Origin of the sequence: Croceicoccus ponticola (assembly GCF_004004515.1) — a bacterium.
Classification (GTDB): Bacteria; Pseudomonadota; Alphaproteobacteria; order Sphingomonadales; family Sphingomonadaceae; genus Croceicoccus; species Croceicoccus ponticola.
Map to the genome: position 1 here is coordinate 1 of NZ_RXOL01000006.1, position 54676 is coordinate 54676.

At 61.5% G+C, this 54676-nt stretch carries 65 protein-coding genes and 2 tRNA genes (1 of these 67 cut by a window edge); 16 read left to right on the top strand and 51 right to left on the bottom strand.

Annotated elements, in window-relative coordinates:
- The coding region (locus EKN06_RS12170) for an acyl-CoA dehydrogenase family protein (RefSeq protein WP_276317287.1) at nt 1-440 on the top strand (440 nt) is incomplete at its 5' end.
- A gap of 45 nt (nt 441-485) precedes the next feature.
- Here the strand turns inward: EKN06_RS12170 and EKN06_RS12175 are convergent.
- The 5 genes from EKN06_RS12175 to EKN06_RS12195 form a co-directional block, all read right to left on the bottom strand.
- On the bottom strand, nt 486-986 hold the full coding sequence (locus tag EKN06_RS12175) for a MaoC/PaaZ C-terminal domain-containing protein (protein WP_127613194.1): 501 nt from the start codon (nt 984-986) through the stop codon (nt 486-488).
- Nucleotides 983-1885 (bottom strand): acyl-CoA thioesterase, encoded by a 903-nt coding sequence (locus EKN06_RS12180; protein WP_240654912.1) that lies wholly within the window; start codon nt 1883-1885, stop codon nt 983-985. Before EKN06_RS12180 ends, EKN06_RS12175 begins: the two co-directional genes overlap by 4 nt.
- Nucleotides 1886-1961: 76 nt before the next feature.
- Nucleotides 1962-2426, bottom strand: a complete 465-nt coding sequence (locus EKN06_RS12185; RefSeq protein ID WP_127613196.1) for a VOC family protein — start codon at nt 2424-2426, stop codon at nt 1962-1964.
- Nucleotides 2423-3226 carry an SDR family oxidoreductase gene (locus EKN06_RS12190; RefSeq protein ID WP_127613197.1) on the bottom strand — a complete coding sequence of 268 codons (804 nt, stop codon included), beginning with the start codon at nt 3224-3226 and terminating at the stop codon, nt 2423-2425. The genes EKN06_RS12185 and EKN06_RS12190 overlap by 4 nt, the downstream gene beginning before the upstream one ends.
- 55 nt (nt 3227-3281) lie before the next feature.
- Complete coding sequence (locus EKN06_RS12195; protein ID WP_127613198.1) at nt 3282-4508, bottom strand: aromatic ring-hydroxylating oxygenase subunit alpha; 1227 nt, start codon at nt 4506-4508, stop codon at nt 3282-3284.
- Between the two features lie 213 nt (nt 4509-4721).
- Between EKN06_RS12195 and EKN06_RS12200 the strand changes: the two genes are divergently transcribed.
- Entirely contained in the window at nt 4722-5351 is a 630-nt protein-coding gene (locus tag EKN06_RS12200; protein WP_127613199.1) for a TetR/AcrR family transcriptional regulator, read from the top strand.
- An 11-nt stretch (nt 5352-5362) separates the two neighbouring features.
- Here the strand turns inward: EKN06_RS12200 and EKN06_RS12205 are convergent, their stop codons facing one another.
- Nucleotides 5363-6133 (bottom strand): enoyl-CoA hydratase/isomerase family protein, encoded by a 771-nt coding sequence (locus EKN06_RS12205; RefSeq protein WP_127613200.1) that lies wholly within the window; start codon nt 6131-6133, stop codon nt 5363-5365.
- Nucleotides 6134-6207: 74 nt separating this feature from the next.
- On the opposite strand from EKN06_RS12205, the gene EKN06_RS12210 reads away from it, so the two are divergent.
- Entirely contained in the window at nt 6208-6687 is a 480-nt protein-coding gene (locus EKN06_RS12210; protein WP_240654916.1) for a VOC family protein, read from the top strand.
- A 14-nt stretch (nt 6688-6701) separates the two neighbouring features.
- Here EKN06_RS12210 and EKN06_RS12215 read toward each other — a convergent pair whose 3' ends face one another.
- The 19 genes from EKN06_RS12215 to rpsB form a co-directional block, all read right to left on the bottom strand.
- On the bottom strand, nt 6702-7853 hold the full coding sequence (locus EKN06_RS12215) for a thiolase (protein WP_127613202.1): 1152 nt from the start codon (nt 7851-7853) through the stop codon (nt 6702-6704).
- Nucleotides 7850-8218 (bottom strand): Zn-ribbon domain-containing OB-fold protein, encoded by a 369-nt coding sequence (locus EKN06_RS12220; protein WP_127613203.1) that lies wholly within the window; start codon nt 8216-8218, stop codon nt 7850-7852. Before EKN06_RS12220 ends, EKN06_RS12215 begins: the two co-directional genes overlap by 4 nt.
- Entirely contained in the window at nt 8215-9432 is a 1218-nt protein-coding gene (locus tag EKN06_RS12225; protein WP_127613204.1) for a CaiB/BaiF CoA transferase family protein, read from the bottom strand. The genes EKN06_RS12220 and EKN06_RS12225 overlap by 4 nt, the downstream gene beginning before the upstream one ends.
- Before the next feature lie 73 nt (nt 9433-9505).
- A complete protein-coding gene (locus EKN06_RS12230; RefSeq protein WP_127613205.1) occupies nt 9506-10195 on the bottom strand; it encodes a TetR/AcrR family transcriptional regulator in 690 nt (229 codons plus the stop codon).
- A gap of 128 nt (nt 10196-10323) precedes the next feature.
- On the bottom strand, nt 10324-11271 hold the full coding sequence (locus tag EKN06_RS12235) for a DUF808 domain-containing protein (RefSeq protein ID WP_127613206.1): 948 nt from the start codon (nt 11269-11271) through the stop codon (nt 10324-10326).
- 135 nt (nt 11272-11406) lie between these two features.
- Nucleotides 11407-11631, bottom strand: a complete 225-nt coding sequence (rpmE, locus tag EKN06_RS12240) for a 50S ribosomal protein L31 (RefSeq protein ID WP_127613207.1) — start codon at nt 11629-11631, stop codon at nt 11407-11409.
- 145 nt (nt 11632-11776) lie between these two features.
- Nucleotides 11777-12220, bottom strand: a complete 444-nt coding sequence (fabZ, locus tag EKN06_RS12245) for a 3-hydroxyacyl-ACP dehydratase FabZ (protein WP_127613208.1) — start codon at nt 12218-12220, stop codon at nt 11777-11779.
- Nucleotides 12221-12242: 22 nt separating this feature from the next.
- Complete coding sequence (locus EKN06_RS12250; RefSeq protein ID WP_127613209.1) at nt 12243-12890, bottom strand: OmpH family outer membrane protein; 648 nt, start codon at nt 12888-12890, stop codon at nt 12243-12245.
- Nucleotides 12890-15532 (bottom strand): outer membrane protein assembly factor BamA, encoded by a 2643-nt coding sequence (bamA, locus tag EKN06_RS12255; protein ID WP_127613210.1) that lies wholly within the window; start codon nt 15530-15532, stop codon nt 12890-12892. The genes EKN06_RS12250 and bamA overlap by 1 nt, the downstream gene beginning before the upstream one ends.
- 199 nt (nt 15533-15731) lie before the next feature.
- The gene (gene rseP / locus EKN06_RS12260; RefSeq protein ID WP_127613211.1) at nt 15732-16847 is read right to left on the bottom strand and encodes an RIP metalloprotease RseP; all 1116 of its coding nucleotides are present in this window, start codon (nt 16845-16847) and stop codon (nt 15732-15734) included.
- 28 nt (nt 16848-16875) lie between these two features.
- Complete coding sequence (gene dxr / locus EKN06_RS12265) at nt 16876-18027, bottom strand: 1-deoxy-D-xylulose-5-phosphate reductoisomerase (protein ID WP_127613212.1); 1152 nt, start codon at nt 18025-18027, stop codon at nt 16876-16878.
- Nucleotides 18027-18788 carry a phosphatidate cytidylyltransferase gene (locus EKN06_RS12270; protein ID WP_127613213.1) on the bottom strand — a complete coding sequence of 254 codons (762 nt, stop codon included), beginning with the start codon at nt 18786-18788 and terminating at the stop codon, nt 18027-18029. The genes dxr and EKN06_RS12270 overlap by 1 nt, the downstream gene beginning before the upstream one ends.
- A complete protein-coding gene (gene uppS, locus EKN06_RS12275) occupies nt 18775-19419 on the bottom strand; it encodes a polyprenyl diphosphate synthase (RefSeq protein ID WP_127613335.1) in 645 nt (214 codons plus the stop codon). The genes EKN06_RS12270 and uppS overlap by 14 nt, the downstream gene beginning before the upstream one ends.
- 74 nt (nt 19420-19493) lie before the next feature.
- On the bottom strand, nt 19494-20051 hold the full coding sequence (gene frr / locus EKN06_RS12280; protein WP_127613214.1) for a ribosome recycling factor: 558 nt from the start codon (nt 20049-20051) through the stop codon (nt 19494-19496).
- A gap of 20 nt (nt 20052-20071) precedes the next feature.
- Nucleotides 20072-20809, bottom strand: a complete 738-nt coding sequence (pyrH, locus tag EKN06_RS12285) for a UMP kinase (protein WP_127613215.1) — start codon at nt 20807-20809, stop codon at nt 20072-20074.
- A 229-nt stretch (nt 20810-21038) separates the two neighbouring features.
- Nucleotides 21039-21293, bottom strand: coding sequence for a hypothetical protein (locus EKN06_RS12290; RefSeq protein ID WP_127613216.1), 255 nt, complete (start codon nt 21291-21293; stop codon nt 21039-21041).
- 189 nt (nt 21294-21482) lie between these two features.
- Nucleotides 21483-22025, bottom strand: coding sequence for a carboxymuconolactone decarboxylase family protein (locus EKN06_RS12295; protein ID WP_127613217.1), 543 nt, complete (start codon nt 22023-22025; stop codon nt 21483-21485).
- Nucleotides 22026-22343: 318 nt separating this feature from the next.
- Nucleotides 22344-23267: a translation elongation factor Ts gene (gene tsf / locus EKN06_RS12300; RefSeq protein WP_127613218.1), complete on the bottom strand. Its 924-nt coding sequence runs from the start codon at nt 23265-23267 to the stop codon at nt 22344-22346.
- A gap of 115 nt (nt 23268-23382) precedes the next feature.
- On the bottom strand, nt 23383-24141 hold the full coding sequence (gene rpsB, locus EKN06_RS12305) for a 30S ribosomal protein S2 (RefSeq protein ID WP_127613219.1): 759 nt from the start codon (nt 24139-24141) through the stop codon (nt 23383-23385).
- Nucleotides 24142-24516: 375 nt separating this feature from the next.
- Between rpsB and EKN06_RS12310 the strand changes: the two genes are divergently transcribed.
- Nucleotides 24517-24786, top strand: coding sequence for a hypothetical protein (locus tag EKN06_RS12310; RefSeq protein WP_127613220.1), 270 nt, complete (start codon nt 24517-24519; stop codon nt 24784-24786).
- On the opposite strand, the gene EKN06_RS12315 is transcribed toward EKN06_RS12310, so the two are convergent.
- The 7 genes from EKN06_RS12315 to EKN06_RS15705 all read right to left on the bottom strand — a co-directional run bounded on the left by EKN06_RS12315 (nt 24731) and on the right by EKN06_RS15705 (nt 31307).
- A complete protein-coding gene (locus tag EKN06_RS12315; protein WP_127613336.1) occupies nt 24731-25483 on the bottom strand; it encodes a CDP-alcohol phosphatidyltransferase family protein in 753 nt (250 codons plus the stop codon). The genes EKN06_RS12310 and EKN06_RS12315 overlap by 56 nt on opposite strands.
- A gap of 101 nt (nt 25484-25584) precedes the next feature.
- Entirely contained in the window at nt 25585-26334 is a 750-nt protein-coding gene (locus EKN06_RS12320) for a phosphatidylserine decarboxylase (RefSeq protein WP_127613221.1), read from the bottom strand.
- 179 nt (nt 26335-26513) lie between these two features.
- Nucleotides 26514-27053: a nuclear transport factor 2 family protein gene (locus EKN06_RS12325; RefSeq protein WP_127613222.1), complete on the bottom strand. Its 540-nt coding sequence runs from the start codon at nt 27051-27053 to the stop codon at nt 26514-26516.
- A gap of 101 nt (nt 27054-27154) precedes the next feature.
- Complete coding sequence (locus EKN06_RS12330; protein WP_127613223.1) at nt 27155-29311, bottom strand: TonB-dependent receptor; 2157 nt, start codon at nt 29309-29311, stop codon at nt 27155-27157.
- Nucleotides 29312-29541: 230 nt separating this feature from the next.
- Complete coding sequence (locus EKN06_RS12335) at nt 29542-30300, bottom strand: SDR family oxidoreductase (RefSeq protein WP_127613224.1); 759 nt, start codon at nt 30298-30300, stop codon at nt 29542-29544.
- Between the two features lie 46 nt (nt 30301-30346).
- Nucleotides 30347-31120 (bottom strand): SDR family NAD(P)-dependent oxidoreductase, encoded by a 774-nt coding sequence (locus EKN06_RS12340; RefSeq protein WP_127613225.1) that lies wholly within the window; start codon nt 31118-31120, stop codon nt 30347-30349.
- A 94-nt stretch (nt 31121-31214) separates the two neighbouring features.
- Nucleotides 31215-31307, bottom strand: a tRNA-Tyr gene (locus EKN06_RS15705).
- A 202-nt stretch (nt 31308-31509) separates the two neighbouring features.
- On the opposite strand from EKN06_RS15705, the gene EKN06_RS12345 reads away from it, so the two are divergent.
- From EKN06_RS12345 to EKN06_RS12350, 3 genes are all read left to right on the top strand, one after another.
- Nucleotides 31510-33081: a hypothetical protein gene (locus EKN06_RS12345; protein ID WP_127613226.1), complete on the top strand. Its 1572-nt coding sequence runs from the start codon at nt 31510-31512 to the stop codon at nt 33079-33081.
- Between the two features lie 6 nt (nt 33082-33087).
- The gene (locus EKN06_RS15710) at nt 33088-33246 is read left to right on the top strand and encodes a hypothetical protein (protein WP_164844060.1); all 159 of its coding nucleotides are present in this window, start codon (nt 33088-33090) and stop codon (nt 33244-33246) included.
- Nucleotides 33247-33341: 95 nt separating this feature from the next.
- Nucleotides 33342-33953 (top strand): hypothetical protein, encoded by a 612-nt coding sequence (locus EKN06_RS12350; RefSeq protein WP_127613227.1) that lies wholly within the window; start codon nt 33342-33344, stop codon nt 33951-33953.
- A 20-nt stretch (nt 33954-33973) separates the two neighbouring features.
- Here EKN06_RS12350 and EKN06_RS12355 read toward each other — a convergent pair whose 3' ends face one another.
- The 4 genes from EKN06_RS12355 to EKN06_RS16100 are packed head-to-tail and all read right to left on the bottom strand — an operon-like array spanning nt 33974 to nt 40278.
- The gene (locus tag EKN06_RS12355; RefSeq protein ID WP_127613228.1) at nt 33974-38707 is read right to left on the bottom strand and encodes a thermonuclease family protein; all 4734 of its coding nucleotides are present in this window, start codon (nt 38705-38707) and stop codon (nt 33974-33976) included.
- Nucleotides 38674-39846, bottom strand: coding sequence for a hypothetical protein (locus EKN06_RS12360; RefSeq protein WP_127613229.1), 1173 nt, complete (start codon nt 39844-39846; stop codon nt 38674-38676). Before EKN06_RS12360 ends, EKN06_RS12355 begins: the two co-directional genes overlap by 34 nt.
- A 13-nt stretch (nt 39847-39859) precedes the next feature.
- Complete coding sequence (locus EKN06_RS12365) at nt 39860-40147, bottom strand: hypothetical protein (RefSeq protein ID WP_127613230.1); 288 nt, start codon at nt 40145-40147, stop codon at nt 39860-39862.
- Entirely contained in the window at nt 40144-40278 is a 135-nt protein-coding gene (locus EKN06_RS16100) for a hypothetical protein (RefSeq protein WP_276317288.1), read from the bottom strand. Before EKN06_RS16100 ends, EKN06_RS12365 begins: the two co-directional genes overlap by 4 nt.
- 260 nt (nt 40279-40538) lie before the next feature.
- Here EKN06_RS16100 and EKN06_RS12370 point away from each other — a divergent pair, with 260 nt between their 5' ends.
- Nucleotides 40539-41021 carry a PilZ domain-containing protein gene (locus tag EKN06_RS12370; protein ID WP_127613231.1) on the top strand — a complete coding sequence of 161 codons (483 nt, stop codon included), beginning with the start codon at nt 40539-40541 and terminating at the stop codon, nt 41019-41021.
- A gap of 414 nt (nt 41022-41435) precedes the next feature.
- Here EKN06_RS12370 and EKN06_RS12375 read toward each other — a convergent pair whose 3' ends face one another.
- Nucleotides 41436-41696 (bottom strand): hypothetical protein, encoded by a 261-nt coding sequence (locus EKN06_RS12375; protein ID WP_127613232.1) that lies wholly within the window; start codon nt 41694-41696, stop codon nt 41436-41438.
- Between the two features lie 114 nt (nt 41697-41810).
- On the bottom strand, nt 41811-42407 hold the full coding sequence (locus EKN06_RS12380; protein WP_164844061.1) for a hypothetical protein: 597 nt from the start codon (nt 42405-42407) through the stop codon (nt 41811-41813).
- A gap of 402 nt (nt 42408-42809) precedes the next feature.
- Between EKN06_RS12380 and EKN06_RS12385 the strand changes: the two genes are divergently transcribed.
- Entirely contained in the window at nt 42810-43295 is a 486-nt protein-coding gene (locus EKN06_RS12385; RefSeq protein WP_127613234.1) for a hypothetical protein, read from the top strand.
- 318 nt (nt 43296-43613) lie between these two features.
- On the opposite strand, the gene EKN06_RS12390 is transcribed toward EKN06_RS12385, so the two are convergent.
- Nucleotides 43614-43799 (bottom strand): hypothetical protein, encoded by a 186-nt coding sequence (locus EKN06_RS12390; protein WP_127613235.1) that lies wholly within the window; start codon nt 43797-43799, stop codon nt 43614-43616.
- 91 nt (nt 43800-43890) lie between these two features.
- Between EKN06_RS12390 and EKN06_RS12395 the strand changes: the two genes are divergently transcribed.
- Genes EKN06_RS12395 through EKN06_RS12405 form a run of 3 tightly spaced genes read left to right on the top strand, consistent with a single transcriptional unit; the run spans nt 43891 to nt 45082 of the window.
- Nucleotides 43891-44337, top strand: coding sequence for a hypothetical protein (locus EKN06_RS12395; protein WP_127613236.1), 447 nt, complete (start codon nt 43891-43893; stop codon nt 44335-44337).
- A gap of 2 nt (nt 44338-44339) precedes the next feature.
- Nucleotides 44340-44819 carry a hypothetical protein gene (locus EKN06_RS12400; RefSeq protein ID WP_127613237.1) on the top strand — a complete coding sequence of 160 codons (480 nt, stop codon included), beginning with the start codon at nt 44340-44342 and terminating at the stop codon, nt 44817-44819.
- Between the two features lie 2 nt (nt 44820-44821).
- The gene (locus tag EKN06_RS12405) at nt 44822-45082 is read left to right on the top strand and encodes a hypothetical protein (RefSeq protein WP_127613238.1); all 261 of its coding nucleotides are present in this window, start codon (nt 44822-44824) and stop codon (nt 45080-45082) included.
- Nucleotides 45083-45136: 54 nt separating this feature from the next.
- On the opposite strand, the gene EKN06_RS12410 is transcribed toward EKN06_RS12405, so the two are convergent.
- The 9 genes from EKN06_RS12410 to EKN06_RS12450 all read right to left on the bottom strand — a co-directional run bounded on the left by EKN06_RS12410 (nt 45137) and on the right by EKN06_RS12450 (nt 48635).
- Nucleotides 45137-45463, bottom strand: coding sequence for a hypothetical protein (locus tag EKN06_RS12410; protein WP_127613239.1), 327 nt, complete (start codon nt 45461-45463; stop codon nt 45137-45139).
- Nucleotides 45464-45482: 19 nt separating this feature from the next.
- The gene (locus EKN06_RS12415) at nt 45483-45677 is read right to left on the bottom strand and encodes a hypothetical protein (RefSeq protein WP_127613240.1); all 195 of its coding nucleotides are present in this window, start codon (nt 45675-45677) and stop codon (nt 45483-45485) included.
- The gene (locus tag EKN06_RS16190) at nt 45670-45909 is read right to left on the bottom strand and encodes an HGGxSTG domain-containing protein (protein WP_127613241.1); all 240 of its coding nucleotides are present in this window, start codon (nt 45907-45909) and stop codon (nt 45670-45672) included. The genes EKN06_RS12415 and EKN06_RS16190 overlap by 8 nt, the downstream gene beginning before the upstream one ends.
- Entirely contained in the window at nt 45812-46567 is a 756-nt protein-coding gene (locus tag EKN06_RS12425) for a hypothetical protein (protein WP_127613242.1), read from the bottom strand. The genes EKN06_RS16190 and EKN06_RS12425 overlap by 98 nt, the downstream gene beginning before the upstream one ends.
- 172 nt (nt 46568-46739) lie before the next feature.
- The gene (locus tag EKN06_RS12430; protein ID WP_127613243.1) at nt 46740-47477 is read right to left on the bottom strand and encodes a hypothetical protein; all 738 of its coding nucleotides are present in this window, start codon (nt 47475-47477) and stop codon (nt 46740-46742) included.
- Between the two features lies 1 nt (nt 47478).
- Entirely contained in the window at nt 47479-47664 is a 186-nt protein-coding gene (locus EKN06_RS12435; RefSeq protein WP_127613244.1) for a hypothetical protein, read from the bottom strand.
- Nucleotides 47661-47987 (bottom strand): hypothetical protein, encoded by a 327-nt coding sequence (locus EKN06_RS12440; protein WP_127613245.1) that lies wholly within the window; start codon nt 47985-47987, stop codon nt 47661-47663. The genes EKN06_RS12435 and EKN06_RS12440 overlap by 4 nt, the downstream gene beginning before the upstream one ends.
- 1 nt (nt 47988) lies before the next feature.
- Nucleotides 47989-48171, bottom strand: a complete 183-nt coding sequence (locus EKN06_RS12445) for a hypothetical protein (RefSeq protein WP_127613246.1) — start codon at nt 48169-48171, stop codon at nt 47989-47991.
- A gap of 260 nt (nt 48172-48431) precedes the next feature.
- Nucleotides 48432-48635 carry a DNA-binding protein gene (locus EKN06_RS12450; protein ID WP_127613247.1) on the bottom strand — a complete coding sequence of 68 codons (204 nt, stop codon included), beginning with the start codon at nt 48633-48635 and terminating at the stop codon, nt 48432-48434.
- 140 nt (nt 48636-48775) lie between these two features.
- On the opposite strand from EKN06_RS12450, the gene EKN06_RS12455 reads away from it, so the two are divergent.
- Entirely contained in the window at nt 48776-49510 is a 735-nt protein-coding gene (locus EKN06_RS12455) for an Arc family DNA-binding protein (protein WP_205693889.1), read from the top strand.
- A gap of 5 nt (nt 49511-49515) precedes the next feature.
- Nucleotides 49516-50748: a tyrosine-type recombinase/integrase gene (locus tag EKN06_RS12460; protein ID WP_127613249.1), complete on the top strand. Its 1233-nt coding sequence runs from the start codon at nt 49516-49518 to the stop codon at nt 50746-50748.
- Between the two features lie 20 nt (nt 50749-50768).
- On the opposite strand, the gene EKN06_RS12465 is transcribed toward EKN06_RS12460, so the two are convergent.
- A tRNA-Tyr gene (locus EKN06_RS12465) sits at nt 50769-50854 on the bottom strand.
- 155 nt (nt 50855-51009) lie between these two features.
- On the opposite strand from EKN06_RS12465, the gene rlmB reads away from it, so the two are divergent.
- Both rlmB and EKN06_RS12475 read left to right on the top strand, forming a co-directional pair.
- Nucleotides 51010-51816 carry a 23S rRNA (guanosine(2251)-2'-O)-methyltransferase RlmB gene (gene rlmB / locus EKN06_RS12470; RefSeq protein ID WP_127613250.1) on the top strand — a complete coding sequence of 269 codons (807 nt, stop codon included), beginning with the start codon at nt 51010-51012 and terminating at the stop codon, nt 51814-51816.
- A gap of 29 nt (nt 51817-51845) precedes the next feature.
- Nucleotides 51846-52676, top strand: a complete 831-nt coding sequence (locus EKN06_RS12475; RefSeq protein ID WP_127613251.1) for a hypothetical protein — start codon at nt 51846-51848, stop codon at nt 52674-52676.
- A gap of 99 nt (nt 52677-52775) precedes the next feature.
- Here the strand turns inward: EKN06_RS12475 and EKN06_RS12480 are convergent, their stop codons facing one another.
- The gene (locus EKN06_RS12480; RefSeq protein WP_127613252.1) at nt 52776-53048 is read right to left on the bottom strand and encodes an HU family DNA-binding protein; all 273 of its coding nucleotides are present in this window, start codon (nt 53046-53048) and stop codon (nt 52776-52778) included.
- A 292-nt stretch (nt 53049-53340) separates the two neighbouring features.
- Nucleotides 53341-54676 carry the 3' portion of an endopeptidase La gene (gene lon, locus EKN06_RS12485; protein WP_420810794.1) on the bottom strand. 1061 nt of this gene lie beyond the right edge of the window, so only the last 1336 of its 2397 coding nucleotides appear in the window; its start codon lies beyond the right edge, outside the window; it ends in the stop codon at nt 53341-53343.

Below are 54676 nucleotides of genomic sequence, written 5' to 3' on the forward strand. Positions count from 1 at the left end.
TCGAACGCTGCGGCAATGCGACGATGTCGCTGGCGCAGGCGTCGGGCGCGCTGGCGGATGTTTGCGAATATGTGCTTGAACGCAAACAGTTCGGCAAGCCGATCGCCGAATTCCAGGCCGTGCAGCTGAAGCTTGCCGAAATGCAGATGAAAGTCGAAGCCGCGCGTCTGCTGATCTGGCGCGCTGCATCACAGGCCGAAGAGGGGCTGCCGTCGGTGCTCCACAGTTCGACCGGCAAGTGCTTTGCCAACACCATCTCGCGCGAAGTCACGGGCGATGCGATGCAGCTGATGGGCGCCTACGGCTATTCCAAGGAATTCCCGATGGAACGCCGCCTGCGCGACGCATGGGGCTGGGGCATCGCAGGCGGCGCGATCGACATCCAGAAGGTCAATATCGCCGGTGCCATGCTCGGCCGCAGGTTCGACCAGCGCAGGTAATCCCCCGGAAGCGCGTCCGCCCCTGGGCGGGCGCGCTTCATCCTTTCAGCGGGCGGTACCTTGCGCGCGCTGGCGGCCTTCTTTCGTGTAGACGAGATTGATGCTGGTGAAGGTGACGCACTCCGTCCCGTCGTCCAGCAGGACCTTGTATTCGGTGACCGCCGTGCCGCGATCGGATCGCGTCTTCGACGGTTCGAGCCTGACGATCTCGCTCGTCACATGGATCTTGTCGCCCGCCCGCACCGCGCGTTTCAGGCGAAGGTCGTCCCAGCCCACGCCACAAACCCAATCGATGTCCCAATTGATCTCGTGGTCCATCTGCCGCCACATGGCGAGCACGTGGATGCCGCTGGCAACGACCTGACCGAACACAGACTGTTTCGCCGCGTCGGGATCGGTGTGGAACCACTGCGGATCATACTTGCGCGCGAATTCCAGAATTTCGTCCTGCGTCACGGTGCGCGGGCTCGACACGCGGGTTTCGCCAACGGTCAGATCCTCGAACGTGCGATATGGTTCGCGCGCCTTGAACGGCTCCTCGCTCACAGCTTCCCTTCCCTTTTTTCCGTCAGCACTCGCGACAGCCCTTGTTGGCTGACGGTGGCGACCAGCGCCCCGTCGCGCCGGAATACGTGGCCCCGACCCAGCGCTAGCGCATTGCCGGCAGCCGGGCTGTCCAGCGCATAAAGCAGCCATTCGTCCACTTGGAATTCGTCATGAAACCAGACCGCGTGATCGAGACTGGACGTCTGCATGTAATCGTCGGCCCACCCTTGCCCCAGCGGACCGATCCCGGTGTGGAATATGTGGAGATCGGAGGCGTAGACCAGCAACCGCTGCTGCACGCGAAGGCCCGGTTCGACCGGTCCCTCGAAGCGGAACCAGAAATGGCGGTGCGGCGCCATCGGCTCGCCGCCAAAAAAGCGAAACGGTTCGACCGGGCGCCAGTCGATCTGTTGCCGCCGCGTCCAGAAGGGATGATGCCGCACAGGCAGATCGGGCTTCATCTCTTCCACGATCCGGGCCAGCGGCTTGAGCGTTTCAGGCGCAGGTACATCGGGCATGGGCAGCGCGTGGCTGGCGCTATCCTCCGGCGTCTTGAACGACACCATGCAGTTCATCAGCGGTGCGCCATCCTGCGTCAGCCGCACCGAACGGGTGGCAAAACTGCGGCCATCGGTTTCCCGCGAAACGGCGAATTCATTGGGCCTATCGATCAGGCCGGGCTTGGCGAAATAGGCGTGAAGACTGTGCGCCTGTTTTTCCGGCCCAACGGTTTCGCATGCGGCGGCAAAGCATTGCGCGGTGATTGCGCCACCATATTGACGCAGCAGACCGCTCGGCACTGGGGCGACGCGGAACCTGTCCGAACCGGTTTCTTCGAACGCAAACAGGCCCTGTCGTTCGACCAGCGGGTCGTCGGGAAAGGGGTTGCTATCGGTCAAGCGCAAGTACTCATCGCCGAACGCCATAGGTATCATCCGGCGCATTCACCAAGCCTGATTTCACGCGCAAGCCAGGTCAGACGACAGCCAGATCTTCGAACTGGAACGTGCATTCCGGCCCGGCGATCTGCAGCAGTTCCACGACATTGCCGTCGCAATCCCGCCCATAGGTCGCGCGCAGCGTTCCATCACCCGGCGGGCAGTGGAAATGCATGCCGAGCGCCTGAAGTCGTTCGTATTCCGCGATCACGTCATCGCAATAAAGGCACAAGTGCGTAATGCCCCGGTCGCACATGCGCGGGCGCACGTCCTGCGGTTCGTTGCTGGCATATTGGAACACCTCGATATGGAGGTTGCCAAGGCGGATCATCGCATACTTCGCGGTGCTGTCCGAAAGGCCGACCATACGGTCGATCCGTTCGTTGCCGACTTCCCATGCGCCGTCGCCGACCCGAACGAACCCGAACCAGCGGTGATAATAGTCGATGAACCGTTCAAGGTCGGGCGTCGATATCGCAAGGTGGTGGACGCCGCGGATCATTGTGCCGCTCCTTGCGCGCGGGCGGCCTTTACCGCAGTGACGATCTCGCGGTTGGTGGGATTGCGGCGCAGGGTCAGGCCGCCGTTTACCTGAAGCACCTGCCCGCTCATGAAACAGGCGTCACTGGCCAACCACGAAACCGCCTCGGCAATGTCCTCGCTCGTGCCGACGCGGCCCAGCGGATATTCCTTGGTGAATGTGTCGACGATGGCCGGATTCTCAGCCGCACCAGCCGTCATCGGGGTGACGGTAAAGCCCGGGGCGACCGAATTGGCGCGAATGCCGCGATGGCCAAATTCGTTTGCGACGCAGCGAATGACATGGTCGGCCCCGGCCTTGGTGCCCATGTAGGCGGCGTGATCTTCCAGCATGATCGACGCGGTCGCCGACGAAATCTGGATCAGCGAACCGTTGTCGCGCATCACGCGCAGCATCGCCTGGTAGAACAGGAACGCGCCGGTGAACTGCAGCGCGGTGATGCGCTCGATATCTTCCTTGGTCGTCTTGAGGAAAGGCTTCAACAGGCCCCAACCGGTCGCGTTCACGGCGATGTCGACACCGCCAAAGGAATCGACCGCAGCCTGCCCCAGCCGGGCAAGGTCTTCTTCGCTCGTCAGGTCACAATTCGCCACGGCCAGCCCGCCGATCTCGTCGGCCAGCCGTTGCAACTCTTCGCCCTTGCGCCCGGCGACGACAACCTTTGCACCATCTGCCGCCAGGCGCCGCGCGATGACTTGCGCCATGTTGTCGCGGTTTGCCGCGCCGATGACGACGGCGACCTTTCCGTTCAGATCGGACATGGTTTCTTCTCCCGAATATGTCTTTGTCGTTGGGACTGGATCAGCCTTGCGCAGGTCAGTCCGTCTGGACCCAGTCCTTCAGCACTTGTTCGACCCGGGCATGTTCCGGCACGCGGTTCAGGCCGATGCGACGGTCCAGCTCTTCGTGCCAGTGGTACAGTCGGCGTTCCTGGTAATTGAGCGGCATGCCCTTGAAGCCGGGACTTTCCAGCGATTCCTGGATCTGCGGGGCGTACTGCAGATCTTCGTACAGGATGCGCTCCCAGTTGCTGAGCCGCGTCGGCCACAACGGGTGCGGGTTTTCGGGATCGTGGTGGGGCGCAAGCCAGCTCGATACGACACGCGTCCGCTTGTGCCCCAGTGGCCAGAACTGCAGGATCGGAATTCCCGTCGGCGCGGGCGGCATGACGAAGTTGGGATAGATCTGATAGCTGACGTTGTTCTTGGCCGGGAATTCGGTGATCGTTTCGATTTCGGGCATCCCCACCGTGCCGGGATCGACCCAGTCCGGACGCCGATTCGGGGTCGCCATACGGCTGTGACCCTGCGGCCAGAGCGTGACGATCATCGCCCGGTGATCGAGGAACCGGTCCACCGTGCTGACGTGAATCGACTTGAGGTGATAGACTTCAAGAAACGCATCAAGCAGGATCTTGACGTTGCAGTCCACCTCGTACTCGCGACTGTCGACGAGGCGCAAGTTTTCCAGATCGAACTGTTCCAGCTGCGCCGCCATCGGCCCGATGTGCTCGATCAGCGGTTGCGCGTCGATGTCCTTATTCACGAAGATCAGCGAGCCGAGCAGTTCGCAGCGCACCTGCACGAGGCTGCGGCACGAGAAGTCGAGATCGACGAAATCGCGCTTGTCGCGCACGGCGGTCAGCTTGCCGTCAAGCGTATAGCTCCACCCGTGATAGCCGCAGACGAACCCGCGATCGGTGCCCTTGTCTTCGGTGACAAGCGGCGCGCCGCGATGCTGGCAGGTGTTGTAATAGGCCTTGATCTCTCCCTGAAGCGTACGGACGACGATGATCGGCACGCCCGAATTGCGCCACAGAAACCAAGAGCCTTTTTCGGGCAGCTGATCGACGTGCCCGGCATAAAGCCACGCCTTGTCCCACATCATCTCTTTTTCGAGCGCGAGGAACTCTTCGTCGGTGTAACGGCTGCCGGGGATGTCGGGCAGCCTGGGAAAGCCTTCGGGCGGACCCTTGCGCTCGCGCTCGTACTCCATCCGGACGAAATCGTTTTCGGGGCGTTGGTCGGTAACCTGATCGAGCATCGACCGATCTCTCCTTCTCATGCGTCCCACTGTTCGCGGGCGCTGCATCGCGTCTTCTCAAACAGACAGGATTGTTTTTTGATTCGGCCTGTCTTTCGCTTGCGATGCTACGCGCTTAATGTCTAAACAGTCAACCATGATTGTTTTTTACTACGCGTTCGAGCTATGGTTTCCGCCAAACGCGCGTTTGGGTGAAACAGCCGGAGACGATAGATGACCGCCGTCGTGGTTCAGTTGAAGACCGCACCGCCTGCGACCCGCCGCCGATCGGGCCCGGATCGCTGGCCCGAAATCGTGACCGTGGCCGCCGAACTGTTCGCGGAAAAAGGGTATGAGGGCACGTCCCTGCGCGATGTGGCGGAACGGCTCGGCATGCTGAAGGGTAGCCTGTACCACTACATCAGCGGCAAGAGCGACCTGCTGGTCCACGTCCTGCGCGAGGCGCACGAACGCGGGGTCAATGCCCTGGCGGCGCTGGCGCAGGAGGACGGGCCCGCACTGCTCCGGCTCGAGGCGATCGTCGCCGCGCATGCCCGCTATGTCTGTACCGAAAGCGTGTTCACCGCGAGCTTTATAGAGGCGCACCGCCACCTTGCCCCCGACCGCGCGCAGGAATTTGTCACTGCCGAACGGTCCTATCGCCTCTTGATCGAAGGGCTGATCGCACGCGGACAGGCCGAAGGCGATTTGCGACCCGATCTCGACCCCAAGGTCGCGGCGCTTTGCCTGTTGGGCTTTCTCAATTCACTCCATGGCTGGGTCCGCCCCGCGCGGCGGCTCTCGATCCGCCGCATCTGCGACCATGCCATCGCGATGGGGATCGGTGGAATGCGCGCGCAATGACCCGCCGCTGTTCAGTCCTTGGCGAAGTCCGCATTGCGCTTTTCGGCATAAGCGGTGACGCCTTCGCGACTGTCGGCGCTGTCCAGCGTCGCCTTGCCCCATGCGTTGCCGACGGCCAGAGCCTGATCGATGGTCATGCCCGTGGACATCTCGTACAGTTCGCGCCCGTTGCGGATCGCCTGCCAGCTGTTTTGCAACATCCGTTCGGTCACTGCCAGCGTGCGATCCATCAGTTCGGCGGCGGGCACGACCTCTGTCACGACGCCCAGTTCGTAAAGGCGGCGCGCGGGCAAGAGGTCGCCGGTCATGATCATCGCCAACGCGGTGGCGCGAGGGACTTGCAGTGCCAGCCGCTGAATCCCGCCGGCAAAAGCGAACAGCCCGCGCTTCACCTCGCTTACCCCCATCAGCGCATGATCGGCGGCGAACACCATGTCGCAGGCCATCATCATTTCGAAACCGCCCGCGACCGCCGTGCCGTTGATGGCGGCGATCAGCGGCTTGGTCCGCTTGCGCTCGGTGATGCCGCCGAAACCGCGACCGGGGATCAAGCCGTGACCCGCACCGTGCAGCGCAGCTTCCTTCAGGTCCATGCCCGCACAGAACGCCCGGTCGCCCGACGCGGTCAGCACCATCGCGCCGATGGCGGCGTCGGACTCTGCTGCCGTCACCTCCTCGTCCAGCGCGCGCGAGGTTGCGGCATCAAGCGAATTGCTCGCCTGTGGCCGATTGATCCTCAGCACACGGATGGGGCCATGATCTTCGACTATCAGTCCCGTCATCACATTCCCTTTCCGATTATCGGCCCCACGGCGCCGCCATCGGATCGCATGACCGACCCATGGGAGAACCAGCCTTGAAATCGTTTCGCAAACTCTATCACCACGGCCGCATCGTCGACGACCTCGCCGCCGCGATGGCCGCGATGGAGCGTGATCTTGGCGTGACTTGGGCACCGGTGCGCACCTTCGACCCGATCCGCGTCTGGCTGCCCGCAACGGAAGGCGATGCCGGCGGGTGGAGCGAGGCGCGCATCGCGGTGACCTATTCGCGGCAGGGGCCGATCCATTTCGAACTGATCGAGATTCTCGCACCCGGGGCCTACGATGCCTTGCGCGCCGTATCCTCCGATCATGTCGGCGCATGGGTCGACAATGTTGGTGACGAGGTCGAGACGCTCGTCGCCGACGGCTGGACGCTGATCGCCGCCGGTGCCTCGCCCAAGCATCGCTATGGCCAGATGGCCTACCTGTCGAAGGACGGCGGGCCGGTGCTCGAACTGGTCGGCGAAGCGATCCGCCCGATGATCGAGGAATGGATCGCCGCGTCGCAATAGGCGCGCGCTGGCGGTCACAGCGTCGCCGTGCTGCCCAGGATCACGGTCGCCTGGCTTGACAGGGTGCCGCCGTTGCCGTGCGCCAGCGCGACGTCGATGCCGCTCAACTGGTTGGCCGCCTCTCCCCTGATCTGCCGCGCGCCTTCGATCATGGTGAACAGGCCGTACATGCCGGGGTGGCAGTACGACAGGCCGCCGCCATTGGTGTTGACCGGCAGGCTGCCGCCCGGCGCGATGGCGCCCGATGCGACGAATGGCCCGCCCTCGCCCTTGCCGCAGAAGCCGAGGTCTTCGAGGAACAGGATCGTGTTGATCGTGAACGCGTCGTAAAGCTGCGCCGTGCCGATGTCGGCATGGGTGACACCAGCCATGGCCATCGCCCGCGCACCCGATTCCTTCGCGCCGGTGACCGTCATGTCCTCGGCCTGCACGATCGAATTCCACCACGCCGCCGCCGCCGCGCCCAGCACCGGAACCGGCGGCTTGGCCAGATCGCGGGCGCGGTCCGTTCGGGTAATGACGATCGCAGCCGCGCCGTCGGTGACAAGGCAACAGTCCGCCCGGCTGATCGGCGTGCTGATCATGCGGGCGGACAGGCAATCATCCATCGTCAGCGGATCGCGGGCGAAAGCCTCCGGGTTCGTCGTGGCCCATGCCCGCGCCGACAACGCGACAGAAGCCAGATGCTCCCGCGTCGTGCCGTATTCGTGCATGTGCCGCTGCGTCGCCAACGCATAGGAGGTGAGCGGGAACAGCGGCTTGTACGGCGCGTCCCATCGGTTGCTGGTCATCGGCGTCGAAAGCTTGCCGCCCGCGGTCCGCTGGTTCGAACCATAAGCGATCAACGCGCAGTCGATGTACCCGGCATCCAGCGCCAGTGCCGCGCTCGCCACATGGCTCATAAATGCGGAGCCGCCGGTGCGGTTGTTGTCGGTATAACGCGGGTGGATGCCGAGATATTCGGCGAACGTAAGCCCGGCAAAGAAATCGTCGGGCTGGCAGATATATAGCGCGTCGACGTCCGCCAGCATTAGCCCGGCATCGTCCAGCGCCATCAGCCCGGCCTTGGCGGTCAGCTCCATCGCGGTGTAGCCCGGCGCTTCGCCGATGCCATAAGTGGCAAGGCCGGCGATGGACGTGCGGCCGCGTGGGAAGGCATCGCTCATGCCGTTTCCTCCATCAACCGGAACAGAATGATCGGCTGCTCGGCAGAGCGGTCGACATAGGCGGCAACGCGTTGGCCGATGGCCAGTTCGCCCTCGATCACGCCCTCGACCCGGCTCATCAGCCGTGCCCCTTCGTCCAGATCGATGACCGCGACGTTATAGGATTGCTCCGGCGGGCGACGCTGGATCCACGAATAGGAGTAGACCGTGCCCTGACCCGAAGCCTCGAACCAATCGAGCGGGCCTTCGCCCGTGCCCGGAGCCATCACCCGCGGCGGAAATACCGCTTCGCCCGACGCGTTCCGCTGAAGCAGGAAGCGGCCCTGCGCCAGCGCCTCGCGCCAGTGCGATTCGGGTCCGCTCATGCGGCGGACTCATCTTGCTGCACCGCCCCGCTCGCTATCAGGTCGCGGATTTCCTCATCAGTGAAACCACAGTCGTGCAGGACCGCCGCGCTATCACCGGCCAGCGCCGGGCCGGGATCGCCGATCGCGCCGGGCGTGTCGCTAAATGAAGTCGGAATGCCGGGAAAACGGATCGTGCCCATCGGCGTGTCTCGCTCGTCCCAGAAACCGGTCTGGTCCAGATGCGGATCGTGCAGCAGGTCGGTCAGGCTGGCGATCGCCGTTGCCGGGATCTGCGCCTTGCGGAACAATTCGACCCAGTCTTCGGTCGAGCGTGTTTCCAGCACTTCAGCCACCTTGGCCAGCACCTGCCCGATGTTCTGCGACCGCGTGCGCATCGAAACGTACATCGGGTCCTTCGACCATTCCGGATTGCCGAGCGCGTCGAAGAAGTTCTGCCAATGCCGGTCGTTGTAGATCATCACGCCAATATGCCCGTCCAGCGTCTTGTACGGGCGCCGCGCCTCTGACGTGGCACGCGGATATTCGGGCGGCCCCTGCGGCGGCACGAACAGCGATCCGCACAGATGCTCGACCATCGTGAACGACACCAACGTTTCGAACATCGGAACTTCGATCTCTTGTCCACGCCCGGTCTTTTCACGGGCGTAAAGCGCCGCGATCACCGAATATGCGCCGGTCAGGCCGGCAACCTTGTCCGCAATGACGGTGGCGGTATAGGTCGGCTGGCCGTTCGAAAGCTTCGCCTGAAGATCGACGATGCCCGACGCGGCCTGAACGATATCGTCATAAGCGGGATAGTCGCGATAGGGGCCGTTGCGCGAAAATCCGTAAAGGTTGGCATAGATGATGCGCGGGTTCGCCTCCGCCAGTGCGGCATAGTCCAGCCCCAGCCGCCCCATCGCGCTCGACCGCATGGAATGGATGAACACGTCGGCATCGGCAGCCATGCGCAACAGCGTGTCTCGCCCGGAAGGCTGCTTCAGGTCGATGACAATGCTGCGCTTGCCGCGGTTGACGTTTAGGAACATCGCACCGCGCGAATGGTCCGGACCCGGCGGAATGTACCGGGTCGTGTCGCCATGCGGGCTTTCCACCTTGATCACGTCGGCGCCAAGATCGGCAAAGATCTGCGTGGCATATGGTCCCATGAGCACGCTCGTCAGGTCGAGCACCTTGACGCCCGCCAAGGGCCCCTTGCCGCGTCCGCTCACAGGTCTTCTCCGCTTCTTGGTTTCGTTTTTGGTCTGAGCTTAGTACCCTATGGCGGGAAAAATAAAAAGACAGTCATGATTGCCTTTTTATTTTTCCCGCAGCCGGGGTCGCAGCTGAAGCCTGATCCTGTTCGGACGAAGCTGGCCGCATGGCTCGGACATTGTCCTCCAGCATCTTGAGCAGTGCCGGGACCATCGCCTGATCCAGCGCTCCGGTCATCAGTCCACTCGCCATCCCTTCCATCAGCGTCTGCGACAGGGCCATGGCTTGCGCGAACTGTTCTGGCGCGGATTGCCATTCGGGGTAAAGCGCGATCGCCTCGGCGTTGAAGCGTTCGCGGAATTCGATCTGCAGCGGGCGCATGATTTCGGCCAGATCCTCGTGCGTCCGGGCCGCCATGGCAAGTTCCTGAAACGCGGCGAACGCCGGCTTCTGAACTTGCTTCCAATAGGCTTCGACCATCGTCGTGGGGTTGTGGCGACTGGTTTCCGAAGAACGCTTGAACGCCCGCAGGCGCCGTTCGTGCAGTTCGACGATCGTCGCACGGATCAACGTCGCACTGTTTTCGAAGTGGTGCAGCATGGCCCCGCGCGAAAGCCCCGCCTCGGCCGCAACGAGCGGGGTCGTCGTGCGCGCAAAGCCTACCTTGACGAGGCAGTTGATCGTTGCGTCGATCAGGCGCGCGCGGGTCTGGGCGCTCTTGATGGACTGACGCGTTGGGGCCGGTTCGACCTCCGTCTTGCGTCTTATGGTTTCTGCCAAGTTCGGCTCTCCGCGGCGTTGGAAGCCCTATCTATTGGCCCCTGCGAGTCAGTCATGATTGTTTTTTATCGCCGCGCGTCAATGCCGATGGTGAAAGCGTCCCCCGTCACGAAAAAAATCCTTCGCAATCAGTGTGCGCTTTTGCCGAAAATTGCGGGCAACTTGTGCAGCGAAAGCGCGATGATAGTCCCCAGCACCGAGCCGAAGCCCGCAGAGAGCAAGGCATAGGTCAACCAGCCCATCACGCCCGACAACGCGCCTGTTGCAACCTCGACGCCGTATTGCATCACGTGGACTACCTCGGCCGGACCATGGACGCCCAATTCCTCAAGCCCATGCAACACGATCCCGCCCCCAACCCAGAGCATTGCGGCCGTACCGACGATCGACAGGAACACCAGCAGGATCGGCATCAGCCACAACAGGAAACGGCCGACCGCCTTGGCTACGGGCCGCGTGCGCTTGCCCAAGTGCAGTCCGATGTCATCCATCTTCACGATCAGCGCGACCGCGCCATAGACCAGCACCGTAATCCCGATCGCGACGACGGCCAGCGCCACGCCGCGAACGAGCAGCGAACCGTCCGCCACTTCGTTCAGTGAAATCGCCATGATTTCAGCCGACAGGATAAGATCGGTGCGGATCGCGCCGGAAACGCGTTGCTTTTCGAACTCCGCGATATCGGTGATCGCGTCGTCGATGGTCGCTCCATGCTTTTCGCCGCCCAACTTCTCGATGATCTTTTCGGCCCCTTCGTAACACAGAAACAGGCCGCCGATCATGAGCAACGGGGTGATGATCCACGGCAGAAATTCGCTGAGCAGCAGCGCCGCAGGAAGGAGAATGAGCAGCTTGTTGCGAAAGCTGCCCTTGGCGATCTTCCAGATGATCGGCAATTCGCGTTGCGGCGTGAAACCGGTCACATAGGCGGGGGATACGGCGGCATCATCGATGATGACGCCAGCCGCCTTGGATCCGGCCTTGGAGGCTCCGGCAGCGACATCGTCCATGCTCGACGCGGCGGCGCGCGCGATAAGCGATACGTCGTCGAGCAGCGCGACCAGACCTGAGGGCAAGATATTTCCTTTCGAACCGTGTGACAGGCAGACGGTTCGCCCGCGACCCGGTTCCCGCTTAGAGGCCGGCGCCGCAAACGAAAAGGGCGGCCCGTTGCAGGACCGCCCGATTTCATATCCGGTATGCTGGCCGGATTACTTCTTGAGCTTGAGCCCACCGAAGCGCTGATTGAAGCGAGCGACACGGCCGCCTTCGCTCATCACGCGCGTACCGCCGGTCCATGCCGGGTGGCTGGTCGGATCGATTTCGAGCGCCAGCGTGTCGCCTTCCTTGCCCCAGGTAGAGCGCGTTTCGAACACGGTGCCGTCGGTCATCTGGACCTTGATCATGTGGTAATCGGGGTGGGTATCGGCCTTCATGGCGGTAGTCTCCGTTAATGCGCCGGTTCCGACCGGCGGCACGGGGGTTGTCTCTTCGAAAGCGGGGCGCTTAGCGGCGAAAACCGGAAAGCGCAAGTCTTGAGGCGCAAAGGTCCGACGCTCAGGTCTGGCGTGTGCTTGCGGCCTACTTCTCGATCATGGCGGTGAACTCCGCCTCGCACGTCACGGTGTCGCCGATCGAGGCGGTGCCCGCGAACTTGCAGATCCGAGCCCGCTTGTGGATGAAGCTGACCTTCAGGTCGAGCAAATGGCCCGGCGTGACCGGTGCGCGAAATTTCGCATTGTCGATGGCAAGGAAGTAGACGAGCTTGCCTGAACCTTCGAGGCCCATCGCCTTGATCGCGAGCAAGCCCGCTGCCTGCGCCAGCGCCTCTACCTGCAGTACGCCCGGCATGATCGGGCGACCGGGGAAGTGCCCTTGAAAGAAGTCTTCGTTGAACGAGACGGCCTTCACCGCATGGATTGCCGTTTCCGGATCCAGCGACACCACCCTGTCGACCAGCAGCATCGGATAGCGATGCGGCAGGAGTTCAAGGACTTTGGTCAGGTCGAAGCCCGTCTCGCTCATCGTATGCCCCAATTACAGTGTCTTAACGACCGCCGGCGGCGGCATTGCCCTGCTGGGCGGCCTGTGCGGCTTCGGCCTCGCGCTGGGCGGCGGGCTTCCAGTTGGCGGGCGGAACCAGCTGTGCCTGCGGCAACAGCTTGTTGAGTTCGTTCAGCACGTCCTGGTTGATGTTGTAGGCCTGATCGGCAGCGACGATCGCGCTCGGGTTCAGGACGAGCGTGATGTTACGGCGCTTCTGTGCAGCGGTCATGGCTGCGGGGAGCTTGTCCGAAATCTGTTCGAGCACATAGGCGCGCGACAGGGCGACCGGCTGAAGCATACGGTTCAATTCCGCTTCGCCCGACTGCTGGATGCCCTGGATCTGCTGGGCCTGCTGCTGCAGCGCGGCCTGGTTCGGCTTGGCGACCTGCGCATCGGTCTGGTACTTTTTCACCAGCGGTTCGATCTGTGCCTGCAACTGCTTGCCGCGTGCTTCGGCGGCGTCGAGCTGCGCCTTGTACGTTGTCGGGCGCTGCTGTTCGGCCAGCTTGAAGGCCGCCGAATTGGCGACGATCGCATCGGGATTGGCGATGCCGATGCCGGGCGCGACCTGCGCGGTTGCGACAACCGGAAGAGCAACCGGCGCAGCGGCAGCGAGGGCCGCGGCGATGATCTTGTGCGAAGTCTTCATCAGAATTGGGTTCCTACGTTGAAGCTGAAGGACTTGATGTCGTCCCCTTCCTCCTTGAGGAGGGCCTTGGAAAAATCGAGCCGGAGAGGACCGAACGGCGAGTTCCAGCTGATGCCGACACCCACCGCCAGACGCGGCTTCGGCGTATCTCCGAGGTACTCTTCTGTGAAAGGCGAGATGTACAGGGTATTACTGGTCTCGCCGTCGGGCGCGATCGGGTTGTTGGTATAGATCGGTGCCGCGAGCGGATCGCCGTTTGCATCGACCCGTTGCAGATAGAGCGGGTTGGCGATCGACGTCACGTTCGGGTCCTTCAGACCCCAGACCGCTCCGATGTCGGCAAAGATCGAAGGACGCAGGCCCATTTCGCGCGCACCGGAACCGAGCGGAATTTCAAGCTCAGCACGACCCTTGTAGTACATGCGTCCGCCGAGCGCGTCGTCGGTCTGGTTGTCCTTCGATGCCACGGTGAAATTGCCGTCCTCGTCCGCCGTCAAGCGCGTCCGCACGACGCGCGGACCGACGCCGCGAATGTCGAAGCCACGGAAATCCGGTTCGCCAAGGAAGAAACGGTCAGTCAGGCGCACGTCGTCGGTGCCATCGATGCCGCGGCTCTTGAGCGACTTGATGTAGCCACCCTCGGCCTGCATCGACAGGACGAAGCCGTTGAGCACCGGCCAGTATTTGGCCGCGTTCGCACGCGCGCGGGCATAATGGACGTTGCCGCCAAGGCCGGCGAAGTCGAGGTTGCCCACCAGACGTTCGCCGCGAGTCGGGCGAACGCGATTGTTGAGCGAATCGTAGATCAGCGACGTGCCCACGATGGAGCTCGTCCGCTTACCCAGCGCGTCGCACAGGTATCGTCCGGCCACCAGCGGATCGCATTCGAGATCACCGTCGGCATCGGTGTCGCGGAAATACTGGTTGCCCAGCGTCACGTCCTCGAGGTTCAGCGAATAGCGCGCGATCAGCGTCATGTACTCGCTCAGCGGGGTGCCCGCGCGAAGCGAGAAGCCAGTCGTCGTGTTCTGGTACGTGTTGTTCCGGTCAGAATTGAAGTAGTTGAAGCTGTTATAGTCGCGGCGATAGATATCCGCGCCGAACGAGATGCTCGTGTCGAACATGTACGGTTCGGTGAAGCTGATCTGCGCAGCCTTGGAATAGCGCGAATAGTTCAGCGACAGGCCGACCGTCTGGCCACGACCGCGGAAGTTGCGCTGCTGGATCGAGCCTTGGAGGATGAAGCTTTCGAGGCTGGAGAAACCGGCCGAAAGCTGGAGTTCGCCAGTCGCCTTCTCCTCGACGTTGGCGATCAGCTTGACGCGGTCGGGCGCAGAGCCCTGCTCCTGCGCGACTTCGAAGTTTTCCTGGAAATAGCCCAGCGACTTGATGCGGTTGGTCGACCGCTTGACCTGCAGCGAATTGAACGCATCGCCTTCGGTGAGGCGGAATTCGCGGCGGATCACCTTGTCCTGCGTCAGCGTATTGCCGTTGATGTCGATCGATTCGACATAGACGCGCGGCGCACTGCCGATCCGGAACTTGACGCCCATCGTCAGGTCGTCCTTGTTCCGCTCATACTGCGGATCGACCTCGGCAAAGGCATAACCGAAAGCGCCAATGGTTTCGGACAATCCTTCGATGGTGTTTTCCACCATTTCTGCGTTGTACCAGTCGCCCTTCTTCATAACGAGGGTCTTAGTCAGCCCCTCCGAATCGAAGTCGCGAATCTCGCTGTCGACCGATACGTCGCCGAATTTATAGCGATCGCCTTCTTCCACCACGTACGTGATGATGAAGTCCTTCTTGTCCGGCGTCAGTTCGGCGATGGCCGACACGACCCGGAAATCGGCATAACCTTCCGTCAGGTAGAACTGGCGCAGCTTCTGCTGGTCGAAGGCAAGCTTGTCAGGGTCGTAGCTCGTTCCGCCTTTAAGGAAGGAAAGCGTGCTGGTCTGCTTCGTCAGCATCTCGCCGCGCAGGTCGCCGTCGGAGAAATGCTCGTTCCCGATGATATTGATCTGGCGGACCTTGGACTTGGGTCCTTCCTTGATCTCGAACACGATGTCGACGCGGTTCTGGTCGAGCGTGACGGCCTTGGGTTCTACCGTCGCGGCAAAGCGGCCCTGACGCTTGTACAGCTCGATGATGCGGTTGACGTCGGCGCGCACCTTGGAACGGGTGTAGATCTGACGCGGGGCAAGCTTTATCTCGGGAAGAATCTTGTCTTCCTTGAGCTTCTTGTTCCCCTCGAGGATGATGCGGTTGATGATCGGGTTTTCGACCACCTGGATGACGACGTTGCCGCCTTCTTCGCGGATCTTCACGTCCGAGAACAGTTCGGTCGCGTAAAGCTCCTTCAGCGCGCTGTCGGCCGCCGCTTCGGTATAGACGTCGCCCGGTCGCATCTTGACGTAGGACAGGATCGTCTGCGCCTCCAGCCGCTGCGCGCCGGCGACGGCGATCTGGCGGATGATGGCCTGCTGCGAGACGGTCGGCTCAGCCGCACCCGGCTCTTCGACGGCCACCACCTGCTGTGCAATCGCGGTTGCGGGCACAAGCGCCGTGCCCGCCAGAAGCGCGCTGAACAGCCCCACCTTACGGCCCGAGAAACGCTGCGATCCAAGTGCCTTTGCGGCCATCCAACATGCCTTCCTGTACATACATGCCCGCGCGGTCGCGCGGACCCGGCAAATGTCCCTGCCCGGCGCGCCGATATGGCCCGCCTCCGGCGTGTCGTGCCCTCTGCCCGATGGCTGTCCCAGTATCAACCCGAGCCTTGCGATTATCCGCGATTGCCGCCGTGCCGGACCGTTCCGGCGCACCCCGATCGGGGCTGGCTCAACTACCGAAGATGTCGAGGGAGGTGATGTCCAGAATTGTCACGAATACCATCAGGCCGAGAATAAGTGCCAGACCGGTTCTAAAGGCCATATCCTGCCCTTTCGCCGATACCGGCCGGCGACGAACCGCCTCGAACGCATAGAATGCGAGGTGCCCGCCGTCGAGGACGGGGATTGGCAGGAGGTTAATGAATGCCAAGTTAATTGAGATCATTGCGACAAACGCGATATAGGCGAACCAGCCTTGAACCAGCTGTTCGCCGGAGTATTTCGCAATCTTTACCGGGCCGCCCAGCTCGTCCAGCGAGCGCCGGCCGGTGACGATCTGCCACAGACCGACCGCCGACATCTTCATGATCGCAATCGTCTGGCGCGTTCCTTCGCCGAGTGCCGCGAATGGGCCGACCTCGTCGGTGCGGATGGCGTCCGTGCCGATGCCGATGCGGCCCATGCGGAATTCGTTGCCGAAACGGTCGATCTCGACATGGGTGTCAAGCTTGACCTCGGCGCTCTGCTCTTGCCCGTCGCGCTGCCACACGATGTTGATCGTTTCACCCGGATAGGGAATCACATGTTCGCGGATGTCGTCGAAACTGTCGATCTGCGTCCCGTCGACCGACACGATGCGGTCGCCCAGATTCATTCCGGCGGCCGCGGCCGGCGAATCCTGCATGATTTCGCCGATGACCGGCTCTGCCACGATCTTCCCGAATGCCATGGTAAAGCCCGCGATGATGAGGATCGCGACGAGCATGTTGGTCAGCGGCCCGGCGGCGACGATCGCCGCCCGCGCGCCAAGGCTTTTCGATTGGAAGGTCTGCGCCCGCTCTTCGTCTGGCAGGGCCAGCCAGTCTTCGGTCGGCTGGCTCGCCGGATTCATGTCGCCAGCAAACTGGACGTAACCGCCCAGCGGCAGGGCCGACAGCTTCCACCGCGTTCCACGCTTGTCGGTAAAGCCCAGCAATTCCCTGCCGAACCCGACCGAGAACGCTTCAGCCTTTACCCCGAACAGGCGGCCGACGAAGTAATGACCCAGTTCGTGCACGACCACCAATGGCGCAAGCACCACGATGAAGCCGAGCACGGCGGTCAGGAAATTGGGATTTTCGAACATCGTGCTGTCAGGCTTGTTCCCGTACGCGTCAGGCGCGCTCCAAAAGTCCCAAGGCCTGCCGACGCGCATCGGCGTCGGCGGCGATTACGTCTTCAAGCGAGGCGGGCGCGGCGGGAATGCCGCGGGCCAGCACATCCTCGCACTGTGCCACGATGCGGGTGAACCCGATCTTACCGGCAAGGAATGCAGCCACGGCGATTTCGTTGGCGGCATTCAGAACCGCCGGAGCCGCCCCGCCCGCATGCGCGCATTCGCGGGCGACCCGGGTTGCGGGAAACAGCGTTTCATCGGGCGCCCGGAACGTCAGCGTGCCGATGGCGGCCAGATTGAGCGGTTCGCACGGCGTATCCATCCGGCGCGGCCATGCCAGCGCGCTGGCGATAGGGACACGCATGTCCGACGGGCCAAGCTGCGCCAGCGTCGAGCCGTCGCGGTATTCGACCATCGAATGCACGACCGATTGCGGGTGGACGATGATGCGCAACCGATCCAGCCCCACCGGGAAGAGGTGAAACGCCTCGATGAATTCCAGTCCCTTGTTCATCATCGTGGCTGAATCGACGCTGATCTTCGCACCCATGTCCCAGTTGGGATGCGCGACCGCCTGTGCCGGAGTCGCGGCGATAATCTGGTCCAGCGTCGCATCGCGAAACGGCCCGCCGCTTGCGGTCAGCGTGATCCAGCGAACGTCGGCAAGGTCTTCACCATGAAGGCACTGAAAGATCGCGTTGTGTTCGGAATCGACAGGCAGCAGCGTCGCGCCATGCCGTGCGACAGCGGCGGTCATGACTTCGCCCGCGCTGACCAGCGCCTCCTTGTTGGCGAGCGCGATGGTCCCGCCCTGTTCGATCGCTGCCATCGTGGGGGCGAGCCCGGCACAGCCGACGATCGCGGCCACGGTGATGTCAGCGCCGCGCGCCGCCGACTCGATCAGCGCAGGCTGTCCGCCCGCCGCCTCGATACCGCTTCCCTCCAGCGCCTCGCGCAGTTCGGGCAGGCAGCCCTCATCGCCCACGACTGCAATTTCCGCATCGAATTCCCGCGCCAGACGAGCAAGGTCGACCGCGCTGCAATTGGCGGTCAGCGCGATGACGCGCCACTTGTCGCGTTCGCGGCGGATAAGATCGAGCGTCGAGGCGCCGACGGAACCCGTGGCGCCCAGAACCGAGATCGTGCGCATCACGATGCCACCAGCATTAGCGCACCGACCAGGATCGCGACCGGCAGCAGCCCGTCGATCCGGTCGAACACGCCGCCGTGACCGGGAATGAGCTGCGACGAATCCTTCAGCTTGGCATGGCGCTTCATCCAGCTTTCGAAAAAGTCGCCCGTCTGCGCCAGCACCGCTAGCACCGCGCCCGCGGCCAGTGCCGATACGATCAGCGTCGGCCCGAACACGACGAAAGTGGTGTCCTTCACGTTGGCTCCGCCATCGAACATGCCCAGTGTCCAGGCATGGGAAACGCCCATAAAGAGCACCAGCGCCAAAGTCGCGCCGACGATACCGCCGCCCAGCCCGGCCCATGTCTTGGACGGGCTGATGCTGGGCGCAATTTTCGGCCCGCCGATGGTGCGCCCCGCAAAATAGGCGAACGTGTCGATAAATGCGGTCACCAACACCGCAAAGACGACATACTGTACTTCCATCGCCACCATCAGCCACGCCGCGACACCCATGTAGAGCGCGCCGGCCAGCATCCAGACAAGCGTTGCCCCGGCCGAAAGCGGGATTTCGAGCCGCATCCGGCGTATGATCCGCTGCCATTCGTAATAGGCCGTCGCCGCCACGATCACGATGAACGCATCGAGCAGCCAGCCGCCCATCCACAGGCAAAAGCCCGCGACCGCGACCATGACGACGGCGGATGCAACTCGCTTCGGCAGGTCGGTATTGCGCCGCCCTTCGGGCGTCACGCGCGTTTGCGCCTCAACGTCCGCCATAGCGACGCTCCCGCCCGGCGAAATGGTCCAGCGCCTCGCGAAAATGCGCCGGGCTGAAATCGGGCCAGAGCACGTCGGTGAAATAAAGCTCGGCATAGGCCGCCTGCCACAGCAGGAAATTCGACAGGCGCACTTCGCCCGATGTCCGGATCAACAGGTCCAGCGGCGGCAGGCCCGCAGTGTCGAGATGGCGCGCAATGGCTTCTTCAGTCACTTCGCCTTCGGCGGCGGCGGCGCGGGCGGCCCGCACGATTTCTGCCTGAGAGCCATAGTTCAGCGCGATCGTCAGCGTTACGGCGGTATTCGCGGCGGTGCGTTCCAGCGCCCCGTCGATCAGCGCCACGGCTTCTTCGTCAAAGGCGGAATAGTCGCCAATGATGTTGAGCCGCACGCCCGCATCGGCAATTTCGTCTAGGTCGGAGCGGATGAAATGCTTCATCAGCGCGGTCAGGTCCGCGATCTCATCGGCGGGGCGGCCCCAGTTTTCGGTGCTGAAGGCATAAAGCGTCAGCGCCTCGACATCCGTATCGCGCAACGCGCGGACAAGCTGGCGCACGGCCTCGACGCCCTTTTTATGACCCATCGCACGCGGCAGCAGGCGCTTTTTAGCCCAGCGCCCGTTGCCATCCATGATGATGGCGACGTGGCGCGGGGTTGCGCCGCGCCCCTTTGCGCCAAGCTGCGCCTGTTGTGGCGCGGCAGCGGTCACTGGCTGAGGATTTCCTTTTCCTTCGCGTCGGCGACTTTGTCCGCCTCTGCGACGTACTTGTCGGTCAGCTTCTGAACGTCATCTTCGGACCGCTTGCGCTCGTCCTCCGAGATTTCCTTTTTCTTTTCGTCTTCCTTGAGCATTTCCATGCCGTCGCGGCGGACGTTGCGGATCGCGATCTTCGCCGCTTCGGAATATTTTCCGGCCAGCTTGGCAAGATCCTTGCGGCGCTCCTCGGTCAGGTCGGGGATCGGCAGGCGCAAGGTCTGGCCGTCGATCATCGGGTTGAGACCCAGGCCGGCGTGGGCGATGCCCTTTTCGACCGCGGTCACGTTCGAACGGTCCCAAACCTGCACGCTCAACATGCGTGGTTCTGGGGCGGATACGGTGGCGACCTGGCTCAACGGCATCATCGCACCATAGACTTCGCAAACCACGGGATCGAGCAGGGACACGTTGGCGCGTCCGGTGCGCAGGCCCGAAAGGTCGCTTTTCAGAGATTCGACGGCGCCAGCCATGCGGCGCTCGATATCGGCCTTGTCATATTTGGCCATGATGGGTCCTCTCTACTTGATCAGGATGCCGACCGGTTCGCGCCGGTTCGCACGATGGTCTGGATGCCGTCCCCTGCCAGCACGCGGGCAAGATTGCCACGCTCGCGGATGGAGAAGACTACGATGGGAATGTCGTTGTCGCGGCACAAGGCCACGGCGCTGGCATCCATCACCTTAAGGTTTTCGGCCAGCACGGTATCGTAATCGATGGTGTCGTAACGCGTCGCGCTTGCGTCCTTCTTGGGATCGGCGTTGTACACGCCGTCGACGCTGGTTCCCTTGAACAAAGCGTCGCAGCCCATTTCGGCGGCACGCAGCGCGGCACCCGAATCGGTGGTGAAATAGGGCGCGCCGACACCGGCGGCGAAAATCACGACGCGGCCTTTTTCAAGGTGCCGTTCGGCGCGGCGACGGATCACCGGTTCGCACACCTGATCCATCTGGATCGCGGACTGCACCCGGGTTTCGACACCCAGCTTTTCCAGCGCCGACTGCATCGCCAGTGCGTTCATGACGGTCGCCAACATGCCCATATAGTCGGCCTGGGCGCGATCCATGCCCTTGGCCGCACCCGCCATGCCGCGAAAGATGTTACCGCCGCCGATGACGAGGCAGATTTCGAGGCCGGTTTCCTTGGCCGCCTTGACCTCTCCCGCCAGCTTGGCGACGAAGTCGGTGTCGATGCCAAACTGCTGGTCGCCCATCAGCACCTCGCCCGAAAGCTTCAAAAGGATGCGTTTGGTATCGGCAAGGAGCATGGGGAACGGGGGACCCGGTTACAAAAGAGACAGTGCCGCGTCCCTAGCGCGGGTGCGCGCGGGGGGAAAGGGGAAAGGCAGAGCTTCGTGAACCGATACCGCGAAAGCTCGATTATCCCGAACGCCCGATTATCCCGAACGCCCGATTATCCCGAACGCAATGTGCGATTTTTTCCAGTCCGCGCGGGGGCCAGCCGCTGGCACGAGCATGACACGCCCGCTCAGGCGGTCAATCCTCGCGGCTTTCGACCAGATCGCAGACCATCCACAAGATGCCCAGATTGATCGCCGGCGCCATCAACGCGACGAGGAAACCGAACGTGTCGTCGCCTTCGAAAAAGAGATTCCAAGGCATGCCCAGCGGCATAAGGAACACACCCGCCATCGGATCCGGTTCCTGACCGAACCAGCCGAACGTACCGACCAGAAACAGGCCGAGCGCAATCACGTACAAAGCCGTGAATATTCGGACCACCCACTTCATTCGCGCTGCCCCCCAGGGTGCCATAAAGGCATGGGAGCGACCCGATTTCAGCTTAGCCGATCACAACCATCCACTCAATCGACCCGCCACCGATCCGGTCTCGGTCCGGCGCCACGAAACAGGTGCGTGGCGCCGGACCGAGAGGAATCAGGTTTGCTCGATGAGAGCTCAGGTATCAGAAAACGGCTATCAGGCCGCTTCGGCCAATGGCCCGCCGACGCTGCAGGCCTCAAGATCGGTGCCTAGAACATGGGCGACGCGGCCCATGCCCATCCACGCGGCGGTGCAATACGTCAGCTCGACGATTTCGCTGTCGGTCATCTGCGATTTCAATTCGGCCCAGAACGCCTCATCTTCGGCAAGGCCTTGCGGGTCTTCGCCCATCCGCTGCGAATAGCGGACGGCAACACGCTCCTTGGGGCTGAGCGCCGAAAGGTCGTTCGACAAGACGGCCTGATACATCGTCTCGTCCGGCTGCTCCGTCTTGTCGAGGGCCTGTTCATTAACGCCCAGCAAAGGCAGATCGCGCTGCGAACGCCAGTTCTTGCAGACGATGCAACCGTTGATCACCGCCGTCGCGATGCGGCACGCCTCAAACAGGCGCAGCGGCAACGTGGAATGGCGATAGGGTGCAAGCGCAAACGTATTGGCCGCATTGATGAGGTCGGAATTGTAATCCTCGGCCAGGTTGACGAGTGCATTGCCGGGTTGTGGTTTAAGTTCGACGCGCATTTTTGCCTCTCCACTAATTCGCGGCCGGTCATCGATCGCACCCGACGCGTTACGCGCCGGGCAACAGTGCCAGCCTTGTCCAGGCGCCACGTTGTGCAGCGCCCTGAATCAGGTCAAAAGCTACACCCGTGTCAAGACAAGTCAATCATGTTTGTTTTTTATCGGGCTATGACCGGTGCGAGCGCGCTCCGCCGTCCCCGCGCCATGCCGCCTGTCCGCGCCACCAAGACGCGATGATCGCTCACGCAACGAAAAAGGGGGCCGGAAAGCGCGATGCTCGCCGACCCTCATTTTCGTGGTTCGCACAGGTGCGAGCGATCAGCCGCCGACGGCAGCCGCGACTTCCGCCGCGAAATCGCTTTCTTCCTTTTCGATGCCTTCGCCCAGCTGGAAGCGGACGTAGTCCTTCAGCACGATCTTCGTGCCGGCTTCCTTGCCTGCCTGGTCGACGACCTGCTGAATCGGGGTCTTGTTGTCCATGACGAAGACCTGCGATAGCAGTGCGTTTTCCTTGGCGTACTTGGCGACGGCGCCATCGACCATCTTTTCCTGCACGTTTTCGGGCTTGCCGCTTTCGGCCGCCTTTTCACGGGCGATCGAACGTTCGCGCTCGATGATCTCGGCGTCGAGGCCTTCTGCGGTCAGCGCCTGCGGGAATGCTGCGGCGATGTGCATGGCCAGCTGCTTGCCCAGCGCTTCGAGCGCGTCGGCCGATGCATCGGATTCAAGCGCGACGAGAACGCCGATCTTGCCGAGGTTCGGAGCGGCGGCGTTGTGCATGTAAGGGACGATGACGCCCTGCGAGACCGAAACGGTCTTCATGCGGCGAACCTGCTGGTTCTCGCCGATGGTCGCAACGTTGCCGGTCAGCTTTTCGCCGACGCTACCGCCGTCGGGGTATGCGGCGGCCTTCAGCGCTTCGACATCGTCACCGGCCAGGCCAAGCGCGACTTCGGTGGTCTTGCGCACGAAATCCTGGAACTGGTCGTTCTTGGCGACGAAGTCGGTTTCCGAGTTGACCTCGACCGCCACGCCCTTGGTGCCCGAAACGGCCACGCCGACGAGGCCCTCTGCCGCGGTGCGGCTGGACTTCTTGGCAGCGGCGGCAAGGCCCTTGGCGCGCAGGAAATCAACCGCGGCTTCCATGTCGCCGTCGGTTTCGGTCAGCGCCTTCTTGCAATCCATCATGCCCGCGCCGGTCTTCTCGCGCAGGGCCTTCACGTCAGCGGCGGTGTAAGCCATCGCTCATGTCCTTTTTTAAAATGATAGTGTCGCCGGGCAGCACCATGGCGGCCCGGCGCACTGAACAGCAAATCATGACGGGCGCGTGACAATTCCGCGCCCCGTCCTGTTGGCCTTAGGCTTCGGCGGTCGCCTCTTCGGCAGCCGGCTCGGCCATTGCGCCGATGTCGACACCCGAATCGGCAACACCCTTGTTGCCACCCTTGCGGGCCGCAGCAGCAATCGCGTCGCAGTACAGGCGAACGGCGCGCGAGGCGTCGTCGTTGGCCGGAACCGGGAAGGAAATGCCGCTCGGGTCGACGTTGGTGTCGAGAATTGCCACGACCGGAATGCCAAGCACGTTGGCTTCCTTGATGGCGAGATCTTCCATGTTGGCGTCGATCACGAACATCACGTCCGGAATGCCGCCCATGTCACGGATGCCGCCCAGCGAAAGCTCGAGCTTGTCCCGCTTGCGGGTCAGGTCGAGGATTTCCTTCTTGGTCATGCCCGAGATTTCGCCCGAAAGCTTTTCCTCGATGGTTTTCAGCTTCTTGATCGACTTCGAAACCGTCTGCCAGTTGGTGAGCATGCCGCCCAGCCAGCGGTGGTTGACGAAGTGCTGACCGCACGACAGCGCTGCTTCGCGGATCGGGTCCTGCGCCTGACGCTTGGTACCGACGAACAGCACCTTGCCACCGGCCTGCGTTGTCGCCGAAACGAAGTCGAGCGCGCGCTGGAACAGCGGCACGGTCTGCGACAGGTCGATGATGTGAACGCCATTGCGCGAGCCGAAGATGTACGGCTTCATCCGCGGGTTCCAGCGGTGGGTCTGGTGGCCGAAGTGTGCGCCGGCCTCGATCAATTGCTGCATGGTGACGCCAGTGGACGCCATAATTCATTCCTTTCCGGTTGAGCCTCTGGAAGACGGATGACCGTGACAGCACCGCGATGGGCCCGCCAAGGCACCGGTGATGTGTGCCTTCCATGTGGATTTCGCCCGCGACGACACCGGCTGGAATGCCGAATCCGTCATGGACGAGCGGCCCCTTAGCCGCCCTTTGCATTAAATGGAAGCCCCCGCGCCGGCCAGGAGCAGGCGATCTGCCGCATCGACGGCGCTTGACAGATTAGAACAAAAAGAGAACAATGCGAATCAGGGAAACTACCTAGCGCCGTATTTCAGTCGGCGCGTCTCGCACTCCGTTCCGTCTGCATAGCGGAAGGAACGGGGGAACAAAAGGGGTTCATTGCGATGTTGTCGAGCCTGATGTCGTTCGTTGTGCTGTTTTTCTTCGTCGGGGTCGCGATGGTTGCCTGCGCATTGCTGGGCAGCCTGCTGTTCGACCTGTTGCCCGTGCTTCGTGATGGCGACCGGCGCGTTCGCCATCCGCTGGTGTTCCCCGAAATCGCCGACCGACCCACGGTTCGCCAGCCGGCGACCGTGCACAGGATCGTGTCAGCCCCGATTATTCCGGCGCGAATTATTCCGGCAGGGCGTCCTTCGGTTCGCTTCGCAGGGTTAAGCGCTGCCGCCTGACCTTGGCATAGCGCAACCAGCTAAAGGGAAGCAGCGCGAGATAGGCGATCGACACGATAGCCAGCGTCCACCACGGTTCGAGGAACAGGAACGCGCCCAAAAGGCCGATCAGCGCGATCAGTTCGATGCGTACCGAACGGGCCGGCTTGATCGACGTCCAGCTAAAGGTCGCGACGTTGGATATCATCAGGAAAGCGATCAGCACGACCCAAGGGCCGACAAGCAGCGGATCGCGAAATACCTGCTCGCCGGTCGCCTGCGACAGGTAAAGCGGGAGGAAGGCCACGCCAGCACCGACAGGAGCCGGGATACCGGTCAGGAACCCGGCCGACTTGTGGGGTTGTTCCTCGACATCGATTTGTGCGTTAAAGCGCGCCAGCCGCAACATGCAGCACAGCGCCAGAGCCAGCGACGCAAACCAGCCGAGACGCGGCAGGTCCTGCAACGACCAGAGAAACAGGATCAGCGCCGGGGCGACGCCAAAGGACAGCGAATCGGCAAGGCTGTCGAGTTCGGCACCGAACCGGCTTTGCGCCTTGAGCAGCCTGGCGATCCGGCCGTCGATACCGTCAAGCGCACCCGCGACGATCACGGCAAGGATGGCGCGATCGAAATCGCCGCCGATAGCGAAACGAATTCCCGTAAGGCCGATGCACAGCGCAGCGGCGGTAATCGCGTTGGGAACGACGGCGCGCATCGTCAGACCACGTGATCGCCGTCCGGGCACTGCCCGCTCGCCATGGGTCACGCGTGGCCCAACATCACCCGGTTCTGCGTAACGTTCGTCGAGCGGTTCGGTCACAGTCGCACACCTTCGAGTACGGGGGATTTGCCGATCATCGCGATGATCGTTTCCCCAGCGATGGTCTTCTGACCCTTGAGCACCATGGGTTCGGTGCCGGCCGGAAGATAGATGTCGACCCGGCTACCGAACCGGATCAGGCCGACCCGCTGGCCCGCACCCACGATGTCGCCGGGCTTGACGAAAGGGACGATCCGCCGCGCGACGAGACCCGCGATCTGGGTAAACCCGATCTTGGTGCCGTCCTGCCGATCGACGAGGAAATGCTGACGCTCGTTGTCCTCGCTCGCCTTGTCGAGATCGGCGTTGAGGAATTTGCCCGGAATGTAGACGACCCGTCGAACCGTACCGGCGATGGGCGAGCGATTGATGTGGACGTCGAAAACGCTCATGAAAATCGACACGCGCGTAACAGGCTGAGTGCCCATTCCGGGGGATTCCGGCCCGTCGTCCATTTGCAGTTCGGGCGGAGCCGGCACTTGCGCGATCAACGTGATCAGGCCGTCGGCCGGCGCGACCACCATGTCGTCACCCTGAGGCACGACCCGCTGCGGATCGCGAAAGAACGCAAGCACGCCCACCGTCAGGAAGGCAAGCGGCCACGCCAATGTCTCCCACGCCAGAAACGCAAAAACTAGTGCGGCGGCCGCGATGATGAGACCGAACTTGCGTCCCTCGGGGTGAATGGGCGGCCAGCTCCAGCCCGCTTCGCCACGTCCCCTGTTATCGAGAATTTCTCCTGCCATCGCCGCTATCTAGGGCCGCGATGCCCGGGCGGCAAGGAGAGCTTGCCCCGTCACCCCCCGGTTTCGCCTTTGGCCATGCGCACATTCAACCCTTTGCGATGTCGGAAGGCCGACATACATGGAGCCGTCAGGAATATCATGCAGACCGCATCAAGCGACTGGAAAACGGCTTAAGCCGATCACCCCGATATTGGCACGCTCGCAAAGTCGGGATGGTGCTGGCCGGTTGCGCCAATCGTGTTCAGCGCCGACAGGTCGCCGGTGATCGCGATGTCGTCCCAGTGCGTGCCCGCGACTAGGATGTGTTTGCGCGCCGAAATCGCCCATCGCCCGTCGCGCTTGCTCAGCCGGTCGTTATAGAAGCCGAAGAATCCCGAAAGCCCGCCCGGATCACCGCTTTCCACCGCCGCAATCGCCAGCGACAGGTTGTAACCCGTCGCCCGCGCTTCGTTTCCGGCAATTTCGGTACGCAACTGGCTGGTAAAATGCCAACGGCGACCCAAGCCGCTTTCGAAAGCCATCAGGATCGGCTTGAACTCGGCGCCGGTGCCCTTGAAAAAGCCATAGTCGATATCGGCATCGTCCCAGAACACGCGGTCGAGCGTCTTTTCATCCAGCCAGTCCAGCGCCAGCGAGTAATCGGCAAGAACCTTCGCGATGGCGCGTTCGTCCTCCAGCTCGCTCAGGCGAGCCTCCAGCGCCGCAATCCTGTCTTCCATGCCGCATTCTCCCGATTTCACGTTCCAATCCGCCGGAGCCAAGGCGCCATGTCAATGTGAAACCGCTTCGAAGGGGCTGAAAACAGCCGGCTCGCCTCCGCTCAAAACGATCCCTTGACCAGCAATCGGAAGATCGGCCCGATCTTATGGTCGGCGGATTCCGAAAACAGCACCGGATCGCGCAGGCGCCTGCCGTTCCACACCGTCCGCTCCTGACGGTTCCGTGCGCCGAGCACGTTGCCGACTTCGCCGCGCACAGTCATCCCCAGCACGTTCTTGTGCTCGGCGAAAACGTTCATGAAGACCGGGCCTTCCCATTCCTGCTGAGTTTCGGTGAGGTAATAGCGAGGGCGGCTTTTCGAGGTGGATGCGCCGAAGCCGTAGGCCACGTCGGATCGCGGGATATCATGCCGGAACTCGGCGCTGGCCCCATACCAGTCGTTGCCGCTGATCGGGCGATTTTCACCCGACAGCGGATCTCGCACCGAGCTGTCTTCATAAACGGCTTCGGTATCGAGCTTGGCCCCGCTCAGCCCGAGCGCCGCGAATTCGAGCGTCCCGGTCCAGCGCGCGCCATATTGATAGGCGCGAGGCAGATTGCCGACCGTTTCGCCATCCTCTCCAATGGGCACGATGTCGATGATGTCGTCAATCTGCCGAGCCCATAGCGCAAGCCGCGTCTTGCCCCATTTGCCCAGCGAACGCCCCGCCTCGACATCCAGCTCCCAGCTTTGCGGCGGGACGAGATCGGGGTTGCCGCTATCCTCGCGATCCACCTGCAGGTCTTGCTGCGCAAGGAAATCGTAGAAGTTGATCTGTCCGACCCGGCGGCGCAGTTTCAGGCTGAAATCCCATACCTTATCCGGCCGCCAGCCAAGCGTGACGCTGCCCTTTGGCCGCACGAAACGGCGGGTCACGACCTCGCCCGTCTCTCGCGAGAGTTCGGAATATTCGGCACCGCCGTCGACTTGCAGGTCAAGCTTCGGGGACAGCGCGCGGCTGAACGTCGCCATCGCTTCGTACCGGGTTTCGGTCACTTTGCCGCTACCGCCGGGGAACGGGATTTCACCATAATCGCCATCATCTTCGAGCAGGAACAGCGAGCCCTCCTGATCCAGCAAATTGTAGGCGCGTTCCAGCGATATCTGCCAGGTGTTGCGCCCGCCCTTCCAGCCATATTCCCCGCGCAGCACGGTTTCACCGATCAGGCTGTCGCGAACGAACAGCACGCCGCTGTCGGGCGATCCGTCGGTAAAGCGCGTGGTCTGATAATTGTCGATCGGTTCGTCGTCGAAATGGCGCAGGCCGATCAGTTTCAGCCGACCGGGCCCAAGCTTGAAGTCGACATCGCCGCTCATATCGAATTGATAACCGTTGTTGGTCGACGTCAGGTCGCGACTGAATGGCTGGCCGATGACCGGACGACGATCCTGATCGAGCGTCAGTTCGTACCAATACGGCGTGATCGCGACGGTCAGGTTTCCCTTCGAACTGCCCGGTCCGTCGACCGCGACCTGAGCCTGTATCTTGGTAAAATCGATCCCCGTCTGCAGCACTTCGCGCCGGTTTTCGCGCAACAGGCCGTCAGGGCCGAATATCCTGACAGGCCCGCCAAATGCACCGCGCGAGCCGTCGTCTTCGACCGACATGGTATAATCCACCGGCCCCGCCTTGTCGGAATAACTGACCTGCCCCCGGAACCAGAACGGGCGGGCATAGTGCGCGCGCCATTCGGGGTTCCACTGAAACTGGCCGACCGCGCCGCCCCGTTCGGCCCGGATCACGTTGGCGACCTGACCCGAAAGTCCGGCGATGCCGAGGCTGGACGAATCGACGATTTCGATCCTGAGCACTTCGGCCGCGGTGATCCGCTGCAATTCACGCAAGGCTCCGCCCGATTTGTTGGCGATCCGCTTGCCGTCGATCAGCACGTTTTCCGACGCTTCGCCAAGGCCGCGCTCGCCATTGGCCTGCTTTATCGAAAAGCCAGGCACCTGCACCAGCATGTCGTATGCAGTGCGCGGCGCAAACCGTGCGAAGTGATCGGCATCATAAATGCGCGCATCGCCGCGAACATGCGCTTCGACGGGGGGCGCTGCCTCGCCCTCGGGTTCACTCGCCTGCGCGGGAAGCGCAACCAGCGCCCAGCCAAGCGCGACGGGGCTGGCCAGTCCGGCAATGCCCCGGCGGAAATCGCGTTTGCCCCGGCCGTGACCGCGTTTGATCGCGGCGCGCATTTCGCGCCCTTTGTCGTGCAAAGAAATCGTCCCGTCCCATCTTCTATACCGCGCCGCGCCCCGATCATATTCGGGCGCGACCAATCAACAGAATTGGGCAAGACAGCGGCGGTGCCGCAGCCGCCATCGCGGTTCGACGGGAAGCAAACCCTGTCCGACCAGCAACTTGTCTCAGCTGAAACGATTTAATGGGAATGGTCGGCAGCGAGGCGTTCCGGCAGCATTCGCAGATTGGCCCGCTCATTCAGGCGTTAAAGCGACGACCCGCCGTCGAGCACGAACTCCGCGCCGGTCGCAAACGCGCTCTCGTCGCTGGCAAGATAAAGGCATAACGACGCAACTTCGTCCGCGCGGCCGAGCCGACCGATCGGGTGCCCCTTTACCCATTGGGCGAACAGCGCGTCGGGATCGTCCGATTGGGCCAGCACCTTGTCGAGGATTGGGGTTCGGATCACGCCGGGATGCACCGAATTGCACCGCATGCCGTATCCCTTGTGCGCGTAATGCAGCGCGATGGATTTGGTCATGTGCGTCACCCCCGCCTTGGCCGCGTTGTAGGCGACGAGATAGTCGCTGGCCCGGATGCTGGCCATTGACGCGATATTGATGACCGAACCGCCGGTGCGCTTCATGAGTGGGACGACGTGCTTGCAACCAAGGAACACGCCCGCAAGATCGACGTCCAGTTCATGCCGAAAGGCATCGAGCGTCACGTCCTCGACCGAGCCGATCGTCGTGATCCCGGCACAGTTGACGAGTATGCCGACCTGCCCGTGCGTCACGTCAAGCCGAGCAAATGCGTCGATCCAGTTCTGCTCCTGCGTCACGTCGAGCTTTGCGAAGTCCGCGGCATCGCCCAATTCACCGGCCAGCGCCGCACCGGCAGCCGCGTCGATGTCGGCGATGAGAACTTTCGCGCCTTCTTCGACGAAGCGGCGCACGATCGCCTCGCCCAGCCCCGACGCGCCCCCCGTCACCAACGCGACTTTTCCTGCGATCCGGCCTGTCATGGCTGTCCCCTCCTTCGGTTCATGCGGCAGTCCGCCAAAGTTGCGATTACGTCGCCGCGTGTCCGCCGTCGACATGGATCGAAGCGCCGTGCGTATGGCGCGATGCGGTGGATGCGAGGAAGACGACGGCGTCGGCCACTTCGTCAGGTTCGACATATTTGCCCATCGGATGGCTGGCCAGCACCGCCTGACGCAGATCGCCGGCCGCAACGCCGGTAATGCCGGAATAGCGTTCGAGGATACGATCCATCATCGCCGATGCGACGACGCCGGGGTGGACCGAATTGACCCGGATCGGCAGCTTGAGCGCACCGTATTCAACCGCCGCGACCCGCGTCGCCATGCGAACCGCCGCCTTGCTTGAACAATATGCGATGGAAAATGCGGCGGGCTTGTCGGCCGCGCCCGACGCGAGATTGACGATCGCCGATCCACCCGCTCGCGACTGCCCGGTTTCGGCCAACAGCGCCTGTGCGTGCTTCATGCCCAGAAACACCCCCTTGCCGTTGATCGCCATGGTGCGATCCCACGTTTCCACGCTGGTTTCCGAAATGGGGTTCATCAGCGCGATGCCCGCATTGTTGACCAGCACGTCCAGCCTGCCGTGGCGCTGCCTGATCCCGTCGATGACGCCCTGCCAACCGGCCTCTGACGTGACGTCAAGATCGTGCCATTCAAAATCGCCACCATCGTCGGGCCGGGTCACATCGGTCGCGACGACATGGCACCCTTCGCGCTTCAGCGCGGCGCAGATGGCCAATCCGATATTGCCGCCCGCGCCGGTTACCAGCGCGACCGTGTCGCGCAATCCCATGTCCATCTTTCAACCAATCCCATCTTATCCCGATCAATCGCGACATTAGCGATTACGGGGGCGAGATCGGCTATAGGAAAGGATAGTAACATGGCGGCGGTGGTGGACAGGGCTGGATTCGAACCAGCGTACGCTTGCACGGGCAGATTTACAGTCAACGCTCCAAGCATTCCGGTCGGTTCCGGAGCATTCCTAAGCTCTCATAAACAAACCTGATTCACGCTCCGTTCTGGTCGCAGAACGTTCCGGCAACTTCCGTGTAATTCCCGGCGTGATTACACACGATCTACTCAAGGCTCGTTCTACTTTCGTTTCCACACCCGCACCGCGCTTTCTTGCGCGCCTAACGGCCTCTGTGTATTTACCCTTGCAGCTGTCGCGGATAGCCTGTGTAGATGCACATTGACCGCGACACCCTGATATTCGGCAACCGGCCCGCAATGTTGAAGACCTTGCTGAAGCGAGAACATTTCTCAGCAATCGAAGCTATGCGGGATCTTCACATCCGTGAGCCACAAGCGTCGAAGACGTTACGCGACTTGGCGGCCGATGGTTGGATCAAATTCGACGGCATTGATCACAAGGGCATCGAGCATTGGGGACTGGCCGACAAAGGAATTCGGCTCGTCGCCACAAGGCTTATCAAGCGCTTCCCGATTGAAGAAGGTTTGGCGCTGCTGCCCGCGATCATCGCGAAGGCTGAAGCGCTAAACTCGGATCCGGAATCTTCGCGGCGCATCGAGTCCATTTGGCTATTCGGAAGTGTGCTGACCGGGAGGTCGGGAGACGACGCTGGAGACATCGATCTTGTCGTAAACGTCTCGCGACGGCCTTTGCCAGCGAGCGAATTGAAAGCTTTAGAAGATGTCGAAATGTCCCGGGCGCCTGAACGTGTGCAGATGGGTTGGTTCCGAGACTTTCGAAGCACTGAGCTTTTGCGGCAGATAAAGAAGGTCTCGCACCGGATTTCGATCCACGTTGCGCCAGATGTCGAAATCTTCGGATTACCTTATCGTGAGATTTACCGCTTCGACTTGAAGCGTGATAAGGGGGTTACACCTCGCGGCGATTTCCGGGGAAAGCCAGCAGTCGGGAATGATGACGACAAGGTCAAACATCCGCCGGAGATGATGCACCCTGATCGTCCCGTTGCACCTAATAGCACCGCGGATATCGAGAATGCGACGGATCTGGAGTTTCTGCTGACGGCGCAGCACCTCTTTTTTCGCGGAATAGCCATTGCCAATATTGCCGAAGCCGTTCGTCTCCCCACAAACGCAGTTCAAGCATATCTTTCGCAATTACCCCAGGTGCAGCCATTCGAACCGAGTGATATTCGGGCGAACTTTCAGCGCTGTATCGACGCTCTCGATCCCAGATTTAGCCTGTATTTTGACGCAGTAGGAGATGAACGGGGCGCGCCGCGTGTGCTGGTCACGATGCTCGATGCTGAAACACTAAGCCATGTTGCGAGATGCCATTGGGTTCGGAAGAGCGAGGCACTCTTTTGGGGAGATACTGTCCGGTTTCCCTACCTGGAGTGGATTTCAGAGGGCGCGTGGAGCTATTTTGAAAAGGCGCTTGCGTCCGCAAGTGGTGTCGATCGCAGCATACGGTACTTTGCATCACATCAGTTTTGCGAAGCGCCGCATGTCCCAAAACCTCAGAACCTGAAGCCTTTGACCGAGCAACTTATAGACTTTGCTTGCAAGGTGCGAAGATCCAGTCAAACTTGGGACGCAAGCGACGCCATCAACATCGACTTTAATCAGCATCGCCCGATCTCCCATACGCGCGGCCATCGATATTATGGGGATTTCGAAGAGACCAAGATCAAGAAATCCGATGCGCCCGTCCTTTGGGCTATGATTGCCCGGTTTAAGAGCGCGGACAATGATATGCATCGTGCGCGAATGAACTTAATTCTCAGCGCCTATCTTCGGAATGATCCGTACCAAGCTGAGTGACATGCCATGACTAGGTTTCTGCTTTCGCTCATCCCCGGCCTTGTCGCGATCGGGGTGATAGCTTTCCTGCGATCGGTGAATGCCTCAGGCGAAGCGATCATGATCGGAGCGCTGGGCACCTTCATTGCGCTGTATCTGCTCCTCAACCTAAGCCGTCGATCGTAGCGGATGCGCCTCAGCACCACCGGGACATTAGGGACAATAGGGACGTTACGGGCCGGTCCTACGCGCGCAGGCTCGATTGTGAGAGGTTCAAGGAGATGACGACTAGCCGAAAAGAAGTGATCAAAGGGCTTAAGGTCCTTTCGCAAGTGGCAACTGAGGATTTGGATCAGGAGCAATTCGCCCGACATTTAGTCGCTGAAAGTGACCGTGGCGTCATAATGCTATCTGCAACGATGGTTGATGATGCTCTTCGGAATGTTCTGGTGGAGAGATTCCAAAGGGCAAACAAAGACGAGCGTGAGACGCTCTTCAATGGGCCTGCAGGCAATTTCGCCAGTCGTACCCTTCTCGCCAAAGCCTTGGGAATTATCGACCAAGAGACCAAAGGGAATATCGACCTCTTACGCCACATGCGTAACGCTTGCGCACATGCGCAGAATGATCTCAACTTCCAAAGCCCTGAGATACAAGCTGCAATCCAGTGCCTGGTCGCCGATTCATCGGTTCCGTTAGGTCAAGTGCCGCCACCCATGATGCGAGGCGCATTCGTCCTTTACTGCAGAATTACCGCACACCTAATCCGCTTCGGCGCACCGCCCGAAAGTTTTGACGCTGGAACTGACCCTTTCTTGTCAGAGTTAATGCAGGGTCTCGTCGATCAGTGGGCGACGCAGACGCGGGTAGGCCTCTTGAAGCTTGAGGGCTGAGGAAACAGCGCAAGATAATCTCACCTCACATCCACCACAAAACCCTCCGGTGGAGGCGGCATTCCCGCCAGCGGATTCTTCAGCCCCGCTGCCCCGCCGATAGCCGGTGCGCCATAGTAGCCGGGGAAGGTAACGTGCAGATGATCGCCCTCGGGCAGCAACCGCGCCTTGGGATCGACCCGTTTCACTTCCTTCATCAGCCAGCCCATCGACTTTCCGGACGGTGGCAGGAGGTCGAAGCTGGAGCCGTCGAGATGGCCGCTGTTGCGTGCGGGTTTGTAGCCCCGCTGACGCATATGCGCCTGATACGCTTCGTCCCGATAGCCCGACGTAAAGCGAACACCGGGAATGGCATCCCGCAAGTCCTGATAGATATTGCGACCCGCGCTCTCGCCCTCTATCGCGAATCCCGGAGGCGGCGGAGGGGTCTCGCCGGCTTTCTGCGACCCGCTGGTCAGACGGCTGTCATCTCCACCCTTCACAGGCATCGGATAATCTGGATCGGCCAGCACTTCGCGGGCTGCCTTTCGAGCCTTGGCGATGGTCCGCTGGGCCGCCTTGCGCTTCGCGGCGTCCGGCATCTTCGAATATTCGGACGAGCCGACCAGTCCGAGCAGATCGTTGTAGGTCAGACGCCCGGCAATCTCGTGATAGCGGTCATATTCTTCGGGCGTGTAATCGATCCGCTCACCGTCTTCGGTATATTGCTTGCCCGGCGCGCTGACGCTCTTTTCAATGCGCAGCATCTCGGCAACGACGGGATCGTTCTTGTCCCTCGACTGCCAGAAAGGTGAGATGAGGTCAGGACCGAGGCTGTCGTTCTCGATCGGCTCACCGAAGATGTCGCGACGGGGCAACAGGTTCTGCGACATGCCGGGAATGCGCGACTGTATCGCCTCCCCGATACCGTCACGATTACGCGATACCGGATCGATCGCACGCGCCACACCCGCAACACCAGCGGGGACAACGGCACCTGCCGTCCGTTCCAGCCAGTTGCCTGCATAGCGCCCCGGATCGGCGAGGCCCTCCACGAACGAGGACAGGCCCGACAGCCACGTCTTGCTGGCAAGGTTCCCCATGATCGAGGCAACCAGCATTGTGGCCTTGTCGTCCAGCTGCCGGTCGCTGAGACCGCTGGGAAGCGTGGCCATGTCCGCCGCAACGCCAATCGTGGTCGAGAACGGATCGAGCCGCGAATAACTGACGTAGCGGTCCCCGACCTTCAGCGAGTAGGGCTGCCAGCCATCGGCATACATCAGCCGCGCCTTGGCCGGATCGGGCGGGACAGCCCCGGTAATCTTGCCCTCCAGCGCCGCCTCGTACATCGTCATAGCAAAGCCGGTTCCAAGCATCACCTTGGCAACGGCCATGTCCCGGCGCGCACCGCCTGCCATGAAATCACGGCGCCACTCTCCCAGCAGCGGGGCCGCAGGCGAACGCTCGGTCGCAAACTTCATCAGATTGATGGGCGTCCGCACAAATGGAATGATGATCTTGGCGGGCAGGTTGCTGGACGTGATCCGCGAAAGACCCTGTCCGAACTCGCCAAGCTTGCGTTGAAACGTCAGATAACGCCCGTAGTCGAGCGCCTGCGCGAACATCGCATCGGTCGGGTTTGCCGCCAGTTCGGCAATGCGCGCCTTGGCTTGCCTGCCTCTCAGCCCTTCCTTGTGGGCGATACGGACCGCCTGGGCGTTCATTTCCATGCGCCGGGCAATGCCCTTGAACAGCTCGTCTTCCGCCGTGAGCAGCCGGGTAGGCCCCCGCACGATAGCGCCAAGCTTTCCGCCGATGGCTTTGTGCTCGTCGCCCTCGACCTTCGACACGAAGTCAGATGCCTCGCCGGTCCTGAGCGCCTGCGCAAACAGCCGTGCGCCTTCCTTGGCTCCCTGTAGCAACCCGATGGCGCGTGCCCCCACTTCGCTGGCAAGAACGCGGTCCTGCGCCTTCTCGCCCATGACAGCACGACGCCCCGCACCGATCGCCGCCCCGGCTGCATGTTCCGGAATCTGCGCAATCGCGGTCAGGGTGTTGCTGACCATGTTGACGACATGCGTGGGCGGGTTCGACAACAGGAAGTTGATGTAGATCTCGCTGGCCTTGTCCTTCCATTTCGGCTTGGTCAGCTTCTCGCTCAGAGCGTTGAACTTGCCCGGCCCCATCTCGACGGCATCGAGCAACACCCCGGCAGTTTCCTGCAAGGAGCCTTTGCCGCCGCCCGCACGAACCAGCGCGCCAAGCACGTCACCGCGTACCGCGCGGCTGTCCGCCGTCATCCGGAACTGCTGGAGCATGCGGCCAGCTTCCGCCGTCATGCCCGCGACCTGTTCCTGGATGGCAACGTGACGCATCCACTTGTTGCGGAACTCCGCCAGCAGTTCGTCGCCGGGGTCATCGAGCGCCTTCACCCGCCGGGCCGCGTTTACCAGTTCGTTACCAGACTTTGCCAGTATCTGACGTGCCGCCAAAGCCTGTTCGGCGCTGAAAGCCTCTCCCTTGCGACGCGACAGAAGCTTTTCGGGCGTCATGTTGAGCTCGGCAGCCAATCGTTCGGTTTCGGCCTGAGTCACCCTTCCTCTGGTCGCCGCGTCGAAACCGATACGCTTTTCGGTCTGCGACAGGGCGCGCGTGATGTCCTGCGGACTGCCCAGCTTCGCCAGATTGATGTTACCGGCAAAGTCGGGCGCGGTCGGTCCCCAGTCCTCAAACGCCTCAACCGGCGCGAATTGCGGCTCGTCGGCGGGCACGCTGGTATCGCGCCAGATCGGACCCTCTTCGGCAATCCGCTGCTCGAGGTCATAACGATCAGCCCGCGCCGCTTCGAATCTCTGCACCTGTCCCTGATCTTCGGGCAGGAAGCGACGGTTGCGACCCTCGTAGGTGTCGCGCAGGCCATCGAGAAACTGACTGACGGTGGGCCGCTCCGACAACTCGGGGAAGTACCCGGCCTCCCACGCGGCATGGGCAGCATCGTCGAGGCTCATGCCCTGATCGTTGAGCAGCGGCCCGAACCGCATTTCCTGCCCGACGTGGTCCATGCCAGAGCGAGCCTTGTTGGTCAGGCCCATGTGGGTCAGCTCACCGCCCTGATCGGCCAGCCCGCCGCGCGTGCGCAGATACCCGACCATATCGACCGGACCGACTTTCGGCACCTCGCGGCCCATGTAGTTCACGATCGTCTGCCGCTTCAGTTCGTTGCGCTCGTTGACCGGCACGGCCTGCTGATAGCGGTCCGCATCGATCAACGCCGCTTCGTCTGCATCGGCCACGACATTCGACGCAACCGGCAGCACGTCACCGGGTGCGATGTCTTCGGACGCCGCGCGCAGTTGCGCCTCGGTGACCGACGCATCCATCCGGGCCGGCGCATCAGGCTGGCGGTCGAGCGTGAAACCCTCTGGCGGGGGCGGAATGTCCTGCGTGGCGCTGACTGCGGTTTCATCCGCATAGCCTTCCGCAACCTCTCCCGTTTCCTGAGCGGCCTGTGCGCGTTTCGGACCAAACCGGGCCGCGACTTTCGGGACGATGAAATCGAGCGCCTTGCCGCCTACTGCCCCGACAGCGCCGCCAACAGGTACACCGATCGCTCCGCCGATGGCGCGCTCGCCAAAGCTGCCATCGGTGCCCAGGAAGCCCTCCGCACCGCCATAGGCAGCCCCGACCCGGAACAGTTCGGGCACGGTCTTTGCTTTCGCCCCGAATGGAACCACGAGACCACCGGCAATCTGCCCTCCAAGACGCCAGCCGGGATTGACCATGTCGTCGTAACCGGTAATCGCGCTGTTCTGCTGCTGGTTGTTGGCCCAGATGTCGGCAAGGCGCTGCTCGCTGTTCCAGACATTCTCGCGGCCCGGTGTCAGACCGAAGGTATCGATCACCGCCCCTGCCTCATCGAGCCCGCCCGCCAGCACGCCGTCAGCCACACCGCGCATCGTCGCGCCGGTTCGGCCATCGCCCACGTCGGTCAACGGTGCGGGCGTGTCCTTGTAGGTCGGGACAGTCGAAACCGATTTGCCTGCATCGCGATCCGCGACGTATCCGCGCACATCTTCCGGATCGAGCGTGAAGCTGTTGGCCGTCGCGTAGGCGAGAATATCATCCGCCGAGCCCGATTTGAGCAGATCAACATATCCGGCCTCCACTTCGGGCCGCAGTCCCGCAAACGGCGTCGGCGTGTCCCAGAAGCGGGCGACCGTCTCGCGATCCGGTGCAAAGTCGGGATTGGCGCGGTGCTGTTCGGGCGTCTGCGCAAAAGTATCATGCACGCCCAGACGATTCTGCCGGGCCAGCCTCTCGGCCTCCATGTAGCTGGCCCGACGCTCCGCATCATCTGCGAGATATTCCGGAACGGCAAGAGCATTGCCCTGCCGGATGATATGCTGCCCGACATCGGCGCCGTCCTGCATCACAGGGGCAACCGGACGCCCCCAGCTCTGCATCATCACCGGGCCGACAAGGGCGTTGGGCGTTACGACATCACCCAGCGCGATCGTTGCCATGTCCCCGATGCGCACCGGGTTGCCCGCACGGTCCCAGCCGACCTGTTCGCTCTCCGGGGCGTCGGCGCCATAGAGACGAAGGTTCGGACCCTCGTTGGTGCGCAGCGTGTCCCCGTCCACCGCATCGCCATCAAGGGTGAATCCTTCGGGCGGAGGAGGAACAGCAGCCTTGCGCTTGGTGTCGATGGTGAAGCCCGGCGGGGGCGGAGGCGGATTGCTCACCCGACCGGCACCCAGGCCTTGCCGTTCCATTCAACCTTGTTGCCCTTGGCGTCGGTCGCAGTCGGGCGAGCCTTGCCCCTGCTGGTCCGCTTACTGCCCTGTCCGGACCGCACGCGCGCATCGGTCTTGTCCTGCCCGCGCCGCGTCGTATCGATTCGGCGTTCGTTATAGCGACGGGTCTCGGCACGCCGGCCCTCGCGGTCTTCGATGAGGCTGTCCGTGTTGCGATCGGCCCGCTCGTTGTCTGCCTTGGTGTTGGCAACATCGAGCAGGTAATCGAGCCGTTCCTTGATCGGCAAGGCACGTTCCAGAAGCTGCCCCACTGCTTCCGGGCCGGGGTACTGCGCCGGAATCGTGGCCATCAGATCGACGCCCATGGCCTGCGCGCGGGGTGCAAGCTGCTGCATCGCCACCTGCCATCCGGCATCGTCGCTCGTTCGGGTCAACGCGCTGACGGCAAGGCCGTAGAAGTCGGATTCGGCCTCAAGCCGGTCCATGAAGTTGTCGCGAAGTGCCGACTGGATCTTCAGCGCCTTTTCAGGATTGCGCTGGAGCATGGCGAGAAAGGCCCGGTCCTGTCCACTCCGGGGTTCCCCCAGGAACGCCATGTCGGGTGCCCGTTGTGCTTGCGGGGGCAAACTGTCGGGGACCGGTGCCGGACCCTGTTGCGTATCGGATGGCTGCAATGCACCCGGCATCTGCGTCGCACCCGATGGCTGCACAGCACCCTGCATCTGAACACCCGGCATCTGAGCAGGCGGCATTGCCTCAGGCTGCGGATTGCTACCCCATTGCGCGTTGGCGGCGGGATTGATGCCCGAGTGATGCGACGGCAAACCCAACAGCGCGTTCGGCTGCCCGTTCGGCGTCAGGTACTCGCCCATCGCGGTATTGAACTCCTGTTCGTCCGCGCGTTCCATGAGCTTCATCGCAAATCCGGGATTGCGTGCCGCGATGACACGCATGGCTTCCGCACGGCGCTTTTTGAAGTCAGGTGCGTTGGCCGGGCTGTCAGGGACAGTCGACTCCTGCGGCATCATCACCGTATTGAGCGCGTTCTGATACTGGCGCTTGTCCCTCGCCTCCCCCGCGATTTTGCCCATCTCCATTCCGCGAGCGAGTGCGTTTTCAAAGCTGTTGTTGTTCAACAGCGCCCAGTTGATAGCCATTACATGTCCTCCGTCAGTGCCGCGTCGGCTGATAGGTGAAATTCGGAACACCGAGATCGGCAGCCACGAGCGATGCCAGCACTGCCCAGCCTTCCGGCGACCGCAACATGGCGAGCTCGGAGTCGGGAACGCAGGTCAGCGCGTCGAATGTCCGCTCTTCGCTTTCTCTCAGGAGGGGCGCGATCTGGCGCGAAAGTTCGACACCGGCACAGTATTGCGCCCGTTCTTCAAGTGCGGCCTCGATCGAAGATGGATCAGGCGCGAGGGCAGCCGCGAGGATTTCTCCGAGCGTGAGATTCACTGAAGCCCTACCTTTTCGCGGACCAGCGAGCGGAGATATTCGGAAAGGGAACAACCGGCCCTCTGGGCCTGCGCCGCGAGCGCGGAAACCACCACCTCGTTGGCGCGAAAACTGATGTGGGCGTCCTGCATAAAACCTCTTCTGTCATCTCGACGATGAGTGTGCTACTGTCGTAGCACAATAATACAGTTAAGGCAAGGAAATTGACGGCGGAGTATTTGAGTAAAGCCTCATTGGCGCGGCACAATGTGAACGTGCAGTGGCGCCCGCTACTGAAACCCAGCCATGCTAAAAACCGTTTCATCTCAATAGGGTCCGATTACACGACCAAGTTAACAGCCTATTAGGAAATTTCTGAAACCACTCCCTGCAAGAAGTCCGGGAGTGATAAATGCAAGTGCGGATTCAAACTCAGCCGAACCCCGACGAACGCCGTTGGCGCGTGCGCAGGGATGTCAGCCTCGACATTCCGGCCGAGCATGCCGGAGCGGAGCATATCGCGACCGTTCACAATCTGTCCGAGAACGGGTTGCTGCTGGAATCTACAGCGTCGCTTCCGCTCGGCAGCACAATATCCCTCGACCTTCCTGACTTAGGAGGTTGCAGCGTGGAGGTCGTATGGCAGAAGGCTTACCTGTACGGCTGCCGCTTTCACGTCCCGCTGCCCAAATCAGCGGTAAGCGCCGCCGTCCTACGATCTCCCCTCGCGAAACAGTACGCAGATAACGACATACTCAGCCAGTACCGTCACCTCCTGGATGAGGAGGAGGCCCCTCGGGCGCCAGCGTCGCTCTGGCTATCAACAGCTGTGCTCTTGCTCCTGCTGGCGGCGGTAGCTCTGTTTCTCGTCGCACTCATGGCCTTGACGATCTAGATGATGGGCATCGCGGAATTGGTGGGCTGCGAAGCCCAGCTACCCAAAAGCGACGTGCAAAATCGGCTGATCAACAAACAGTAAACGTCATTGAACAAAGCATATTTCGGTTGCTTCCCGCGTTCGGCCCAGCGTATCGGCGTGACAGCCCGATTTCTCCTGAGTTGCGGGTCAGGGGTGGATGAAGGGGGTTTTCATCTACCCCGTCTTGCACACAATGAAATGTCTACGGTTTGCGAGGGCCCAAGAGGTTGTAGAAGCTTCCGCGCGGCCAATTTTCGACCGTGGACCGTTTCGGATTATCGTCCTTCACCGATCGCTCTGGCGAACGAGCGCCCGGCCCACGTGGGGACGAGGGAGGTTTTCTGTCCATATTTATCGAACGTGCCAGCGAGCGGTTCGCTCCCCGAAATGTCACACCTTGCCAGCGTTCTGCACCGGCTCGACCTGACCAAAGACCAGCGCGACGAGCATATCCGGCGCTACGGTGAATTGAAGGCGATGCGCCGCGAGGTTCAATCGACGCAAAATGCTGCGATTGAAAGTCAGCGCGAAGATGGACGCGGCCACCGGCCAAAGGGGATCGCCCGAGAAATAGCTGAAGAGACCGGAATTAGTGTTCGCACCGTCCAGCGCGAAGAAACTTGAGAACGGACGCGGGTGGCGGCTCAGCAAGGCTTAGGCGGCTTGCTGGTGTGGTCTATCGCAGCCAGTCGATAACCGCGCTGATGCCCCATGCTAGGGCGATCAGGTGAATGATTAGGAGCAGAGCGAACTCTAGGCGTGGAGTCATAGCGTAGGCCAGCGTTTGGGCTTTTGAACAACTCTGCGTGGGTTAGACAGTTGCCGCACAACATGAACAGCCGATGGTGAGCACCATCCGATTATTTCCATCGCATTTTGATGTTCAGCAAGCGGCCGACGGTCAAAGATAGCGTAATGGTGGGCAACTTTGTTTCGGAACACCCTTAACTGATTAACCTTGGCGTAAGCATCTTCCCTTTCAATTCCCTGTGGAATGTGGGGAAAGGATCTCCGCATTCCTTGCTGCCATAGGTGGTGGCGAAAGCTGTGTGTCAGCAAATTGACCCAGAATCCAAACGACATGCCACCAACTACATGGTCCACCGTATAAGCCGCGCCTCGGACCTCTTTTTCGTCGGCGGTAGTGCGGAATAACTCTTCCTGGTACTTTTTGAGCAAGAGGTTTGTGAATGCGTGGTTTGTGTTCCAATCCTGCCCGTAACGCCGAATTAACGTATAGTGGATAGCATTGCGCACGCATACCTCAGCAGTCTGGAGGGGAAGATACAAACTCTCGCAGATGCTGGCATTCCAGAGGTAGAGGCGCATCGCATACGGCTTGTCATGGTCCGCCGCTGGCAAGTATCTTGCCAACCGTGCAGGGGCGATTGCGTACTCGATATCGCGGAGCGCATCGGGTGCGCAGGAAAATGGAACTTGCAAAGCGTACCTGAGTTTAATAGGTGGACGAGTAAGTGCTGAGGAGCAGATCACTGCGCTAGCGCGCATATCTACCACAGACAAGCTAGAGGCCGGGCTTGCGAGTCCGGCCTCGCTACTTTTAAGCCTCAACGCCGCCAATACTCTTCCACTGGCGGCCAACCAGCGCATCTTTCGCGACCTGCTTTCACCTGTTCCGGCCTGTTTTTCAGGCTTGGCGATCGGGGGCAAGAGCGGACGTGGATCCCAATCCCCCCTGCGTCGGCCTGTGCATTGCATAAGTTCTGTAGTGCCGTAATCTGCCGCTGACGAAAGGGGAACGTCATGGCTAAATTCGGGACCACACTTTCGGTCGCATTCGCGATTTTCGCGTCACCTGTTGTGGCAGAAGTCAATTCAGACGAACTCAATCTAGTCTGCTTCGGTGGCGGTAGTGCCAACAAGGTGACCAGTGGTTCTGCCTTCGCATGGGACAACAGCGGTAATTCTGCCAACGCGACTGTCTATGGCCAGCGAAGCCAGGGGTTTGAGGATGAAGTCCGCGTCCGGATCAACGACGCCGATCCTCGCCTACGGATGCCCCGTACCATGCTGCCGACCATTCGGGGTGGCGAAGATGGCTGGTTCAAGATCAAAAACATCGAGTACGGCGATGGCGAGATCACCGCATCTGTCGCCGTGAGCCTGCTCAACAATCCCAAACTGCGGCTTGATCGCTACACCGGGGCCATCAGCATTTCCGGCAAGTCTGGTGACTTTGTTGGCCAGTGCCAGCGGTTCGATCCGGAGCAGGTCGAGCGCAAATTTTAGAGCGACTCGCTCTTCAGTAACGCTGCATCAATCCAATCCATGAAACAAGAAGGGCCGCCGCCGAGATAATAACGGCAGCGATTGAGAGATAGAACGCTCGTCCAGCCGGGGCAGCCCACGCCTCTCGTCTGCGTAGTTCCCTTTCGGCCATGCTCCGCGACTCAGAGGACAGATCACCAGCCAGTCGCTGATGAAGCGTTTGATCGTCCCAACGACGTATCTGAGCCATGCTTGGACAGCCGGAACCGTCCCTGAAGCCTTCACTGTACTCCGTCTCGCGCTGGCGAGCTCGATATCGCGCGAACACCCGCCTAGGCCCTATGCCACGGAACGAAGAATGCGGCGCATCGCTTCTGGACGACTGATTTCAGGATCGTTCGCCAAGATCCATTGGTCTAACAGTTGTAGATCTTCTGAATGCAACCGGACGCCAATCATCTGCCCGATACCGGTCGCCGGTCGCCCCATCTTATTTTTGTTAACAGAAACTCTTGCTTTGCTCATTCATTCCTGATAACAGAAAGTCGAGCCGAGGGGAAGCGGTAACTTCCCGCCCGGCTCTCATCGACAACCTTGCGGTAACAAGGAAACGACTATGACCATCAATACACTCACCGCCACGCGGCGGGCAATCCTTGGCGCCATTCCTGCCACAGCCGCGATTGCAGCCGTACCGGCATTTGCATCAACGCACCCCGATGCGGCCATTCTCGCAGCTTGGGAGCGCCGCAGCGCGGCCTTCGCACGGCTTAGCGTCCCGGCCTTCGATGAGCAGGGGGAAGCGTGTCGGCAGGCCAGCGAGGCTGTCTGGTCCGAGATCGACACGGCAGAAAAGATCATCCGCGAGGCGATCGCACGGACCGTTGAGGGCGTGGAAATCCAGCTCTGGGTCGCAATGGGGCACAGCGTCTGCGACCGGCAGTCCGGCCTAGCGATTACCCGCCGTGATCTGGATTACCTGATCCAGCACGAACGCGACATGGACTGGTACGAACAGTTTATCCTCGCCGCCCTCCGCTCCCTCAAGACGATGGGAGCGTGACCATGGCAACCATCGACATCATCTCCCGCCGCCTCACCACACATCAGGCCGCACTTGCCACCACCGGAGTCGATCCGACGTGGGACAAGGCGCTGCATGCCTATTTGCGGGCGGACGTACTGCAACAGGCCGACCTTGAAATCGGAGCTTACGCCGGGGCCAACGAAGTATTGTTGCGCCGTAGATGGGCGCTGGAGACCAAGTACGGCAAAGGCTGGCGCCAGCATCCCGCCGCAGGAAACGAGTGCCACGAACTCGATGCGATGAGCAAAGTCATGGACGACGCATGGGTTCGGGACTTCTGCGCGCCCTTCTGGCGGGTCAGCCGCGAGCTTGCCCTGACCCCGTCGCCAACCATGGCAGCCGCGATATTCAAGGCGTCCATGATCGAGGCGGACGACCTCGCCAACGACAGCGAATTTCCGGCTAACGCGATGGAAGTCCTTCAAGCCGACTTCGCCCGACTGGCAGGGGAGGCTTGACGATGGCCACCAATCCCAACGCGACGGCGCTCCCTCTCGCCCTTTTGGCGCAGGCCATCCCCATGCTTTCCCGGCACGAACTGGAAAACCTTACGGAGCGCTTGATCGACCGCCTCGACGACATGACGCGCGACACTGATCTGGAGGACGACGATCCATCCGGGCAGTGTGACGAGGACGGGGCAAATTGTGGCTCCGGCAACTTCGTCATGCATGGCACCTGCTACAACGGGCCGGGCTGCCACATCAGTGATCCGAACTAGACCGGCGATATATACTACCTTGGCCCTCGCTTCGGCGGGGGCTTTTTTTGGCCGCTAGAACCGAGGAATCCTAAGAGCGAAAGGAGTGTAATCGGCGACAATCTCCAGAGAAGGCTTTGTGCGTTGCATACTTGGGAAGGCGGTTTCTGGAAGCGGAACAGCCACGGCGCAGTGATGCACGTACCGCACCGTCACAACGTCAGGCTCTAGCTCGCCTTCCCTCAAGACATCGATAACATCACCAGCTTGCGGCCTTGCCGCCAAGGCAATTTCACCCGCGCGCTCCTCTCGGGGGTTACCGTCTTCGTCTTTGTCAAAGTCATACAAGATCGTAAGTCGGGCGTAGATAAGTCTCTCCACAGTGTTTTCTATGTCGCTCACGATCCCACCCCTTCTCGAATTAGTTGCCCGTATAACCCGCCCGCGACTTCGCGAACCGCAGCAGTTCCCGCAGCGTGTGCATGTGCTTGTTGATCGCGCGCACCCGTTGCCGGTCGGTGCATTCCGCCTTCTCGGCCACCAACTCATCCAGCTTGTGTTCGCACAACAAAGCTAGGCCGTTCGGGCCACGTCCAAAATCCGGTGTATCAGACATTTCGTAATTCCTTCAAAAGCCTGCCTGCTTCCCGCCGCAGAGCAATGGCATCGTTCGTTTGACCGCCGTGTTTCCAGCTACCGTTTGCTTCGCCCTTGGGCGCGCCAGCACGGCCACCGTGCAGACGACAGCGCTCACGACCGCGCAATGCGGGGCAGCGGCACAACGTCCCCGCCCTTGTCCGGGCTTGGCAAAGCTTTGCGGGAGTCATCAACGGCGGCAGTTCGTCCATGGGATTGGTCTCCGTTTCCTTCCTCCCCCCGGTGGTAATGCACATGCTGATGGGTTTCCTTCCGAACTGTGATTTTCTGTCTGGTCACCTTCTTGCCGCCCCGCACGGTCTGGAGGGTTTCCATTTGCGCGGCGTAGGTACGGGCCAGTTTCGAGGCGAGAGCAGCGTCGCGCTCCATGATCATGCCCCCGCCGTTCAATGCCTGCGCCGACAACCGCATCTGCATCCAGTGGACCGCCACCATCTGCGCTGCCAATGCCGCTTCGGTGATATTGCGCGGCCTGATGTCAGCAACCATGGCCAACGCCGCGTTCCATTCGGTCTCGTCGGCCTTCCAGCGTTGTGTCGCTTCGTCCCAGTGCTTCGGCGCCAGCTTCTGTAGCTGGAACAGGAACGCGCGCATAACCGCCTGCGACCGCGTGCCGAAGGCGTCGGCAATCTGAAGTTCCCAGAGCGCGACATCGCTGTGCGGTGAAGACACCCGCCATTCTTCGCCCTCGGGTTCGAGCATCACGCCCGGCGACAGAGGGCGCTTCATGGCCCGGGCCAGCGCCTTTTGCTCGCCAGCCTTCAACACCGGCGACGGATCGGGGCGGTTGCGCTTCTTGCGCTTGCGCCCCGGCTCCACGTTGACCGCTTTCGGATCAATGTCAGCCATCAATTGCCCCCCCGACATTCAGCGGAGACCCGTCGGCCTTCGTTACGGAATGCCATCCGAGGACCGGGCCGGGAAACCGTCGAAGGTTTCGGTCCCGCCATTCGCCGTTGCGCCAGATCGCGACGACTAGGTTTACCCGGCGTACGAGCGGCGGATTTTGATCGAGCTAGGTTCATGCAGCGACGCCCCATTTTTCCCGACCAAGAACAATGGCGGCCATCCCGATCAGGTGCGCCCGTGATGGCAGCAACGACGCCTCACCCCACCATGCGCTCGAACCGCCCGCGATGGGATCACGTGCATTTGCGGGTGGTTTCCTGCGAGTTTTCCCCGCCTTGGGATGGCTATTATATAAGCGCTGAGACGTGGTCAGCAGATTGGCCGAAACAGATTTGACGGGTTTCTGCGCTTTTGCCTGTTTGACTGCTGACAATGCCTCAGCAGACATATTCCCGCTTGCTGAGACGTGGTCAGCAGTTCCGTTTCCATCTGCTGAGACGTTGTCAACGCCGATTTTTTTCGACCAGTCGAGGTAATCGTTGGTCGCTTTCGCGGTGAAGGGCGGCTTTCCGCTCATAATCCAAGTGAGTCGATACTGCCGGGAATGTCGTTCCTTCCAGACAGCCTCGTGTCCGATGTCGACCAGGCCATGTTCCATCAGGTCGGCCACGGCCTGCGCAATCCTGGCGAAGTTTTGATTGCCCAGCCCTTCGCCGATCTCGCGATAGCTGATCCCGATCTCGCTATTGTTGTACCCGTTGAAGCGGGACAGGATCTCCATCAACACGGCACGAGCGTAGAGGTCCAGATCGCGATATGCGGCGCTGCCGTAAACGCACTTGGGAAGGCCAATAAGGCCCTCCCCGCGTGTGTCGGCGCGGTGATCGGCTTTCCATTTCTTGTTCGCCATGTCAGCCGCCCTGCGTCAGATCGACCTTGCGGCGGCCGGTGGCGAGTTTGATCCCTCCAGCAAATCCCCACGCGGTCCGCATGTTGTCGAAGACCTGCGACGGATGGGCGGGATCGGGCGGAACGCACTCCACCACGAACCCGCTCCCGTCACGGCGGACAAGTACTTCGCCAGCCATAGCGCTCATGCAGTCGCGCTCATGTCAGCGGGCTTCACGGTGCTGTACACGGTGACCTTGTGGCCCAGCACACCCATGCGGCGACCGACCGGCCACAGCTTGCCCTTGCGTTCCAGTTCGGATGCGCGGGGACGAATGCAGTATGCAGGCAGGTCGAGTTCGTCCTGCAATTCGTCGCAGGTCGCACCAGTTACGCCGCGAGCGGCAATAGCGTCCCATACCTGCTGCTGCCGTGCTGGCAGTTCCTTGGCTATCGCGAATGCAGCCTCGCGGCCAGTTGCTTTATCGCCCTTCCAACCGGGCATATCGGGGTATGCGATCTTGTAGGACATCTCAGTTCTCCACGACAAGACCGGCGCGCTCCGCGAGAGTGGCCAGCCAGTCGGCCTGCTTGGGGGTAAGAGGAGTGGGGTCGACTACGCACTGCCCGAGAAAACTCCCGGCCTTGCGAGTCAGGCCCTCACCAGTGTCGAGGATCGTTAGCGCAACAGCTCGGCGCTTTTCGAAGGTACTCATCGCGAGACCCCCTGCCGAACCAATCCGTTGCGCTGCGCTGTCTCGTGGTCGGAGTAGCGCCGACCCCTGCGGTAAACGTCGGCCCATTTGTCGCGTGCACGTAGGAGAGCGTTGCCCCACGAGCGGGTTTGGTCTAGATTGAAACCCTCAACACTGATGCCGCCAAGCAATGTTTCGATACGAGGGTCGCGAACGGAGAGCCGAGCGCGGCCCTCCTGCCTTTCAGGGGTAGGCAAACCCCTTGCAGATGTGCTCATCGCTTACGCGGCCTCGCGGCGGATCGACTTCTTGCCGCTCGCATATTCGAGAAGCTCTTCGAGCATGTAAAAGCGGCGACCGCCGACCATGAGCGACCTCGGACCAATCCCGAGCCGGTGCCATTCCGCCAGCGTTTTGGCCTTGAAGCCCAAAAAACGCGCCGCTTCTGCGCGGCTCACGCGACCATCGGGTGTTACTTCAACCATGCCGTTTCTCCTTTGGGGTCAGATATGGTTCCAATGCTATAGCGCACCTCGACGCGCCCCGCAATAGCTTATGGAACCATAAGTGACCCCATAATGCCTTGACGATGGTCGGGCATCGCCGTAACGTGCCGGGGCATCCCATGATGGAGACGTATGCTGTGAGCGCCGGATTGAACGAAACGAGGACTGACAACGAGCTAGTGCAGCTCAAGTTGCGCTTCAGGGAGGATCTTCGCGTACAGCTTGAGGAGGCCGCCCGCGCCAACAACACCTCGATGAACAATGAGATTGTGGCGCGGTTAAGAGCGTCGATTGATCTTGATGAACGCTTGGCGGGCCATTCAGCCTTCGATCTTTTTGTCGAGATGGCATCGCAGATCAAAAAGGCGGAGGCTCTAACAGGCAAGTCGTGGACAAATGATCTGAAAACATATTGGGTGGCGAGGCGACTTTCCGACGACATCTGGAAACAATACGAGCCGACACCCCCGAATTTTGAGGAAATCACCGCGCTTCAAGTGCGACTGAACGAACTGCATCAGCAGCACAGTGTTTTAGAAATCTTCCTGAAAGAATGCGGCGTTCTTGGACCCATGAACGCACTTTCAAGCCTAGCATTGGGGCGCCGTCCCTACGATAGGGAGCTGCTTGCACAACGGGACCCATCCCAGTGGCATTATCCTGATCGCCCCGGCGAAGTTCTCACCGAGGAAGACCGCTCAATCATGCAAGAGAAACTGGATGAATGGATCAAGACGGGCGAGGAAGCAGCCTCTTTATCCGCGCAAATGAATGAGCTCGCGAAGCCGGGACAAGAAGCAAAGGCTAGAGGTCGGGCGTTGTATCAGCACCTCGTCAGAACCGACGAGGAGTAAGAGGCATGGCTCTGCGCTTTCAGCGGCTTACCCGCCCGGCCATCAAGTCACTGGCACCGGGAATGACATTGATGGAACACGGCATTACTGCCGCGCGCCAAAAAAATGGCGATACTCGCTACAGCATCAACATCATGGTTGATGGAGAACGCATCCACCGCGTCATCGGTCGTGACAGCGAAGGGGTCACCCGCGAACAGGCCGAGCGCGCCATTGAAACATTCCGGACGAAGGCACGTGAGGAACGCTTGGACCTTCCGACCGGGCGCAAGCTTCATCGCACCTTTGCCGAAGCGGGCGCCGAGTATCTGAAAAGGCTGTCCGAGACGATTGGCGAAGGGCAAAAGGGGTTCGCAGACCTTCCGAACAAGCGCCGCCACATCGAGCGTTATCTAACGCCGTATTTCGGCAAGAACCGCCTCGATCGCATCAGCAGCTTTCTCGTTCAGCACTACATCCGCAAGCGCCTGAACGACGGCGCGAAACTTGCCAGCGTTAACCGTGATCTGTCCACCCTTTCTCACCTGATGAACCGAGCAGCCGAGTGGAAATGGATTAAGGAGAGCGAACGCCCCGAAATCCGAAAAGACGACGAACCCCGTAAGAAGATCGTCATCCTCACACCCCAGAATGCCGAAGCCCTGTATCATGGGGCAGTTGCAGATCAGGATCCGGGCCTATGGCTGTTCGTCGCCATCGGGCTGAACACCGGCATGAGGCACAGCGAAATCATGCGAATCAGGTGGGAGGACATCGATACCGACCAGCGACGTATCTTTGTCCCCCAGGCCAAGGCCGGTGAACGCGAGCAGCCGATCACTACCAGCTTGGCGGAAAGTTTGAAGTGGGAACGGATGCAGCGCCCCAAGGCAATCTGGCTTTTCCCTGCGACCCGCGACGACACCAAGACCCCCTACAGACGCGATATGCAGCGCCAGTTCGAGCGCGCGGTCATTCGTGCAGGTCTCGACCCCAAGAAGGTCACACCCCATGTCATGCGCCACACAGGCATTACCCGGCTCGTTAAAGCGGGCGTAGACCTGCCAACGATCCAGCGCATCTCAGGCCACAAGACACTCGCGATGGTGCTGCGTTATGTCCATTTGAGTGCCGACCACATTGATGAAGCGATTGCTGCCATAGACACCGCATTTCTGGGCACGGTTACACCAGAACTACACACGCAGGCACGGCAGGCCGGTCCTCTACCCAAAAATGTAACGAAAATTTCTCATTAATCCTCAGTGGGATGCGGCGGTGGTGGACAGGGCTGGATTCGAACCAGCGTACGCTTGCACGGGCAGATTTACAGTCTGCTGCCTTTAACCACTCGGCCACCTGTCCACACCGGTGCCGCAAAGTAGGGGAGAACCCCGCTTCGTAAGACAGGGCAAAGTGCCCCGTCCGGCCGAGAGGCGCTCATTTGGCGAAGCGGCGCTTGCCTGTCAATGGGGGTGGTCGCTACAGGCGTCCAAAGATTTCGAAAGGCAGTCAAGGCGATGGTAAAGAAGGTCGACAAGCGAGCATTGCGGGGCCGTGCAGGCCGCATGCAGGGCGGACGCGGCAGCGGGCGCAGCGCCAAGGGTGCCGTTCGCATCTGGGGCCGCCATGCCGTCACCTCCGCGCTCAACAACCCGGAACGCGAAATCAACAAGATCTGGGCCGTGCGCGAAACGCTGGAGGAGATGGTCGACGCCGGTGAAATCGAGATTCCCGACGATGTTCGGGTCGAATATGCCGAAGCCGTCGACCTTGGCCGGCTGGTGTCGCGCGATGCCCCGCATCAGAACATCGTCATCGAATGCGAACCACTGCCCGAAAGGCACCTCGCCGATGTCGCGACGGGCGATCCCAAATCCCCGGTCGTCGTGCTCGATCACGTCACCGATCCGCACAACGTGGGGGCCATCATGCGGTCGGCGGCCGCATTCGGCGCCGCCTGCATCGTGACGCAGGATCGCCACGCGCCGCCCGAATCGGGCACGCTGGCAAAGTCGGCCTCGGGTGCACTGGAAAGCCTGCCGTGGATCCGCGTCGTGAACCTGTCCCGCGCGCTGGAGGAATTGGCCGAGCTTGGTTACTGGCGCATCGGGCTGGACGGCGACGGCGAACAGACGCTGGCTGACGCGCTGACTTCCGGCCCCGTTGCGCTCGTGCTGGGCGCAGAGGGCGACGGGCTGCGCCATCAGGTCGGGCAACACTGCGATCAGATCGCGCGTCTTCCGATCGCCACCGCGGTCGAAAGCCTCAACGTCTCCAACGCAGCGGCGATCGCCCTTTACGCCTGCGCGATGCGGGAGCAGTAAGACCGCTGGATCTTGGTGAGGAGGGGATCATGCGAACGCCTTTAACGCTGCGGAGATTGGCGGGCCTTGCGTTTGTCGCATCTTCGCTGTTCCTGGCCGGATGCCTGTTGTCTCCGGGGAAGTTCACGGCGGAGCTGACCCTTCGCAAGGGCGGCGAATTCGCTTTTTTCTATGACGGCGAAATTGCTGCGCTGGGCTTGTCGCAGCTGGCCAGGATGGGTGCGAATGGCACTTTCGAACCGGAATGCTGGACCGACGAAGGGGAAACTCGCCCCTGTTCCGAACGCGAGGTCGCCGAACAGCGCCCCGAGTGGGATGCCAACCAATCAGGGGGCAAGGCCGAGAAGGAACAGTTCCTGCGCATGATGGGCGGGCTCGACCCGGCCGATCCCGAAAGCGCGGCGAAGCTGGCGGATGCCCTGTCGAAACAGGCGGGCTTCGAACGTGTCGTGCACAAGGGCGACGGCGTTTACGACGTGCGCTTTGCCGCATCGGGCCGGCTGACCCACGCCTTCGTCTTTCCGCTGGTCGAGAAACTGCCCGCCGCGCCCCCCTTCGTCACCGTAAGCCCTCGCGCCGACGGCAGTGTCCGGGTCGAGGCGGCCGGTTTCGGCGGACAGGATTCGCTGTCGGATCCGGGTATGGCGATGATGATGGGGGCGGCGTCCAGGAACAAGGGCGGCACCTTGCCGACACCGGTCCTGCCAGATGGCACCTTCACGATCCGCACCGATGGCCGGATTCTCGCCAACAACACCGACGAAGGGCCGGCGACAGGCGCGGGCGGCATGCAAACATTGCGTTGGGAGGTGACCCCGGCCAGCAAGACCGCGCCCATGGCTTTGGTCGAACTGAACTGACGAGGCGCCGAAAAACGACAATTCGTAAAGAAAAAGCCGCGCGAAGGAATGTCCCTCGCGCGGCTTTTCGTGCGCCCCCTTCCGGGGTTGCGACGCATCTTAGTTGACGGCGTCCTTCAGGCCCTTGCCGGCCTTGAACTTCGGCTGGGTCGACGCCTTGATGGTCATTGGTTCGCCAGTGCGCGGATTGCGACCGGTCGATGCCTTGCGCTTCGCCACCGAGAACGTACCGAAGCCGACGAGGCGAACTTCGTCACCCTTCGCCAGTGCTGCGGTAACGGCTTCGAAAACGCCTTCGACAGCCTTGGTCGCGTCGTTGCGCGACAGTCCGCTGCTGTCAGCCACGGTTCCGATCAGCTCGTTCTTGTTCATGAGTCTAGAATCCCCCTTGGTTGGTCTTTGTTTCAAAAATTCCGGGATACGAAGCCGGGAAAGAATCCCGGTTCGCGATCGCGCTTGGCGAGTGCGCGGAATGGAGCCGTTTTTGCCGTTTCTGTCAAAGGCAAATTTGTCCCAAAATGGTTGTATTCCGCCGTTTTTGAGACAAAACGTGGGTCAGACGCAGTGATGCGCGGCCCCATCGGAACCGCGCATCAAATATGCCGCAATGCAGCATGCTTTTTGTTTCAGCAGAAACCTGCTGCATGTAACGATTCGCCCTCGCTCAATGCGCGGTCCGCGAAAGCTCCCCGTTTGCATGCATCGGGCCCGGCTGACTGGCGATATCGTCCTCTTCGCTCCATTCGATGGGCGTCAGCGGTTCGGTCAGGGCGCGGGCAAGAACCTCGTCGACATGACTGACCGGGATGATTTCCAGCTGCTCGATGATGTTCGCCGGAATTTCCACGAGATCCTTTTCGTTCTCTGCCGGAATGAGCACCGTCTTGATGCCGCCACGCAATGCGGCGAGTAGCTTTTCCTTCAGCCCGCCGATGGCCAGCACGCGTCCGCGCAGCGTGACTTCGCCTGTCATCGCCGTGTCCGCACGGACCGGGATGCCGGTCAATGACGACACGATCGAAGTGACCATGCCGACGCCTGCGCTCGGCCCGTCCTTGGGCACCGCACCTTCGGGAAGGTGGATGTGGATGTCCTTGCGATGGAAGATCGACGGCTTGATCCCGTACGCGGGTGCGCGCGCCTTCACGAACGAGAACGCCGCCTGGATGGATTCGGTCATCACCTCGCCCAGCTTGCCGGTCGTGCGCACCTGGCCCTTGCCGGGCACGGTCACGCTTTCAATCGTCAGCAGTTCGCCGCCCACTTCGGTCCAGGCAAGGCCGGTCACCGCGCCGATCTGGTTTTCCTCGTCCGACACGCCGTGGCGGAATTTGCGCACGCCGGCAAAATCGCCAAGATTTTCGGCGGTGATCGTGACCGTCGTCACCTGACCTTCGAGGATCTTGCGCAAGCTCTTGCGCGCCAGCCGCGCGATCTCGCGCTCCAGCGTCCGGACGCCCGCTTCGCGTGTGTAATAGCGGATAAGGTCGCGCAAGGCCGGTTCGGTCAGTTCGAACTCGCCCTTCTTCAATCCGTGCAGCTCGACCTGTTTCTCGATCAGGTGACGTTGCGCGATTTCGACCTTTTCGTCCTCGGTGTAACCTTCGAGCCGGATGATCTCCATGCGATCGAGCAGCGGCTGCGGCAAGTTCAGCGAGTTCGCCGTGCAGACGAACATGATGTCCGACAGGTCGTAATCGATCTCGAGATAGTGATCCTGAAACTTCGCGTTCTGTTCGGGATCGAGCACTTCGAGCAGGGCCGAAGCCGGATCGCCGCGGAAATCCTGACCCAGCTTGTCGATCTCGTCGAGCAGGAACAGCGGGTTGCTCGTGCCCGCTTTCTTGAGGTTCGACACGATCTTGCCGGGCAATGATCCGATATAAGTGCGGCGGTGGCCGCGAATCTCGGCTTCGTCACGCACGCCGCCCAGCGACTGGCGCACGAATTCGCGACCGCAAGCCTTGGCGATAGACTGGCCCAGCGAGGTCTTGCCGACA

Excerpts from the sequence above, each read along its gene's own strand:
- EKN06_RS12295 (WP_127613217.1), bottom strand. The coding sequence starts at position 22,025 with ATGCGCGTCGAACTTAAACCACAACCCGGCAATGCACTCGTCAACCTG.
- EKN06_RS12405 (WP_127613238.1), top strand. The coding sequence starts at position 44,822 with ATGGCCACCAATCCCAACGCGACGGCGCTCCCTCTCGCCCTTTTGGCG.
- EKN06_RS12450 (WP_127613247.1), bottom strand. The coding sequence starts at position 48,635 with ATGGTTGAAGTAACACCCGATGGTCGCGTGAGCCGCGCAGAAGCGGCG.
- EKN06_RS12415 (WP_127613240.1), bottom strand. The coding sequence starts at position 45,677 with ATGTCTGATACACCGGATTTTGGACGTGGCCCGAACGGCCTAGCTTTG.
- EKN06_RS12435 (WP_127613244.1), bottom strand. The coding sequence starts at position 47,664 with ATGAGCGCTATGGCTGGCGAAGTACTTGTCCGCCGTGACGGGAGCGGG.
- EKN06_RS12250 (WP_127613209.1), bottom strand. The coding sequence starts at position 12,890 with ATGAAGACTTCGCACAAGATCATCGCCGCGGCCCTCGCTGCCGCTGCG.
- EKN06_RS12385 (WP_127613234.1), top strand. The coding sequence starts at position 42,810 with ATGGCTAAATTCGGGACCACACTTTCGGTCGCATTCGCGATTTTCGCG.
- EKN06_RS12320 (WP_127613221.1), bottom strand. The coding sequence starts at position 26,334 with ATGGCAGGAGAAATTCTCGATAACAGGGGACGTGGCGAAGCGGGCTGG.
- EKN06_RS12340 (WP_127613225.1), bottom strand. The coding sequence starts at position 31,120 with ATGGACATGGGATTGCGCGACACGGTCGCGCTGGTAACCGGCGCGGGC.
- EKN06_RS12390 (WP_127613235.1), bottom strand. The coding sequence starts at position 43,799 with ATGAGCAAAGCAAGAGTTTCTGTTAACAAAAATAAGATGGGGCGACCG.
- EKN06_RS12345 (WP_127613226.1), top strand. The coding sequence starts at position 31,510 with ATGCACATTGACCGCGACACCCTGATATTCGGCAACCGGCCCGCAATG.
- EKN06_RS12445 (WP_127613246.1), bottom strand. The coding sequence starts at position 48,171 with ATGAGTACCTTCGAAAAGCGCCGAGCTGTTGCGCTAACGATCCTCGAC.
- dxr (WP_127613212.1), bottom strand. The coding sequence starts at position 18,027 with ATGCGCACGATCTCGGTTCTGGGCGCCACGGGTTCCGTCGGCGCCTCG.
- EKN06_RS12315 (WP_127613336.1), bottom strand. The coding sequence starts at position 25,483 with ATGCGCGCCGTCGTTCCCAACGCGATTACCGCCGCTGCGCTGTGCATC.
- EKN06_RS12325 (WP_127613222.1), bottom strand. The coding sequence starts at position 27,053 with ATGGAAGACAGGATTGCGGCGCTGGAGGCTCGCCTGAGCGAGCTGGAG.
- EKN06_RS15710 (WP_164844060.1), top strand. The coding sequence starts at position 33,088 with ATGACTAGGTTTCTGCTTTCGCTCATCCCCGGCCTTGTCGCGATCGGG.
- EKN06_RS12480 (WP_127613252.1), bottom strand. The coding sequence starts at position 53,048 with ATGAACAAGAACGAGCTGATCGGAACCGTGGCTGACAGCAGCGGACTG.
- EKN06_RS12200 (WP_127613199.1), top strand. The coding sequence starts at position 4,722 with ATGACCGCCGTCGTGGTTCAGTTGAAGACCGCACCGCCTGCGACCCGC.
- EKN06_RS12270 (WP_127613213.1), bottom strand. The coding sequence starts at position 18,788 with ATGGCGGACGTTGAGGCGCAAACGCGCGTGACGCCCGAAGGGCGGCGC.
- rpmE (WP_127613207.1), bottom strand. The coding sequence starts at position 11,631 with ATGAAGGCCGATACCCACCCCGATTACCACATGATCAAGGTCCAGATG.
- EKN06_RS12430 (WP_127613243.1), bottom strand. The coding sequence starts at position 47,477 with ATGGCGAACAAGAAATGGAAAGCCGATCACCGCGCCGACACACGCGGG.
- EKN06_RS12310 (WP_127613220.1), top strand. The coding sequence starts at position 24,517 with ATGTCGTTCGTTGTGCTGTTTTTCTTCGTCGGGGTCGCGATGGTTGCC.
- EKN06_RS12395 (WP_127613236.1), top strand. The coding sequence starts at position 43,891 with ATGACCATCAATACACTCACCGCCACGCGGCGGGCAATCCTTGGCGCC.
- EKN06_RS16100 (WP_276317288.1), bottom strand. The coding sequence starts at position 40,278 with ATGCAGGACGCCCACATCAGTTTTCGCGCCAACGAGGTGGTGGTTTCC.
- EKN06_RS12350 (WP_127613227.1), top strand. The coding sequence starts at position 33,342 with ATGACGACTAGCCGAAAAGAAGTGATCAAAGGGCTTAAGGTCCTTTCG.
- EKN06_RS12425 (WP_127613242.1), bottom strand. The coding sequence starts at position 46,567 with ATGGCTGACATTGATCCGAAAGCGGTCAACGTGGAGCCGGGGCGCAAG.
- EKN06_RS12335 (WP_127613224.1), bottom strand. The coding sequence starts at position 30,300 with ATGACAGGCCGGATCGCAGGAAAAGTCGCGTTGGTGACGGGGGGCGCG.
- EKN06_RS12205 (WP_127613200.1), bottom strand. The coding sequence starts at position 6,133 with ATGACGGGACTGATAGTCGAAGATCATGGCCCCATCCGTGTGCTGAGG.
- EKN06_RS12460 (WP_127613249.1), top strand. The coding sequence starts at position 49,516 with ATGGCTCTGCGCTTTCAGCGGCTTACCCGCCCGGCCATCAAGTCACTG.
- EKN06_RS12455 (WP_205693889.1), top strand. The coding sequence starts at position 48,776 with ATGATGGAGACGTATGCTGTGAGCGCCGGATTGAACGAAACGAGGACT.
- EKN06_RS12355 (WP_127613228.1), bottom strand. The coding sequence starts at position 38,707 with ATGGAACGGCAAGGCCTGGGTGCCGGTCGGGTGAGCAATCCGCCTCCG.
- EKN06_RS12400 (WP_127613237.1), top strand. The coding sequence starts at position 44,340 with ATGGCAACCATCGACATCATCTCCCGCCGCCTCACCACACATCAGGCC.
- tsf (WP_127613218.1), bottom strand. The coding sequence starts at position 23,267 with ATGGCTTACACCGCCGCTGACGTGAAGGCCCTGCGCGAGAAGACCGGC.
- EKN06_RS12220 (WP_127613203.1), bottom strand. The coding sequence starts at position 8,218 with ATGAGCGGACCCGAATCGCACTGGCGCGAGGCGCTGGCGCAGGGCCGC.
- EKN06_RS12290 (WP_127613216.1), bottom strand. The coding sequence starts at position 21,293 with ATGAAGTGGGTGGTCCGAATATTCACGGCTTTGTACGTGATTGCGCTC.
- frr (WP_127613214.1), bottom strand. The coding sequence starts at position 20,051 with ATGGCCAAATATGACAAGGCCGATATCGAGCGCCGCATGGCTGGCGCC.
- EKN06_RS12215 (WP_127613202.1), bottom strand. The coding sequence starts at position 7,853 with ATGAGCGATGCCTTCCCACGCGGCCGCACGTCCATCGCCGGCCTTGCC.
- rpsB (WP_127613219.1), bottom strand. The coding sequence starts at position 24,141 with ATGGCGTCCACTGGCGTCACCATGCAGCAATTGATCGAGGCCGGCGCA.
- EKN06_RS12370 (WP_127613231.1), top strand. The coding sequence starts at position 40,539 with ATGCAAGTGCGGATTCAAACTCAGCCGAACCCCGACGAACGCCGTTGG.
- EKN06_RS12185 (WP_127613196.1), bottom strand. The coding sequence starts at position 2,426 with ATGATCCGCGGCGTCCACCACCTTGCGATATCGACGCCCGACCTTGAA.
- EKN06_RS12190 (WP_127613197.1), bottom strand. The coding sequence starts at position 3,226 with ATGTCCGATCTGAACGGAAAGGTCGCCGTCGTCATCGGCGCGGCAAAC.
- EKN06_RS12195 (WP_127613198.1), bottom strand. The coding sequence starts at position 4,508 with ATGCTCGATCAGGTTACCGACCAACGCCCCGAAAACGATTTCGTCCGG.
- EKN06_RS12360 (WP_127613229.1), bottom strand. The coding sequence starts at position 39,846 with ATGGCTATCAACTGGGCGCTGTTGAACAACAACAGCTTTGAAAACGCA.
- pyrH (WP_127613215.1), bottom strand. The coding sequence starts at position 20,809 with ATGCTCCTTGCCGATACCAAACGCATCCTTTTGAAGCTTTCGGGCGAG.
- EKN06_RS16190 (WP_127613241.1), bottom strand. The coding sequence starts at position 45,909 with ATGGACGAACTGCCGCCGTTGATGACTCCCGCAAAGCTTTGCCAAGCC.
- EKN06_RS12475 (WP_127613251.1), top strand. The coding sequence starts at position 51,846 with ATGCGAACGCCTTTAACGCTGCGGAGATTGGCGGGCCTTGCGTTTGTC.
- bamA (WP_127613210.1), bottom strand. The coding sequence starts at position 15,532 with ATGGCCGCAAAGGCACTTGGATCGCAGCGTTTCTCGGGCCGTAAGGTG.
- fabZ (WP_127613208.1), bottom strand. The coding sequence starts at position 12,220 with ATGAGCGAGACGGGCTTCGACCTGACCAAAGTCCTTGAACTCCTGCCG.
- rseP (WP_127613211.1), bottom strand. The coding sequence starts at position 16,847 with ATGTTCGAAAATCCCAATTTCCTGACCGCCGTGCTCGGCTTCATCGTG.
- EKN06_RS12440 (WP_127613245.1), bottom strand. The coding sequence starts at position 47,987 with ATGTCCTACAAGATCGCATACCCCGATATGCCCGGTTGGAAGGGCGAT.
- rlmB (WP_127613250.1), top strand. The coding sequence starts at position 51,010 with ATGGTAAAGAAGGTCGACAAGCGAGCATTGCGGGGCCGTGCAGGCCGC.
- uppS (WP_127613335.1), bottom strand. The coding sequence starts at position 19,419 with ATGGATGGCAACGGGCGCTGGGCTAAAAAGCGCCTGCTGCCGCGTGCG.